Consider the following 57,333-nt stretch of genomic DNA (forward strand, 5'->3'; position numbering starts at 1 on the left):
CACTCTATATTTAACATTGTCCTGCAGATACGTATCAAAACTAAGTGCTGGCGCTCCTGGCTTTGAGGCATCATAGTTAATGTTAGACATATAGGCAATCATACGATTGAAGTTCGACTCTGCTATTTCATCGCAGTCACATTGACCCGTTGATATAAAGAAAGTGAGTGCCGCCATGGTAGACTCAAGCCTTTCTTTAAAAGAGTCGAAAGCCAGGCTTTTAATATTTAAATCACCATAATTACTCTGTATTAAGTTTGTAGAAAACATCTCCCGCCCCATATTGTTAACAAAATTATTATCTCATTTAAATCTAAGTCACTTACAATATAAGTTTAAGAGCGACGCCACAGGATGAACTATCAAAAATAGCTCATCATGATTAGCAAAACTTAACCATTTTAAAATAAATAAACAATTAAAGAAAAAAGATCACTTATTTATAGCAATAGCTCGTCAAAGGCAGCTTTTTGTTACAGGTGGTTTGAATGAATGTAGCAACGAAATGCAGAATTTCAGGTCATGTAACTCCCGGCAAAACCGGGAGGTATGTAATCCTTACTCAGTCACTTCCCCTTCCTGGCGGATCTGATTTGCCCAACGTTGGGCAGATTCAGGCACAGTAAACGCCGGTGAGCGCAGAAATGACTCTCCCATCAGTACAAACGCAACATATTTGCTACGCAGCATCCAGACATCACGAAACGAATCCATCTTTATCGCATGTTCTGGCGGCGCGGGTTCCGTGCGTGGGACATAGCTAATAATCTGGCGGTTTTGCTGGCGGAGCGGTTTCTTCATTACTGGCTTCACTAAACGCATATTAAAAATTAGAAAAACTGTAGTTTAGCCGATTTAGCCCCTGTACGTCCCGCTTTGCGTGTATTTCATAACACCGTTTCCAGAATAGTCTCCGAAGCGGGATCTGGCTGGTGATCTATAGTTAGAGAGTTTTTTGACCAAAACAGCGGCCCTTTCAGTAATAAATTAAGGAGACGAGTTCAATGTCGCAACATAACGAAAAGAACCCACATCAGCACCAGTCACCACTACACGATTCCAGCGAAGCGAAACCGGGGATGGACTCACTGGCACCTGAGGACGGATCTCATCGTCCAGCGGCTGAACCAACACCGCCAGGTGCACAACCTACCGCCCCTGGGAGCCTGAAAGCCCCTGATACACGTAACGAAAAACTTAATTCTCTGGAAGACGTACGCAAAGGCAGTGAAAATTATGCGCTGACCACTAATCAGGGCGTGCGCATCGCCGATGATCAAAACTCACTGCGTGCCGGTAACCGTGGTCCAACGCTGCTGGAAGATTTTATTCTGCGCGAGAAAATCACCCACTTTGACCATGAGCGCATCCCGGAACGTATTGTTCATGCACGCGGATCAGCAGCTCACGGTTATTTCCAGCCATATAAAAGCTTAAGCGATATCACCAAAGCGGATTTCCTCTCAGATCCGAACAAAATCACCCCAGTATTTGTTAGGTTCTCTACCGTTCAGGGTGGCGCTGGCTCTGCCGATACCGTGCGTGATATCCGTGGTTTTGCCACCAAGTTCTATACTGAAGAGGGTATTTTTGACCTCGTTGGCAATAACACGCCAATCTTCTTTATCCAGGATGCGCATAAATTCCCCGATTTTGTTCATGCGGTAAAACCAGAACCACACTGGGCAATTCCACAAGGGCAAAGCGCCCACGATACTTTCTGGGATTATGTTTCTCTGCAACCTGAAACTCTGCACAACGTGATGTGGGCGATGTCGGATCGCGGCATCCCCCGCAGTTACCGCACCATGGAAGGCTTCGGTATTCACACCTTCCGCCTGATTAATGCCGAAGGGAAGGCAACGTTTGTACGTTTCCACTGGAAACCACTGGCAGGTAAAGCCTCACTCGTTTGGGATGAAGCACAAAAACTCACCGGACGTGACCCGGACTTCCACCGCCGCGAGTTGTGGGAAGCCATTGAAGCAGGCGATTTTCCGGAATACGAACTGGGCTTCCAGTTGATTCCTGAAGAAGATGAATTCAAGTTCGACTTCGATCTTCTCGATCCAACCAAACTGATCCCGGAAGAACTGGTGCCCGTTCAGCGTGTCGGCAAAATGGTGCTCAATCGCAATCCGGATAACTTCTTTGCCGAAAACGAACAAGCAGCATTCCATCCAGGTCATATTGTTCCTGGTCTGGACTTCACCAACGATCCGCTGTTGCAGGGACGTTTGTTCTCCTATACCGATACACAAATCAGTCGTCTTGGTGGGCCGAATTTCCATGAGATTCCGATTAACCGTCCGACCTGCCCTTACCACAACTTCCAGCGTGATGGCATGCATCGTATGGGGATCGACACTAACCCGGCGAATTACGAACCGAACTCGATCAACGATAACTGGCCGCGCGAAACACCGCCGGGACCGAAACGCGGCGGTTTTGAATCATATCAGGAACGCGTGGAAGGAAATAAAGTTCGTGAGCGCAGTCCATCGTTTGGCGAATATTATTCCCATCCGCATCTGTTCTGGCTAAGTCAGACGCCATTCGAGCAGCGCCATATTGTCGATGGTTTCAGTTTTGAGTTAAGCAAAGTCGTTCGTCCGTATATTCGTGAGCGCGTTGTTGACCAGCTGGCGCATATTGATCTCACTCTGGCCCAGGCGGTGGCGAAAAATCTCGGTATCGAACTGACTGACGACCAGCTGAATATCACCCCACCTCCGGACGTCAACGGTCTGAAAAAGGATCCATCCTTAAGTTTGTACGCCATTCCTGACGGTGATGTGAAAGGTCGCGTGGTAGCGATTTTACTTAATGATGAAGTGAGATCGGCAGACCTTCTGGCCATTCTCAAGGCCCTGAAGGCCAAAGGCGTTCATGCCAAACTGCTCTACTCCCGAATGGGTGAAGTGACTGCGGATGACGGTACGGTGTTGCCTATAGCCGCTACCTTTGCCGGTGCACCTTCGCTGACGGTCGATGCGGTCATTGTCCCTTGCGGCAATATCGCGGATATCGCTGACAACGGCGATGCCAACTACTACCTGATGGAAGCCTACAAACACCTTAAACCGATTGCGCTGGCGGGAGACGCGCGCAAGTTTAAAGCAACAATCAAGGTCGCTGACCAGGGTGAAGAAGGGATTGTGGAAGCTGACAGCGCTGACGGTAGTTTTATGGATGAACTGCTAACGCTGATGGCAGCACACCGCGTGTGGTCACGCATTCCTAAGATTGACAAAATTCCGGCGTAAATATGGATAAGGTCACGTCCCCTGGGGAGTGACCTTACCACCTTACTTACACATCAAGATAACTACCCAACCGATAACCACGCTCAGCAATTGCATATTTCAACGACGCTGATGTCAGCACTTCCAGCTCCGTTAACCGTGGGAAACAGTAAGCACTCTTGCGAATCAAATTATCGACAAACGCCGGATGGCACATGACTTCCAGCGAGCGTTCCCTGCGATGGCTGGAATCATCCAGCACTTGCAGGAACAGTGCCTCGCTAATCTCTTCACCATAAAACGCGCTACTGAATCCCTGCGAACTGCGCAGATTAGCCGGTAAATCACCAGCGTTAGATAGCGGCTGACGGTCGATGCGCAACGCAATCCCCTCTTCAGCCGCAAACCTGACAACAATCGGGAAAATCTGCGGGAACATATGCACATGATGATGGCTATCAAGATGCGTAGGTTTGCGTCCAAATAGCTCAATGAAACGCAAATACTGACTGGCAAGCTCCTGAGTAATTTCTTCCAGCGGTAAAGCATCTTCTTCTGCCAACTGCCAGATCCATTTTCCCAGCACACCATCGCGGGTTAACCCCGGCATAGCTGTCAGTGGCTTGCCCATAGTAAGGACAAAGTGCATCCCTATGGCCAGACTCGGTTCATCACGACTCAACTGCACCGCATGGTCAATAGCCTGCCCATTCACCAGCGCCGTCGTCGATGTGACAATCCCATTGCGACAGGCCTCGATAATGCCGTAGTTCTGACCTTTGCTTAAGCCAAAATCATCGGCATTAACAATCAGTAAGCGTTCCATAATCAGCCTCGGTTAATGTGCTTTTTTAAGCTCTGCGATGCAGTCGGCAAAATTTGGCAGCCATTTCTCGTGCGCCAGAATCATCTCGCGTGCCAGCAGCTCAGCATCGCGATCGGAATGCACCAACGGACTAAGGTTTAGCGCCAGTAACACATCGTTAAATTCTCCGCTAAGTGCGGCGTTGCTGGCAGCAATCTCGAAGCCTTTAATGGTGTGAATCAGCCCCATCACTTTATCATCGAAATGCGTAATGCGCGGATGTGGCGTCGCGCCATCGCGCCCCAGCTTACAGGTCATTTCTACCGCCCAGTCTGCCGGAATATTATCAATATGCCCATGATGCGGGATATTAACGTAATGTTCAGCTTGCTTGTCGTTGTAGATAGCGTTGATCACTTCGCACGCTGCATCAGAGTAATAAGCCCCACCGCGCTGTTCCAGTTCTTTCGGCTTAACTTTCAACTCCGGATTTTTATACAGCTCAAAAAGTTGTTTCTCGACTTTCTGTACTACCTGTGCTCGTGCGCCGCCTTTGTAGTATTCGCCCATTTCAATAGCCAGCATCTCTTTCTGCTTGAAGTAATACAGCAGATAAGAACATGGCAGCAGATTTAACGAACGAATTAAGCCCTCACTAAATGGCAGATCGAAAATATTTTTTACAGAGGACGCTTTTAACTGCCCTGACGCCACACCATCAAGCAATTCGGCAAAGCGCGACTTGCCATTTACCAGCACATCCTTAATGAACACCATATGGTTGAGGCCGAACAGATCGATAGATAAATCATCGCTGTCTTTCAGCATCAGAACATCGCGAATAAACATCTTCATGCCGATCGGAATATTACACACGCCGATAAAGCGTTTAAATCCGGTATGACGATAAACGGCTTCAGTGACCATTCCCGCCGGGTTAGTGAAGTTAATCACCCATGCATTCGGACAAAGTTCTTCGACATCTTTTACGATGTCAAAAATCACCGGAATGGTACGCAGACCTTTAAACAGACCGCCCGCGCCGTTGGTTTCCTGACCAAGATAACCATGACTTAATGGAATACGTTCATCCAGTTCGCGCGCCGGTAATTGGCCTACGCGCAGTTGGGTAGTAACGAAATCAGCATCTTTCAATGCTTCGCGGCGATCCAGCGTTTTATAAAGCTTCATCGGGACGCCAGCGTTATCAATCATCCGTTGGCAGAGTTCAAAAATGATATCCAGTTTCTCTTTACCATCTTCGACATCCACCAGCCATAATTCGCTGACCGGCAATTCGTGATAACGCTTAATAAATCCTTCCAGTAACTCCGGGGTATAGCTGCTCCCGCCACCAATAGTGACGACTTTTAATTTCTGGCTCATAATTTCTCCCTTCAGTACAGAATACTGATATCTGGCATATCTGCCCCCCCGGACATAAATAATCCAGCAACAGTACAGATATGTGAATTGTCAGGTATAACGACTTACTGATTAAATTCAGTCAATTTCTTACGATAGCTCTTAGGCGTAAAGGACGTTAATTTCTTAAACGTTTTAATAAACAAACTCGGGCTACTATAACCGGCCTCAAACGCAATATCCGTCACGGAATAGTTGGTCATTTCCAGTTGTTTTTTGGCAAAATTAATACGGATCTCATTAATAATCTGCATTGGTGTTTTGCCATAATATCGTTGAGTCGCTCGCGTCAAATATTCCTGTGATTTGGCTGACAACGTCACCATATTCTCCAGCGCCGATTCACTAAACTGCTCTTTATCATGCATCTTTTCTACCGTACTTTTCAGCCACTGCGGTACATCATCAATCACCTGTTCTTCGCGGTAATGACGTAAACGGTTAATGACATAAAAAGTAACCATCTCAACAAACTCTTCCAGCCCTGTTTCGCGGAAATTCAATGAAGAAATCACTGTTTCCACATAGGTGAGAAAAGCGTTATTGGTCCGGTATACCTGCGAAGCGACAAAGCAATAAGGCAACAACGGCAGGTAATGCTGCTCAAAAAAGCGTTTACTGATCCCAACGTTCAATATACGCGTGGCACCAAACTCATAAAAACTTTGATGGTGCGAACCTAACGGAATAAAAACAAAATCGCCCCGTTCCAGTAACACGCGCTTACCGTTAATCTCCTGGAAATAACGCCCGGTTAATACCAGAGTAAATTCATAATAGTCGTGCTGATGCAGCCCGCTGATACTCTCAGTTTTGTTATAGATAAACACATGGAAGTTTTTGCCATTAAACAACTGCTGTTCTCGGGCAGTGGCAATTTCCGGCGCGTTAATCACTGGCTGCATCATCGACTCCTTATGCCTTCAGTTTTTCATGAAGCTCAATTAATTCAGTAATCAGTTCACGCGCAAGCATGGACGTCATTAAATGATCCTGAGCGTGGACCAGCACCAGACTCACTTTAATCTTACCTTCGCCCGCATCGCCTTCAATCAGTTTCGTCTGTACCAGATGCGCTTCATTCAATGCCATCCGTGACTGATCCATCATGGCTTTTGCTGCAGCAAAATCGCCCTGCTTCGCCTGTTTCAGTGCCGCATACGCCAGGCTGCGCGCTTGTCCGGAGTTGATGATAAGCCCCATCACCACTTCTTCCAGCTCTTCAGCTTCTGTTTGCGTATCAGGAATATTATCGAGATCCATCATACATCGTTCCTCTCTCTTCTTACCGGCACGATTACCCGTACCGGCATCGATTAAAATTTCAGGGCGTTAGCGATATCTTCTTCGCTTTCTTCTTTATCAATCGCATTTTGTGCTTTGTTAGCCACCACAACAAAGGGCAGATAAATTAACGTTGCGATGCCAAGGTTGAAGAGTGCGACCAGCAATGCGGCGACGCTACCGTTGGTGTTAAAGAAGGCTCCCAGACCGGTTGGCATGGTCCACGGTGCAATATTGGTCACCGGAGGAATAATGCCCATGTAGTACGCTGCGAGGGTGATTGCCGCCAGAATCGGTTGTACCAGTACAAACGGGATAAACATCACCGGGTTCATGATAATTGGCAGACCAAACAGAATCGGTTCGTTAATCTGGAAGATGCCGGACGGCAGCGCCAGTTTTGCCACCTGACGATAATCAGCACGGCGAGATGCGATAAAGATAGCCAGGATCAGGCCTAAAGTCGCACCACTGCCACCGAGGAAAATAAAGGAGTCCAGCATCGGCTTGGCCCAGATATGGAAGGTCTTACCGGCTGCCAGCGCCGCTTCGACGGAACCATATTGCTGATAGGTCGCGATATTTTCCAGCGCCCACGGCGTCATAATGCCGTTGTCCAGTGCGGTCAGCGCCAGCGCGCCATGAATACCGAAGAACCAGAGCAGTGGAACAAAGATCACATAGGCCCAGCCCACCACGCTACCCAACGATGCCAGTGGGGTTGAGATGGTATCCATAATGATCTGATGGAAGTTGGTGCCCCAGGTATTCAACGCCCAGGCAATAATCCCCATCACGGAAAGAATAATAAAGCCGGGAATTAATGCCGAGAAGGAACGCGATACTGAAGCAGGTACGCTGTCGGGCAGTTTAATGACCCAATTGCGGCGGACAATAAAGGTAAACATTTCTGCCACCACCAGGCCAATAATAATCCCGGAGATGATATTCGCCCCACCTAACCAGTTTGCGCCAACCGCATAGGCCTCACCGACACTATATGGGGTGACGGTCATAAATGCTGCAACGGATAACAACCCGGCCGCCAGCGCATCGACTTTACGCTCTTCTGCCAGCGCCATGCCAATAAAGAACGGTGCCATTAAAGACATTATCCCTAATGTTCCGTTATATACGTTGCCGCCAATACCTTTCAGACCATTAAGTGTTTCAATGGTTGAGGCGTCGAGGCGAATACCTAAGGAATAAAAAAACGACCCCTCCCCAAAGCTTAGAAAAACGTTGTTAATTAATACAAACATGGCCCCCGCAAGGGTTAACGGCATTAAGCGAATAAAGCCATTTTTGATTGCATTAACGTGTGGCTGCTTTCCTATTTTAACTGCAAAAGGGAGGAGTACCTTTTCAAGCGATGCAATAACATTACTCATAGAAAAATACCCTTAAAAACCGCAATTTAAATATTGCGGTATTGATTTATGAAATAACTCTTTGACGGGAAAATTTAAAATAAATTAATTTGCTGCGGCTTTTTTAATCGCTGCAACCGCAGCCTTAAGCACGCCTAAACCATCGACTTTGCCATAAAGCAGCGAGTCAATTACTTCAACCGGTTTGTTGGGTAACAAACGCTGGATTTCGGGCAACATATAAGCAATCTGCGGCCCTAATAACACGACATCGGCATTCTGACCTTTTTCACCAGCCAGTGTTTCCGGAAATGCTTCAATAATGACCGGAACTTCATATTTTTCTGCCTGTGCGCGCATTTTTGATACCAGTAAAGAGGTAGACATGCCCGCAGAACAAAACAGATAAATGTGTTTCTTTTCCATAAAACTGCCCTCATCGACGATTATCTGTCAGCCAGACACTCCGCAAGCCTTAACCTGCTTCCATGCTCTGGGTAACTTGCGAAACCAACATGACTTTTTTTGTGGCTGAAAGGAGTATACGGTATAGACCTGAGCAATAGTATTTCTTTGACCTTGTAAATTGTCTCTCCTTGACCTGCGGTTATGACCCTCTTCACATTTCGGGCAAATAATTCGCGAAGATAATTAAGAACTCAGGCCAAAAAAAACCGGCGCAATGGCCGGTTTCCGTTGTTACTCAAGCTTTCAGACGAAGTGATTACTTCGCAGCCTGTGGATCAGTGTCGTATTCAGCACAGGTCTGATAACCGGAGTTGATGACATGTCCGGTATCATCTAACGCGACAAAGTAGGTTTCTGCTTTACCATCACGTTGACCCAGAATGTAGGTCTGGCAAGTACCACGAGCATGGATCATGCTCACTTCAGACGAAGGTTTACCCGCAATTTGTGCAACCTGCGCCCGGCTCATGCCTTTTTTGACGTCTTTCACCACAGGCTGTACAAACTGGTCTTTGGTACGATCATAAGCCGTACAACCCGCCAGCATGGTTAATACCGCCGCTGCACTCAGAATTCCTGCCATATTCTTGTTCATATTCCGTCCTCTTGTTTATCAGCGTGTTAGATAAGCCTGGAATACATTGGGCGCTTTTTCAAGCCCGTGAACGAAACGGCTCCGCTTTCAGAGGATTCCTGTATGACGTTTTAACCACCATTCAGCCCGCTGTCGCTTGTCGTTTCAGTAGCAACGGGTTAGCTTTAAGGAAGTTTTGTCTTTTCTGTCTGGAGGGGTTCAATGACATTGCAACAACAAATAATAAAGGCGCTGGGCGCAAAACCGCAGATTAATGCCGAAGAGGAAATTCGTCGTAGTGTCGATTTTCTGAAAAGCTACCTGCGAACTTATCCGTTCATTAAATCACTGGTGCTCGGGATCAGCGGCGGTCAGGACTCCACGCTTGCCGGTAAGCTGTGCCAGATGGCGATTAATGAGCTGCGCCAGGAAACCGGCAACGAATCACTGCAATTTATTGCCGTACGCCTGCCCTATGGTGTTCAGGCCGACGAACAAGATTGCCAGGATGCCATTGCCTTTATTCAACCGGATCGCGTATTAACCGTTAATATCAAGGGCGCGGTATTGGCTAGCGAGCAGGCATTGCGGGAAGCAGGCATTGAACTGAGCGATTTTGTCCGTGGCAATGAAAAAGCGCGTGAGCGGATGAAAGCACAATATAGCATTGCGGGTATGACCAGCGGTGTCGTGGTGGGCACCGATCATGCAGCAGAAGCCATTACCGGATTCTTCACTAAATATGGTGACGGCGGTACGGATATTAATCCGCTGTATCGTCTCAACAAACGCCAGGGTAAACAGTTGCTGACGGCATTAGGTTGCCCGGAACACCTTTATAAGAAAGCCCCAACGGCCGATCTGGAAGATGATCGCCCTTCTCTGCCAGATGAAGTGGCACTCGGCGTGACCTATGACAATATCGACGACTATCTGGAAGGGAAAAACGTACCTGAACAGGTCGCCAGAACAATAGAGAACTGGTATCTGAAAACCGAACATAAACGCCGTCCGCCAATTACCGTTTTCGATGATTTCTGGAAAAAGTAATAATTTGCACATAATGGTTTGTGCGAAAAAGAGTAATTTGTTCACGCCGGATGCGGCGTGAACGCCTTATTCGACCTACAAAACTATGCAAATTCAATATATTGCAGGAGTCGAATAGGCCTGACAGGCGTAGCACGTCAGACGGTGTAACCTTTGTCATCGACCCGCCTCTTTTTTAATCGCTTCCCGCCTGTTACACTGGATAGATAACCAGCATTCGGAGTCAACAGTGGTACGGCGTTTAACTTCTCCGCGGCTCGAATTTGAAGCTGCGGCAATTTATGAATATCCCGAACATTTACGTTCATTCCTTAATGACTTACCCACCCGACCAGGGGTGTATCTGTTTCATGGCGAAAGTGACACCATGCCGCTCTATATCGGCAAAAGCATTAACATCCGCAGCCGCGTCCTTTCTCATTTACGTACCCCGGATGAAGCCGCCATGCTACGGCAATCCCGACGCATCAGCTGGATCTGCACCGCAGGCGAAATCGGCGCTCTGCTCCTTGAAGCGCGATTAATCAAAGAACAACAGCCGCTGTTTAATAAACGGTTGCGCCGCAATCGCCAGCTCTGTGCCCTGCAATTAAATGAAAAGCGCGTCGATGTGGTGTATGCCAAAGAGGTGGATTTTTCACGAGCCCCCAACCTGTTTGGCCTGTTTGCCAATAGGCGCGCAGCTTTGCAAGCATTGCAGAGCATCGCTGATGAACAAAAACTTTGTTATGGCCTGTTGGGACTGGAACCGTTAAGTCGCGGTCGTGCATGTTTTCGTTCAGCGCTAAAACGTTGCGCCGGAGCATGCTGCGGTAAAGAGAGCCATGAGGAACATGCGCTACGCTTGCGCCAGTCTCTGGAGCGTTTGCGGGTGGTGTGTTGGCCTTGGCAAGGTGCGGTGGCACTGAAAGAACAGCACCCGGAAATGACTCAATATCATATTATTCAAAACTGGCTGTGGCTGGGGGCGGTTAATTCGCTGGAAGAAGCGACAACGTTAATTCGGACACCCGCCGGGTTTGATCACGACGGTTATAAAATTCTTTGTAAGCCGCTGCTTTCCGGTAACTATGAAATTACTGAACTTGATCCGGCGAATGACCAGCGAGCCAGTTGATTTCACTGAACAACAGTTTACCTTGCGGTTGTAAAAGCCGCAGGGTGTGCCTGCCATCGAACCAGCACGCGCCCTGGTCGGTAGTGAGCAATTTATCGCCCAGTTGCCACGCCCCGTTAATCACAAACACCACCCCGCCGCGTGAGCCAAAGGTAGTAAACGTACGTTCGGCAATTCTGACTTTCGCCTTACAGACATCCAGGCGTGTCATGATGTTGAAATCCATCGACATCTGCCCTGCCGTCAGTTTCGCTTTTACCACCTGGTCCGCCGCAAAGGCAAAAGGCTGTAACGGTTTTAAGGTATGGTTAAAGCGGTCTGCGCTTTCAAGGAACATCTCGCCGCCTTCCAGCAACGTCACTATCCTTTCCATGCCGGGAAACAAAGAAAACTCCCCATTCGCCGCGATGGATGCAATGCTGGCACGCCAGTAAAAATCACGTTTTGCCGGTGGGAAAGTGCAAATTTCGCGCGTTTCACCGGCAGCGTTTCGCCACAGATTCACCGACATTTTACGCATATCAAAGTATTCCATACTCGCTCCCGGCCCGTTCTTTTCATTGTTATCGTTCAGGTAACCGTGGATGGTTATCGGCAACTCGGGTGATTTACGTTAGTGGTGATCAGGCTTTTTTTACAACTGTTTGAGAAGAGAAAAGAAAACCGCCGATCCTGTCCACCGCATTACTGCAAGGTAGTGGACAAGACCGGCGGTCTTAAGTTTTTTGGCTGAAAGATTATTCAGCAGTTGCAGGCATTTTACCTTTTGCCGCTGGACGTTCTGTCAGACGCTTCTCAAAATTAGCATTAAATTGCTTTTTCTGTTCCGGCGTCAGGATGTTGTAAATTTTGTTCTGGGTTTCCATGTGCGCCAGCATGTTAGCTTTGCGCTGTTCTTCCATTTTTGCGATCTGCGCTTCAGCTTTTGCTTTATCGAAGGTATCGCTGGCAATGATGTCATGCATTGCGCGGCGTTCTTCCAGCGGCGGACGTTTCATCTGGTCACGCTGGCCTTTCATGATTTCGCGGATCTGCTGTTTCTGCGCGTCGGTCAGGTTCAGGTCTTTGAACATCATGTCCTGATGCGGACCGAACTTGCCTTTGTGGTGCATCATCGGCTTCGCGTCAGCCGGTGCTGCGGTAGTGGTGTCTGCGGCATGGGCCAGGTTAGCCGCGCCAAGAGCCAGGGTAGAGGCAACAAACAGTGCAGTTAATTTACGCATATTCTATATCCTTCCTTTCAGTTATTTATTACGGCTTTCTTAAGTAGCGTGCCGTGTTGACGAGATTAACTTTACTGACTTTAGCGTCAATTAATCAGAGCAACGGTAAAACAATGAAAGTGTAAAAAACACTTTTGCGCCAATTATGGAGAAAAAAAGAAAATTTGATGGAGAGTGATGAGAGAATAATACAACACGATGATTTTGCAGAGATTATGAAGAACTATACCGGATGACTGGTGATAAATAAAGCAAATAACCAGGATTAATCTGTATTAATTTATAAGAAAGCAACTTAATACCCGCAGAATGATTTCTGCGGGTAAGTATTAGCTTATTTTTTCGAGCATTAATCCCGCGCGTAATCCCAACGCTACCAACGGATTAGGGAATAACACATACTCTACATCATGGGTTACGGTAAAACGTTCCTCTCCGTCCTGCGCCAGCAATGTTCCTTTCTCAAACGGCATAAAATTCAGCGTGTCACTTGCCATATGCATTTCGAAGGACGGCGAGTGGCGAGTAATTTGCGAAACCACCCGATAACGGAGCGGCGGTGTTCTCACGATACCGACACTCTCACCAGATAGCAGCGCAGCAATTGCGCTGGCAGTTACTGCAAACTGGCGAAGATCGTTTTGCCCAAAGGGCAACGCTTTGCCAAGTTCCAGCGTACAGGCCAGCGCGCCAAAATGTCTGGCGCTGAAATGGGTAAACGTACCACCAGGTTCCTGATGGAACACCAGCGCCTCCAGCCCCGCCGCACCCAGCCACGTCAGAAATTTCTCGTCCCAGGGAATGTCGCGTTGCGGTAATACACCGAACTGCGGATGCAAGGAGCCACGAATTGCGGTATGTAGATCAAGGTGCCAGCGCACAGATTCTTTGCCCAGGTCATAAAAATCTTCCAGGCACTGTTCCAGTTCGCGCGCCCGACAGGTTTCTCCGCTTTCAGCAAATAGCTGCCAACGACCGCCAAACATTCGATTCATATCGCTATGGCAATAACGTTTCCCTTGCTTCAGCGCAGGAGGATTCCCGAGGATCACCAGCAACCGCCAACGTAACGGGATCTCGCCGTGAGATATCGCGCCAAGCAACGCGTCCAGCATCTCCACAGGTGCCGTCTCATTACCGTGTATTCCCGCTGAAATCACCAGTGCGCCTTGCGGTGGCGTTAATGGCGTCAGTTCCAGCACACCATCGCCCAGCCAGCGCCAGCGAACGCCGTTGATTTCTCGCTCGGTGATAACCGGTTTTTTACCCGTTAAGGTCAGAGCAAGAAAATTATCCATTGCCCCCTCCCTCGCGCTGGAACGGATAAACCGAACCGAGATTCAGTAATTGGCTCAATACATCCAGTGCTTCCCGCCCTCCGCGCAGCAATTGCGGGTCGGCCAGATCGGCAGCAGTAAGGCGATCGCGGTAGTAACGATCCACCCAGTCATTGAGCGCATTAAACAGCGTATCGTTCATCATCACCGCCGGATTCACCGCCCGGCGTTCTTCTTCTGTCAATACCACCCGCAACCGCAGGCACGCCGGGCCGCCGCCATTCGCCATGCTTTCACGTAAATCAAAGACTTTTAGTTCGCTAATCGGGTTGTCAGCGGCAAGGAGTTCATTGAGATAACCCCATACTCCGGCGTGTTCCCGACACTCCTGAGGCAGCACCAACATCATGGAACCATCATCGCGGCTCAACAGTTGGCTGTTAAACAGATAGGTAGACACCGCATCCGACACGGAAACCTGAGTTGCCGGAACTTCTATCGCCATAAAACCGTTCACCCGCGCACGCAGGTTTGCCAGTAACTGTGACTGGCGAGCGAACGCCTGTTGGTGGCAAAACAGCACCTGGCGGTTACTCACGGCAATCACGTCATTATGAAAAACGCCCTGGTCGATAACGTCCGGGTTTTGCTGGGCGAAAATCACCTGTTGGGGATTCACCTGATTCAGCCTTGCCACCGCCTCGCTGGCTTCGCGAGTCTGTCGCGCCGGATAACGGGAAGGCCGGGTATCATTGCCTTCTTCTCGCCCGTAGACAAAAAGTTGCATACCCGGCTCACCGTAATGACCGCCGAGACGATTGTGGTTTGCCGCCCCCTCATCACCGAGCAACGCTACCTGCGGCAACGCCGAATGAACGCTAAATTTCTCTTCGTCGTTAAAAATCGCTTTTAAAAGTGATTCGGTGACGTGCGCTTCCAGCGAGCGGTGAAATTTATTGTTCAGGTTGGCAACGGTGAGATGCACTTTGCCATCCAGCGTATCGGCAGATGGCGCGATCGTTGCCGCATTGGCTACCCACATTGGCGAAGCGGAACTGACGCTGGAAAGCCAGTGCGGTGCCTGGCGTGCAACTTTTTCCAGTACCTGCTCATCGCTACCACTGAATCCCAACTGACGCAGCACCGGAATAAACGGACGCTCGTGCGGCGGGATCACGGCCTGGGGGAATCCCGCATCGGCAAGGGCTTTCATTTTCAGTAAGCCCTGTTTTGCCGCCTGTCGCGGGTTAGACACCTGAAAACGGTGACGGGTAGAGGCTTCATTACCAAACGACAGGCCAGCGTAATGATGCGTCAGCCCTACCAGCCCGTCGAAATTAACTTCCCAGGCGTTCATCGCACCACCTCATCGGAAAAATCCAGCCCGGGGTTAAGCGTTGCGGGCAAAGTTAACGAGTCCGACTCCAGGCTCGCCATAGGCCATGCGCAGTAATCTGCGGCATACCAGGCGCTGGGGCGATGGTTACCGGATGCACCAATGCCGCCGAATGGCGCGGTACTGGCAGCACCAGTAAGCGGTTTGTTCCAGTTAACAATCCCCGCCCGCGCCTCCAGCAACAGTTGATCGAATTTTTCCCGCTCGGGGGAAACCAGACCGCAAGAGAGTCCGAAGCGAGTGTTATTCGCCATTAGAATCGCTTCCTCGAAAGAATCATAACGCCAGACGCGCAATAACGGTCCGAACACCTCTTCATCTGGTACGCCAGCAACGCCTGTCATTTCAATGATCCCCGGCGTCAGCAACGATGTCTCTGATTGTAATAAGCGCGGCGCAAGCAGGGTTCGTCCGCCCATCGCTTCCAGTTGCTGCCAGGCAGTAACCACCTGCTGTGCGGCCTGTTCAGAAATCAGCCCGCCAATAAACGGCTGCGGTTCGTCATCCCAGTTGCCCGGCGTTAATCGCTGGCTGACGGCAACCAGACGAGCAAGAAACGCATCGCCCTGCGCTCCGCTTTTGAGCAATAAACGGCGGGCGCAGGTGCAGCGTTGCCCGGCTGTGACAAACGCCGACTGAATGGTCAGATGGACAGCCGCGTCGATATCCGCCACCTCATCGATAATTAGCGGATTATTACCGCCCATCTCAAGGGCGAGAATTTTCTCCGGCTGACCGGAGAGCTGGCGATGCAGCTGGTAGCCGGTATTGGCGCTACCGGTAAACAGCAAACCGTCGAGATCCTCCAGCGCACTCAGCGCCTGACCCGTTTCACGCCCGCCCTGCACCAGGTTCAGTACGCCCGGCGGCAAGCCAGCCTGCTGCCATAAACGCATTACCGCTTCGCCACTCCACGGTGTCAGTTCGCTGGGTTTAAAGATAATGGTGTTACCTGCCAGCAATGCCGGAACGATATGTCCGTTCGGCAAATGACCAGGGAAATTATACGGCCCAAACACCGCCAGCACGCCGTGCGGGCGATGTCGCAGGCTCGCCGCACCGTCCGGCATTTCACTACGCTGCTCGCCGGTACGAACGTGATACGCCTTAATTGATATCGCGATTTTATTGATCATCGCCGTCACTTCGGTTGCCGCTTCCCAGCGCGGCTTACCCGTTTCTCTGGCAATAATCGCGGTTAATTCGCCTTTATTCCTTTCCAGCAATCCGGCAAAGCGTTCGACAACGACCTGACGTTCAGCCAATGAGAGCCGCGCCCAGCGCGGAAACGCCGCACGGGCTGCGCGACAAGCCTGCCCGACCTGAGCGGCATCGGCATCATTGCCTTGCCATAACACCTCGCCCGATACCGGATTACGCTTCACACGCGATGCGCCCTGGCCCGTTATCCAGTCACCGTTAATCCATAAAGTCATGCTGTTTTCTCCTCTGCGCACAGGCGCACCAGACGAACGCGATCCCCTGCGTGGCATTTGAGGGCATCCAGTTGTGCGGCGGTTAAAATCAAACGCTCGGTTGCCGGATCGGTACGCGCCAGCACCACGCGGAAATGGTGATAATTTTCATTGGCGACCAGGCAGGCCGGAAAATCGCCCTGCGCAGGCTGCCCTTCTGCCACTTCCACCAGCCGACTTTTACGAATGGCGCGCACGCGGTCGATGTCACACTCAAGCGTTGGCCCGCCGTCGAAGATGTCGATATAGTTGCGGTAACGAAAACCTTCTTTCTCCAGCACCGCGCGGGCAGGCGCGGTTTGCGGATGTACCTGACCGATGACGTCCTGGGCTTCCTGGGATAAAAAGTGGGTATAGATCGGATGTTTCGGCATCAGTTCTGCAATAAATGCCTTTTGCCCGGTGCCGCAGAGAAAATCGGCGCGGCTAAAATCCATCGAAAAGAAGCGTTTACCGAGGCTTTGCCAGAACGGTGAATAGCCGTGTTCGTCAATCACCCCGCGCATTTCAGCAACCACTTTGTCATTAAACTTGTCGCGAAAAGCCGCCATAAACATAAAGCGCGATTTCGACAGCAAATAGCCGTTGCCCTCTTTGCGCCAGTCCGGGTCGAGAAACAGCGTGCACAGCTCGCTGCTGCCGGTGTGATCGTTACTGAGAAACAGCGTCGGCAATGCGTTATAGACATTCAGCTCTTTTGAGGCGTGAACCAACGTGCCGACGCGATAGTTGTACCAGGGATCGTTCAGCCCAACCGCCACCTCAATGGCACAAATCCCCGCCACGGTGCCTGTCTCGCTATCTTCCAGCACGAACACATAGCCCTGCTCACTTTTGGGCAGTTCGCCTTGCCAGGTTTTGATTGCCCTTTCGATACGCGCCGAAAGCGTGGCTTCATTGGCGGGAAGCGACGTCAGGCCGCCGCCCGTTTTGCTGGCAAGCTGCATCAGCGCCGAGACATCTGATCGCTCAACGGGACGGATGACCATCATGATGAACCTCGGCTAACAAAGTGTTCGCAAGCAGCTGCAAAGCGATCCAGTCCGGTCGTCACCTCTTCTTCGCTGACATTGAGCGCAGGCGCAAAACGCACCACGTTGCCACCCGCAATCAGTACCATCACGCCTGCTTTCGCCGCTTCCTGAGAGATCTGTTTCGCTTGCCCGGCGTAATCGGCATTCAGTACACAGCCAATCAGCAAACCTAAGCCGCGAACTTCACTGAACAAACCATAGCGGTGATTAATAGTATTAAGACGCTCAACAAACCAGTCGTGACGCTGTTTAACGCCATTAAGCATCTCTGGTGTGTTGATGAGCTCCAGCACTTTGCCTGCCACCGCCGAGGCCAGCGGATTACCGCCATAGGTGGTGCCATGAGTGCCAACGGTCATCACGCGGGCGCACTCTTCGGTTGCCAACAACGCACCGACCGGGAAACCGCCGCCCAGCGCTTTGGCGGTAGTTAACAGATCAGGCGTCACGCCGTAGTGCATATAGGCATACAGTTCCCCGGTGCGCCCGACGCCGGTTTGTACTTCATCAAAAATCAACAGCGCATTGTGGCGGTTACACAATTCACGCAGACCTTGTAAAAACGCGTTGCTGGCTGGCACCACACCGCCTTCCCCCTGGATGGGTTCGACAATCACCGCACAGGTAGAGTCGTCAATCAGCGCGCTGGCAGAGTTAATATCGTTATATGCAGCATGACGAATATCCGCCGGCAGTGGCGCAAAATCCTGTGAATAGGCTGGCTGCCCACCCGCACTGACAGTAAACAGCGTGCGACCATGAAACGCATTTTTGAACGCCACGATGCCGCTCTTATGGCTGCCGTAGCGGTCGTGAGCGAATTTACGCGCCAGTTTTAGCGCCGCTTCGTTGGCTTCCGCACCGGAGTTACAAAAGAAGACGCGATCGGCAAACGTGGCGTCGATCAATTTTTTCGCCAGTCGCAGTACCGGCTCGTTGGTGTAACCGTTGCCGGTATGCCAGAACTTACTCGCCTGTTCGTTCAGCGCTTCACGCAGTTCTGGATGCGCATGGCCCAGCGCGTTCACCGCAATGCCACCCGCGAAGTCGATATACTCTTTCCCCTGCTGATCCCACAAGCGCGAACCTTCGCCACGTACCGGTATAAAGGGTGCCGGAGCGTAAACAGGTATCATCCATTCATCAAAGTTTTCACGCGTAATTGGCTGAGACATAGCGACCTCTACAGTAAATAATTCATTATTTATATGTTAACAATAAGTAATGTTTGCGCTGTAAATGTAGATTGCAGGGTTCGTGCCAGCCAGTGATAAAAGTGCATAAACGGCGGAGGCTAACTGGAAATCAAGGAGTTATAACCAAACCATATGCATTTAAAGTGCATATAAAGTGAATACGTTTGCGATGTGGGTGAATAAAAAGAATAAAAAACGCAATGTTATGCAGAAGTAAAATATAATTCTGGAATTGTGATCATTGACGAAATTTACTGGAAATTACTGCGCCATTCTGACGCAGCGCGCACCAAAAGCGGGCATTTTTTGCGCCATCGTTGACATCATTAACAACCATCGATCAAATCACTTAACAACAGGCGGTAAGCAACGCGAAATTCTGCTACCATCCACGCACTCTTTATCTGAATAAATGGCAGCGACTATGAAATTTGTCTCTTTTAATATCAACGGCCTGCGCGCCAGACCTCACCAGCTTGAAGCCATCGTCGAAAAGCACCAACCGGATGTGATTGGCCTGCAGGAGACAAAAGTTCATGACGATATGTTTCCGCTCGAAGAGGTGGCGAAGCTCGGCTACAACGTGTTTTATCACGGGCAGAAAGGCCATTATGGCGTGGCGCTGCTGACCAAAGAGACGCCGATTGCCGTGCGTCGCGGTTTTCCCGGTGACGACGAAGAAGCGCAGCGGCGAATTATTATGGCGGAAATCCCCTCGCCGCTGGGCAATGTCACCGTGATCAACGGTTACTTCCCGCAGGGTGAAAGCCGCGACCATCCGATAAAATTCCCGGCAAAGGCGCAGTTTTATCAGAATCTGCAAAACTATCTGGAAACCGAACTCAAACGTGATAATCCGGTACTGATTATGGGCGATATGAATATCAGCCCTACAGATCTGGATATCGGCATTGGCGAAGAAAACCGTAAGCGCTGGCTGCGTACCGGTAAATGCTCTTTCCTGCCGGAAGAGCGCGAATGGATGGACAGGCTGATGAGCTGGGGGTTGGTCGATACCTTCCGCCATGCGAATCCACAAACAGCAGATCGTTTCTCATGGTTTGATTACCGCTCAAAAGGTTTTGACGATAACCGTGGTCTGCGCATCGACCTGCTGCTCGCCAGCCAACCGCTGGCAGAATGTTGTGTAGAAACCGGCATCGACTATGAAATTCGCAGCATGGAAAAACCGTCCGATCACGCCCCCGTCTGGGCGACCTTCCGCCGCTAATTTAGCAGCTCTCCTGGCTCAAACTGGGTCAGGAGAATTAACCTTGAGAAAAATCAACAAACTGTCAGTAATGATTTGTTGCCTGCCGTCCTTTGTTATACCGTCACTGCGTTTTTAGTTGTCTGACCACTTCTCTATTATCAAGTTTGATATAGGAAACTCCACGATGAACGCTGAGCGTAAATTTCTTTTGGCCTGTCTTATTTTTGCGCTGGTCATTTACGCTATCCACACTTTCGGTTTATTCGATCTGCTCACCGATTTACCCCACTTACAGACACTCATCCGCCAGAGCGGATTGTTCGGTTATAGCCTCTATATTCTGTTATTCATTATTGCCACTCTCTTTCTGTTACCAGGAAGCATACTGGTGATCGCTGGAGGAATAGTTTTTGGCCCGCTCTTAGGGACACTACTCTCATTAATTGCCGCCACGCTCGCCTCCTCGTGCTCATTCCTGCTGGCGCGCTGGCTGGGACGTGATTTACTGCTGAAATACGTTGGTCATAGCCATACCTTTCAGGCCATTGAAAAAGGCATTGCGCGTAACGGTATTGATTTTCTTATTCTGACCCGCTTAATCCCGTTGTTTCCTTACAATATTCAAAATTACGCTTACGGATTAACCACAATCGCCTTCTGGCCTTATACCCTTATTTCGGCACTCACGACCCTGCCCGGTATTGTTATTTATACCGTGATGGCAAGCGATCTCGCCAATGAAGGCATTACGCTGCGCTTTATTTTACAACTCTGTCTGGCGGGCCTGGCGCTGTTTATTCTCGTCCAGCTCGCAAAACTCTACGCCCGACACAAACATGTGGATCTGTCTGCTTCGCGCCGCAGCCCACTTACTCACCCAAAAAATGAAGGATAGAACGATGTCGCAACATTATTCAGTGTCATGGAAAAAAGGACTGGCTGCACTCTGCTTACTGGCTGTTGCCGGGCTTAGCGGCTGCGATCAAAAAGAGAATGCGGCGGCAAAAGTGGAATACGACGGACTTTCGAACAGCCAACCGCTGCGCGTCGATGCCAATAACCATACGGTAACCATGCTGGTGCAAATTAATGGTCGTTTCCTCACCGACGACACTCGTCACGGTATTGTGTTTAAAGATGGCTCCAACGGACATAAATCGCTGTTTATGGCTTATGCGACCCCGAAAGCATTTTATGAAGCCCTGAAAGAGGCAGGTGGTACGCCGGGCGAAAACATGACGATGGATAATAAAGAAACGACTCATGTCACAGGCAGCAAACTGGATATTTCGGTCAACTGGCAAGGGGCGGCAAAAGCGTATTCCTTCGATGAAGTGATTGTTGACAGTAATGGCAAGAAACTGGACATGCGCTTTGGCGGTAATTTAACGGCAGCAGAAGAGAAGAAAACGGGTTGCCTGGTGTGTCTGGATAGCTGCCCAGTCGGCATCGTCAGCAATGCAACATACACTTATGGTGCGGTGGAAAAACGCGGCGAAGTGAAATTCAAAGGCAATGCCTCAGTTCTCCCGGCGGATAACACGCTGGCAACGGTTACCTTTAAAATCACCGAATAAAGCCAGGATAAAGGATGATGAAGATACAATCGCGTAAAATCTGGTACTACCGTATAACCCTCATCATCCTGTTGTTCGCTATGCTGCTCGCATGGGCGCTGCTTCCCGGCGTCCATGAGTTTATCAATCGCAGCGTTGCGGCGTTTGCCGCCGTGGACCAACAGGGTATAGAACGCTTTATTCAGTCTTACGGCGCACTGGCGGCAGTTGTCTCGTTCTTGTTGATGATTTTACAGGCCATTGCTGCACCGCTACCTGCGTTTTTGATCACCTTTGCCAATGCGTCGCTGTTTGGCGCGTTCTGGGGCGGCTTGCTGTCGTGGACCAGTTCGATGGCCGGCGCGGCGCTGTGCTTTTTTATCGCCAGAGTGATGGGCCGCGAAGTGGTGGAAAAATTAACCGGCAAAACCGTGCTTGACAGTATGGACGGCTTTTTCACTCGCTACGGCAAACACACCATCCTGGTCTGTCGGTTATTGCCTTTTGTCCCTTTCGATCCAATCAGCTATGCTGCCGGTCTGACTTCAATACGTTTTCGCTCGTTTTTTATCGCCACCGGGCTTGGTCAATTACCGGCGACTATTGTTTATTCCTGGGCGGGCAGCATGTTAACAGGCGGTACTTTCTGGTTTGTCACCGGACTGTTTATTCTGTTTGCCCTGACCGTGGTGATTTTTATGGCGAAGAAAATATGGCTTGAGCGCCAGAAGAGGAATGCCTGATGGGTTTACCGCCGCTTAGCAAAATTCCTTTCATTTTACGTCCGCAGGCGTGGCTGCATCGTCGCCATTACGGCGAGGTGCTAAGCCCGATTCGCTGGTGGGGGCGGATCCCGTTTATCTTTTATTTGGTGTCAATGTTTGTTGGGTGGCTGGAGCGCAAACGCTCACCGCTCGATCCGGTAGTGCGATCGCTTGTCAGCGCGCGCATTGCGCAAATGTGCCTGTGTGAGTTTTGCGTGGATATCACCAGTATGAAAGTCGCCGAGCGTACCGGCAGCACCGATAAACTGCTGGCAGTGGCTGACTGGCGGCAAAGCCCGCTCTTCAGCGATGAAGAACGGCTGGCGCTGGAGTACGCCGAAGCCGCAAGCGTAACGCCGCCAACGGTCGATGATGCCCTGCGCACCCGACTGGCTGCGCATTTTGACGCTCAGGCGCTCACCGAACTGACGGCATTGATCGGCCTGCAAAACCTGTCGGCTCGTTTTAATTCTGCCATGGACATTCCCGCTCAGGGGCTGTGCCGTATTCCGGAAAAACGTTCTTAAGGAGAGAAGATGCGCCATTGTGGGTGGTTGCTGGGATTGTTATCGCTGTTTTCTCTGGCAACACATGCCATTGACTGGCAGGAAATTAAAAATGAGGCCAAAGGGCAAACCGTCTGGTTTAACGCCTGGGGCGGCGATACCGCAATTAACCGCTATCTCGACTGGGTTAGCGGCGAGATGAAAACCCATTACGCTATAAACCTGAAGATTGTTCGTCTGGCGGATGCCGCAGACGCGGTGAAGCGCATTCAGACCGAAGCTGCTGCCGGACGTAAAACGGGCGGCTCGGTGGATCTGCTCTGGGTGAACGGCGAAAACTTCCGCACCTTAAAAGAGGCCAATTTATTACAAACGGGCTGGGCGGAGACTCTGCCCAACTGGCGCTATGTCGACACACAGCTGCCGGTGCGGGAAGATTTTTCAGTGCCTACAGAAGGGGCTGAATCGCCCTGGGGCGGCGCACAACTGACGTTTATCGCCCGCCGCGATGTTACGCCACAGCCACCACAAACGCCGCAAGCCTTACTGGAGTTTGCTAAAGCCAATCCCGGCACGGTTACCTATCCGCGCCCACCGGACTTTACCGGCACGGCGTTTCTTGAACAGTTGCTGATTATGCTGACGCCCGATCCCGCCGCGTTAAAAGTTGCCCCGGATAAAGCCACTTTCGCCCGCGTCACTGCGCCCTTGTGGCAATATCTTGACGCGCTACATCCCTATTTATGGCGCAAAGGAAAGGATTTCCCGCCTTCGCCCGCGCGGATGGATGCTCTGCTGAAAGCCGGCACATTGCGCCTGTCGCTGACCTTTAACCCTGCTCATGCCCAGCAAAAAATCGCCAGCGGCGATTTGCCTGCAAGCAGTTACAGTTTTGGTTTTAACCAGGGGATGATTGGCAACGTGCATTTCGTCACCATTCCTGCTAACGCAAATGCCAGTGCTGCGGCGAAGGTGGTTGCCAACTTCCTGCTCTCACCCAATGCGCAACTGCGTAAAGCGGATCCCGCTGTCTGGGGCGATCCTTCTGTTCTCGATCCGCAAAAACTGCCTGATGGGCAGCGCGAAACATTGCAATCAAGAATGCCGCAAGATCTGCCGCCGGTACTGGCTGAACCGCACGCAGGTTGGGTAAATGCGCTGGAACAAGAATGGCTACACCGTTACGGTACGCATTAATCTTTTTGCTGTGGGCGATGGTGGCGGTGATTTATGCACCACTGATCCCGGCAGCTCTCACGCTGATATCGCCTGCTTTGTCGTTGACACACTGGCAGGCGTTATTTGCCGATCCACAGTTACCGCAGGCATTACTGGCAACGCTGGTGTCGACAACCATCGCGGCGGTCGGGGCGTTGTTGATTGCCCTGCTGGTGATTGTGGCGCTGTGGCCTTGGCCGAAATGGCAGCGTATGTGTGCCCGTCTGCCGTGGCTGCTCGCCATTCCCCATGTGGCTTTTGCCACCAGCGCCCTTCTGCTCTTTGCTGAGGGAGGGCTGCTTTATGACTATTTCCCGTATTTCACTCCGCTAATGGACAAATTGGGTATTGGGCTGGGCCTCACCCTTGCAGTGAAAGAAAGCGCATTTCTGCTGTGGATCTTAGCGGCAGTATTGAGCGAAAAACGGCTGTTGCAGCAGGTCATTGTGCTGGATTCGCTGGGCTACAGCCGCTGGCAATGCCTGAACTGGCTGCTCTTGCCCTCCGTCGCACCTGCACTGGCAATGGCGATGTTGGCGATTGTTGCCTGGTCGCTTTCGGTCGTGGATGTGGCGATTATTCTTGGGCCAGGTAATCCACCGACGCTGGCAGTAATTAGCTGGCAGTGGTTAACTCAGGGCGACGCGGATCAACAAACGAAAGGCGCACTCGCCAGTCTGCTGCTGATGCTGTTACTCGCCGCCTACGTTTTGCTGAGCTATCTGCTATGGCGCAGCTGGCGGCGCACTATTCCCCGCGTAGATGGCATTCGCAAGCCTGCCACACCTTTATTACCAGGCACTACGCTGGCGAGTTTTTTACCCTTAACCGGTGTGCTGTGTGTGGTTCTGCTGGCGATCCTCGCGGATCAGTCGACGATCAATAGTGAAGCACTCATCAACAGCCTGACAATGGGGCTGGTGGCGACATTCATCGCTTTGCTCCTGTTACTGCTGTGGCTGGAATGGGGGCCACAGCGTCGCCAGTTGTGGCTCTGGTTGCCCATTCTATTGCCCGCTCTGCCACTGGTGGCGGGCCAGTACACGCTGGCGCTATGGCTGAACCTGGATGGAAGCTGGACGGCGGTGGTCTGGGGGCATCTGCTGTGGGTAATGCCGTGGATGCTGTTTATCCTGCAACCCGCCTGGCAGCGCATTGATTCACGGTTAATTTTGATTGCGCAAACACTGAGCTGGTCGCGGGCCAAAATCTTCTTTTACGTGAAATGTCCGCTTATGCTACGCCCTACGCTGATTGCCTTCGCGGTGGGATTTTCAGTCAGTATTGCGCAGTATATGCCGACGCTGTGGCTGGGCGCGGGGCGTTTTCCGACGCTCACCACTGAGGCGGTGGCATTAAGCAGCGGCGGCAGCAATGGTATTTTCGCCGCCCAGGCTTTATGGCAACTGCTATTACCGCTTATTATTTTTGCCCTGACCGCGTTAGTCGCAAAATGGGTAGGTTATGTCAGACAAGGACTCCGCTAATGCTCTGCGTGAAAAATGTTTCGCTACGTTTACCAGAAAGCCGCTTGCTGACAAACGTTAACTTTACGGTGGATAAAGGTGACATTGTCACGTTAATGGGGCCGTCTGGCTGTGGAAAATCCACTCTGTTTTCATGGATGATTGGTGCACTGGCTGGACAGTTTTCTTGTACAGGTGAGCTATGGCTCAATGAGCAACGGATTGACATGCTACCCACCGCACAGCGTCAGATTGGCATTCTTTTCCAGGATGCACTGTTATTTGACCAGTTCAGCGTCGGGCAAAATTTACTGCTGGCGCTACCGTCGACGCTCAAGGGGACTGCCAGGCGCAATGCCGTGAAAGACGCGCTTGATCGAGCGGGACTGGCTGAAACTTATCACCAGGACCCTGCGACATTATCAGGCGGTCAGCGAGCGCGGGTGGCCCTGCTGCGCGCCCTTCTCGCTCAGCCAAAAGCGTTACTCCTGGATGAGCCATTCAGCCGTCTTGATGTGGCTCTGCGCGATAGTTTTCGCCAGTGGGTGTTCAGCGAAGTTCGCGAACTGGCGATCCCGGTCGTTCAGGTAACGCACGATCTCCAGGATGTTCCTGCTGATAGTTCTGTTCTGGATATGGCGCAGTGGTCAGAAAATTACAACAAACTGCGATAACGCAAAGTTTTTCTCAATGCGTCAGTTCAGAATGGCGCACTCAAAACTACAATGTCGGGATTTTCGATGAAACGTGTTTCTCAAATGACCGCGCTGGCAATGGCTTTAGGGCTGGCTTGCGCTTCTTCGTGGGCCGCTGAACTGGCGAAGCCTCTTACACTTGACCAGCTTCAACAACAAAATGGCAAAGCGATAGATACTCGCCCCAGCGCGTTTTATAACGGCTGGCCACAAACCTTAAATGGCCCTTCTGGTCATGAACCTGCCGCCTTAAACCTCTCTGCCAGCTGGCTTGACAAAATGAGCACCGAACAGCTCAACGCGTGGATCAAGCAACATAACCTGAAAGCCGATGCCCCGGTAGCGCTGTACGGTAATGGCAAAGATGTCGACGCCGTCAAAACGCGACTGCAAAAAGCAGGTTTTACGCATATCTCCATTCTGAGTGACGCGCTAAGCGAACCTTCCCGTCTACAAAAACTGCCGCACTTTGAGCAGCTGGTTTATCCGCAATGGCTTCACGACCTGCAACAAGGTAAAGAAGTTACGGCGAAACCTGCCGGTGACTGGAAAGTCATTGAAGCGGCCTGGGGCGCTCCAAAATTTTACCTTATCAGCCATATTCCCGGCGCTGACTACATCGATACCAACGAAGTGGAAAGCGAACCACTGTGGAACAAAGTTTCTGATGAACAACTAAAAGCGATGCTGGCAAAACACGGCATTCGCCATGACACCACGGTCATTCTGTACGGGCGTGACGTATACGCTGCAGCGCGTGTGGCACAAATTATGCTCTACGCTGGCGTGAAAGATGTGCGCCTGCTGGACGGCGGCTGGCAAACCTGGTCCGACGCGGGTCTGCCCGTTGAGCGCGGTACGCCACCGAAAGTGAAAGCGGAACCGGATTTCGGCGTGAAGATCCCGGCGCAACCGCAGTTGATGCTCGATATGGAACAGGCCCGTGGACTGCTGCATCGCCAGGATGCATCGCTGGTGAGCATTCGTTCGTGGCCAGAATTTATCGGTACGACCAGCGGTTACAGCTATATTAAACCAAAAGGTGAAATAGCCGGAGCACGTTGGGGACACGCTGGTAGCGACTCGACGCATATGGAAGATTTCCATAACCCGGATGGCACCATGCGTAGCGCCGATGATATTACCGCTATGTGGAAAGCATGGAATATCAAACCAGATCAGCAAGTTTCATTCTACTGCGGCACCGGCTGGCGCGCGTCCGAAACCTTTATGTACGCACGCGCCATGGGTTGGAAGAATGTTTCCGTGTATGACGGCGGCTGGTACGAATGGAGCAGCGATCCAAAAAATCCGGTAGCAACCGGTGAACGCGGCCCGGACAGTAGCAAATAACATTGCAATTACTGACGCTGGTGCGACTTCAGCGTCAGATACCCACTCCACACCCGCGTAAAGGTCGTCATCCAGCACAACGCACCGAAGATCCACGCAAACCACGCAAACCATGCAGGGAATAAACATCCCAGCACAAACAGTAAGATCGTTTCTGTGCCTTCGGTTAACCCGCCCAGATAATAAAACGATTTATGCGCATAACCGGGATTATCAATCTGATGTTTCGCCGCCAGCGCAGCAAAAGCGAGAAAACTGCTGCCTGTGCCGATAAACGCAAACAGCAGCCAGCCGCCTGCCAGGGCGTTTTGCTGCGGTGCGGCGAGGATAAACCCAAAAGGTACCAGCGCGTAAAAAAGAAAATCGAGAGAAATATCAAGAAAGCCGCCCGCGTCGGTAAGCCCTCTGCGCCGCGCCAGCGCACCGTCCAGACCATCAAGCAGCCTGTTCAACAAAATGACGACAAGCGCCGCCAGATACCAGCCCAGCGCCAGAAAAGGCAGTGCCAGCACGCCGATGGCAAATCCCACTAATGTTAAACCATCTGGCGTAATGCCCGGTTTATCAAGAACCCGCACGCACTGATGCAACAACGGTTTAATCCGGGGATGAAGATGGCGGTCTAGCACAGGCACTCCTTAAATATAAAGCCTTTCTGATTGAGCAACAGTGCGGATATTATGGCATTTTTCGCTTATCTGCCCGTGTGTAATTTATGAAAATGATTGAAGTTGTTGCCGCCATCATTGAACGTGATGGCAAAATTTTACTCGCGCAACGCCCCGCCCAGAGCGATCAGGCGGGATTATGGGAGTTTGCCGGTGGTAAAGTCGAGCCGGATGAAAGCCAGCGGCAGGCGCTGGTGCGTGAGTTACGCGAAGAACTGGGCATCGAAGCAACTGTGGGTGAGTATGTTACCAGCCATCAGCGAGAAGTTTCGGGCCGGATTATCCATCTTCATGCCTGGCACGTACCCGACTTCCACGGGACGTTACAGGCACATGAACATCAGGCGCTGGTCTGGTGCTCACCTGAAGAGGCGCTGCAATATCCGCTGGCCCCTGCTGACATTCCATTATTAGAGGCGTTTATGGCTTTACGCGCCGCCAGACCAGCGGATTAGTGCTAAGGGTTTTGTCATCCCGCTGGCATTGCAGCAGTATTCCCTCGGCTTTAATTACCGCGCCTTCAGAATAATTTTTATCCTGATAAACGCAGCACTGAGTACAGGGCTGCGCTGACTGCCCGCCTGAACTGAACACTTCTGGCGGTACGTTTACCTCCACGTCCGGACGATAATGCGGGTTAGCCAGTGCAATTAATGGAAATGCTAATACTACGGCGAACAATGCTCGACTCACAGGGAACTCCTTAACGTTATTGTCTCTGCTACTGATAACGGTAGCCGGGTGGCAAAACTTTAGCGTCTGAGTTATCGCATTTGGTTATGAGATTACTCTCGTTATTAATTTGCTTTCCTGGGTCATTTTTTTCTTGCTTACCGTCACATTCTTGATGGTATAGTCGAAAACTGCAAAAGCACATCACATAAACAACATAAGCACAATCGTATTAATATATAAGGGTTTTATATCTATGGATCAGACATATTCTCTGGAGTCATTCCTCAACCATGTCCAAAAGCGCGACCCGAATCAAACCGAGTTCGCGCAAGCCGTTCGTGAAGTAATGACCACACTCTGGCCTTTTCTTGAACAAAATCCAAAATATCGCCAGATGTCATTACTGGAGCGTCTGGTTGAACCGGAGCGCGTGATCCAGTTTCGCGTGGTATGGGTTGATGATCGCAATCAGGTACAGGTCAACCGTGCATGGCGTGTGCAGTTCAGCTCAGCCATCGGCCCGTACAAAGGCGGTATGCGCTTCCATCCGTCAGTTAACCTCTCCATTCTCAAATTCCTCGGCTTCGAACAAACCTTCAAAAATGCCCTGACTACCCTGCCGATGGGCGGTGGTAAAGGCGGTAGCGATTTTGACCCGAAAGGTAAAAGCGAAGGCGAAGTGATGCGTTTCTGCCAGGCGCTGATGACCGAGCTTTATCGTCATCTGGGCGCGGATACCGACGTTCCGGCAGGTGATATCGGCGTTGGTGGTCGTGAAGTCGGCTTTATGGCGGGGATGATGAAAAAGCTCTCCAACAATACCGCCTGCGTCTTCACCGGTAAGGGCCTTTCATTTGGCGGTAGTCTTATTCGCCCGGAAGCTACCGGCTACGGTCTGGTTTATTTCACAGAAGCAATGTTAAAACGCCACGGTATGGGTTTTGAAGGGATGCGCGTTTCCGTTTCTGGCTCCGGCAACGTCGCCCAGTACGCTATCGAAAAAGCGATGGAATTTGGTGCTCGTGTGATCACTGCGTCAGACTCCAGCGGCACTGTAGTTGATGAAAGCGGATTCACGAAAGAGAAACTGGCACGTCTTATCGAAATCAAAGCCAGCCGCGATGGTCGAGTGGCAGATTACGCCAAAGAATTTGGTCTGGTCTATCTCGAAGGCCAACAGCCGTGGTCTGTACCGGTTGATATCGCCCTGCCTTGCGCCACCCAGAACGAACTGGATGTTGACGCCGCGCATCAGCTTATCGCCAATGGCGTTAAAGCCGTCGCCGAAGGGGCAAATATGCCGACCACCATCGAAGCGACTGAACTGTTCCAGCAGGCAGGCGTACTGTTTGCACCGGGTAAAGCGGCTAATGCTGGCGGTGTAGCAACGTCAGGCCTTGAAATGGCGCAAAACGCTGCGCGCCTGGGCTGGAAAGCCGAGAAAGTTGACGCACGTTTGCATCACATCATGCTGGATATCCACCATGCCTGTGTTGAGCATGGTGGTGAAGGTGAGCAAACCAACTACGTGCAGGGCGCGAACATTGCCGGTTTTGTGAAGGTTGCCGATGCGATGCTGGCGCAGGGTGTGATTTAAGTTGTAAATGCCTGATGGCGCTACGCTTATCAGGCCTACAAATGGGCACAATTCATTGCAGTTACGCTCTAATGCAGGCCGGGCAAGCGCAGCGCCCCCGGCAAAATTTCAGGCGTTTATGAGTATTTAACGGATGATGCTCCCCAGGGAACATTTCTTATGGGCCAACGGCATTTCTTACTGTAGTGCTCCCAAAACTGCTTGTCGTAACGATAACACGCTTCAAGTTCAGCATCCGTTAACTTTCTGCGATAGCAGCAGATATGCCAGTAAAGAAATCCCATTAGACTATTTTTTTGATAATCTTCTTCGCTTTCGAACAACTCGTGCGCCTTTCGAGAAGCAAGCATTATATAATGCCAGGCCAGTTCTTCTTCAATTGTCCCGTTTTGAAAAGCTGTGCTTGATATCGAGATCATCTATGATAATTCCGCCGCCCATATTAGCTTCGCCGAGGATTTACCGGAGCGATTATTAGCGCAATCAGAGATATAGTCTGAGGGAAAAACAGCAAATTTATTCAACAAGGCGATAACCTGCTCTGGGGCTTCCTCCATGTTTGCTTTAAAGGTATTGGCTCCATGGTCGCCAGAAAGAAAATGCTCCATTAAGGCACAATAACTTTCGCTATCTTCGATACCCCATTGATCCTCTAAAGACTCGCGTCTTTTACTTATGATATCGATCGAGTCAAAAGGAAGCACATGATATTGGAAGGTATCTTTGCCAGGTTCAGGCTTTCGCGGCCAGAACTCCAGCGTTTCAGACCATTGCTTATGATAGAATCGATAAGGTGCGATCAATTGTAGCGCCTGTAACTTCTCGATACTGAGCGGCTCAATACCTTTAGCCTGATAATAATGCAGTTGTTCTTTTTTTGCTTTAAAACCGGCCCGAACAATAAGCCCCATCATAATTAATAGATAAAGAAAAGAGCATCCCGCGGTAATCAGGCCTCTTTCATTCAAACCGTTGGATGTTATCGCTGCGAACACAAACATTACAGCGACAACACATGTTAAATAAAACCCCCACTTACAAAGCAGCATGGCCTTATTTTCTTTAATCATCCGTTCAAAATTACTATTAAATATTTCCCAGCCATTAAAAGAATACTTCTCGCTCCCAGGATGGTTTTGTAATAAAACTTTTTTCATCACATTCCCTGTTATTACATACTTTAGAGGCGATAATTTTATCCATGCAAAAAAAATATCCAACGAATTTTCTTGATCCGCTGGATATTTCAGAATATGACTCGAATAGCACGAAAGATTCACTCGCTTACGCTATCGCCCCGCTTCCGACTTCATCTGCTGGCGGACTTTTTTTCGCACTACGTTTACGCGGTGCAGCCTTTTTCTTATCAGCACTGCCACCACTGCCCGGAGCCACAATGCCGCGAAACTGCCGCACCGGCGTACGTTTGGCTTGATCAATAAGCTGATATAGCGTCCCCACCAGCGGCTGCATAAAGTCCTGATAGCGACACTGCTTTTCGCTGATTTGCGTCAGCACCGATTCCCAGTGCGCGGTCATGTCCGGTCGCGTCGCCATTTCTGGCAGCGAATGGAATAACGCTTTTCCGGCGTCGGTAGAGTGGATATAGCGCCCTTTTTTGGTCAGAAAACCACGCTTGAACAGCAGTTCAATAATCCCGGCACGGGTTGCTTCTGTCCCCAGACCATCGGTCGCACGAAGGATCTTTTTCAGATCTTTGTCCTGCACAAAGCGCGCGATCCCGGTCATCGCCGAAAGCAGTGTTGCATCGGTAAAATGGCGCGGCGGCTGGGTTTGCCGCTCTACCACTTCACCTTTTTCACACAGCAACTCATCGCCTTTCGCCACCACAGGCAATGGCGTACCGTCGTTTTCTTCATCGCGCTCTTTGCTGCCTAACAGCGTGCGCCAGCCTGCTTCAGCAAGAAAACGGGCTTTAGCGACAAATTTGCCTTTGGCAATGTCCAGTTCGATAACACACTTGCGGAACACCGCATCCGGGCAGAACTGCATCAGGTATTGACGGGCAATCAGGTTATAGACCTTCGCTTCGTTCTCCGTCAGGTTGATCGCAGAACTCCGTGCGGTCGGGATGATGGCGTGGTGCGCATCGACCTTTTTGTCATCCCAACAGCGGTTGCGTATATCTGGATCTACCACTGGCTGCGGCAACAGATCTGGTGCATGAACGCTGATGGCATTCATCACCGCGTGGCGTCCGGCAAAATGTTCTTCTGGCAAATAGCGACAATCGGAACGCGGATAAGTGATTAGCTTGTGCGTTTCGTACAGCTTCTGGCAGATATCAAGCACGTTCTGCGCGCTCAGACCAAAGCGTTTTGCCGCTTCAATCTGCAACGCCGAAAGCGAAAACGGCAGCGGCGCGGATTCTGATTCCCGTTTATCGTTATAGCTGGTGACAATAGCCGGTTGACCGCTGATGCGGTTAACCACATGCTCCGCCAGTGGACGATGTAACAAGCGCCCTTCTTCATCCTGGTACGGTTCACACGCTTCGCTCGGTTGCCAGATAGCGGTAAACCGCTCATCGGCAGGTGTCACGATATGTGCTTTGACTTCAAAGAAGTCTTTCGCCACGAAGTTTTCAATCTCTTCATCGCGGCGCACCACCAGCCCAAGCACGGGCGTCTGCACGCGTCCGACGGAAAGCACGCCCTGATAACCGGCATTGCGACCGAGAATGGTGTAAGCACGGGTCATATTGATGCCGTACAGCCAGTCGGCACGCGCTCGCGCCAGCGCAGAAACGCACAGCGGTACAAACTCACTGTTGGAACGAAGACGGTCGATCGCCCGCTCAACCGCCTGCGGGTTCAGGTCGTTTATCAAGCAACGCTGCACCTGCTGGCGCTTTTCCGGTGCCAGTTGCAGATAGTCCAGCACTTCATCCACCAGCAATTGCCCTTCACGATCCGGGTCCCCGGCGTGAACGATTTCGCTGGCTTCATGCAGGAAGCGTTTGATGACGTTAAGTTGTTTGGTCACGGAGGGTCGTGGCTGTAATTGCCACTTTTCCGGGACAATCGGCAAATCCGCAAGATTCCAGCGCGCATAGCGGCTGTCGTAGGCGTCTGGCTGCGCCTGCTCAAGCAGGTGACCGATACACCAGGTCACCACCTGACCATTACCGCACTCGATAAAGCCATCGCCTTTACGGTGCGGTTTGGGCAGGACATCAGCAATGGCGCGCGCCAGACTCGGTTTTTCGGCAATAAACAACCGCATTGAATTAACGGATCTCAACCATGGCACGACCGCCGCGCGCTGGCACCAGTTCGCCAATCGCCGTCAGTTCAATGCCAAACTCGGCGGCTGTAGTTTTAACCTCATTTTCTGCTTCCGGCATGACCGCCAGCAGCAAACCGCCAGAAGTTTGCGGATCGCACAGCAGATCGCGCACTTCACGCGGCATTTCACCCATCAGATGACCGTAGCTGGCAAAGTTACGTTCGGTGCCGCCAGGCACTGCGCCCAACTTAATGTACTCTTCAACCCCCGGCAATTTTGGGATCGCGTCATAGTCAACGCGCGCCTGCACACCTGCGCCCTGACACATTTCGCTCAAATGGCCCAGCAGACCAAAACCAGTAACGTCGGTCATCGCTTTTACGCCTTCGATGTTGGCAAAGGACGCACCTGCGATGTTCATCCGGCACATCACTTCCGTCGCCAGTCCCTGATGTTCTGGTTTCAACAGTGATTTTTTCTCAGCCGTGGTAAGAACGCCGATCCCCAGCGGTTTCGTCAGGAACAGTTTGCATCCGGCTTGTGCGGTACTGTTTTTCTTCACCCGCTCGGTCGGTACGATCCCCGTTACCGCCAGACCAAAAATCGGCTCCGGCGCATCGATGGAGTGACCGCCAGCCAGCGCAATACCCGCCTGACGGCATGCATAGCGTCCACCTTCGGTTACTTCGCGGGCAATTTCTGGGGAAAGTTTGTTAATCGGCCAGCCGAGGATCGCAATCGCCATAATCGGTTTGCCCCCCATCGCGAAGATATCGCTGATGGCGTTAGTCGCCGCAATGCGGCCAAAATCGAAAGGATTATCAACGATCGGCATAAAGAAGTCGGTGGTACTGATAACGCTGGTGCCATTGCCCAGATCGTACACCGCCGCATCGTCGCGGGTCTCATTACCCACAAGCAAATTCGGATCAACAAACTTCGCCTGCTCACTGTGCAGGATGGTTTCCAACACTTTTGGGGAAATTTTACAGCCGCAACCAGCTCCGTGGCTGTATTGGGTCAAACGAATCGAGTTCTCGCTCATGGACATCTCCTGTCAATGCAATCCGGGTATGGTAACCCTCATTCCGTGAAGTGATAAGTGAGAGTGTCTGAATTCCTGCGCCTTTGCTCACAATCCAGACAGTTTCGCGACAATTATCAGAAATAAGTTACAAACGGAGTCGGGTCCGGGACGTTAATCGACGTAGATGCTTTCAACTGCGGCGTGCCGAGGTAGAGAAAACCGACAATTTTATCCTGCTCACGGCAACCGAATGCTTCACGCACTACCGGACTTTCAGTTAATGCGCCACTGCGCCAGATGCCGCCAAATCCTTGGGCAACGGCTGCCATTTGCATCGCCATGACCGCGCATCCGGCAGACATTTCCTGTTCCCATCGCGGGACTTTATGATTTTCTTCGCATTTCGCCACCACCGTGATGATGAGCGGTGCGCGGAACGGCGCATTACGGGCTTTGTCGATAGCTTTGTCATCACTACCGGCAGCAATCGCCCCCTGTTCCAGTACGGCGCTGAAACGCTCGCGCCCTTCCCCTTCAATCACAAAAAAATGCCACGGTTGCATGGACTTATGGTCCGGCGCACGCATACCCGCACGCAGGATGTTTTGCAGTTGTTCACCCGTTGGCGCGGGTTCAGCCAGGCGGGAGGCGCTACGGCGATTGATCAATAGTTCGAGTGCATCCATTTGATTAACTCCTGTCGTGATATTTATTCACAAAATTAACACGAGAGTGGATTTTGTTACAGCACAGTCCGCAATTCCTGCTGACAAGTGCCGGTTGGGTCATTACGATAACCACATCTATTGCGCCTGTGACAGGTGTGACCTTAAGTTGGGAGAATACATGCGAACCCTTTGGCGATTTATTGCCGGATTTTTTAAATGGACGTGGCGTCTGCTGAATTTCGTCCGTGAAATGGTACTTAACCTGTTCTTTATTTTCCTCGTACTGGTTGGTGTGGGGATCTGGATGCAGGTCAGTGGTGGTGATTCGAAAGAAACGGCCAGTCGTGGCGCACTGCTGCTGGACATTTCTGGTGTGATCGTCGATAAACCCGACAGTTCTCAGCGGTTTAGTAAATTAAGCCGCCAGCTGCTTGGTGCCAGTTCCGATCGTCTGCAGGAAAACTCACTGTTTGATATCGTCAACACCATTCGCCAGGCGAAGGACGACCGCAATATCACCGGTATCGTGATGGATCTGAAAAACTTCGCAGGCGGCGACCAGCCGTCTATGCAGTACATCGGCAAAGCCCTGAAAGAGTTTCGTGACAGCGGGAAACCGGTTTATGCCGTTGGCGAGAACTACAGCCAGGGGCAATATTATCTCGCCAGTTTCGCCAATAAAATTTGGCTGTCACCGCAAGGCGTGGTTGATCTGCACGGTTTTGCTACCAACGGTCTGTACTACAAATCGTTGCTGGATAAGCTGAAAGTTTCCACCCATGTGTTCCGCGTGGGTACGTATAAATCTGCCGTTGAACCGTTTATTCGTGATGATATGTCACCGGCAGCGCGCGAAGCTGACAGCCGCTGGATTGGTGAGCTGTGGCAAAACTATCTGAATACTGTTGCCGCTAACCGGCTGATCCCTGCTCAGCAGGTATTCCCTGGCGCGCAAGGGTTGCTTGTGGGTTTAACCAAAACCGGTGGCGATACCGCGAAATATGCACTGGAAAACAAGCTGGTCGATGCACTGGCATCGAGTGCCGAAATCGAAAAAGCTCTGACCAAAGAGTTCGGCTGGAGTAAGACTGATAAAAATTATCGCGCCATCAGTTATTACGATTACGCATTGAAAACGCCGGCAGATACCGGTGACAGCATCGGTGTCGTCTTCGCTAATGGCGCAATTATGGATGGCGAGGAAACTCAGGGGAATGTTGGCGGTGATACCACTGCGGCACAAATCCGCGACGCTCGCCTTGACCCGAAAGTGAAAGCGATTGTCCTGCGTGTTAATAGCCCAGGCGGCAGCGTTACCGCGTCTGAAGTGATTCGCGCTGAACTGGCAGCAGCCCGGGCAGCGGGTAAGCCTGTGGTTGTATCGATGGGCGGCATGGCGGCATCTGGTGGTTACTGGATTTCCACGCCAGCTAATTACATTGTGGCTAACCCCAGCACCCTGACCGGTTCTATCGGTATCTTCGGCGTGATCACCACCGTAGAAAATAGTCTGGATTCGATTGGTGTTCATACTGATGGTGTCTCAACTTCACCGCTGGCGGATGTTTCTATCACCAGGGCACTGCCGCCGGAAGCGCAGCAGATGATGCAATTAAGCATTGAGAATGGCTATAAACGCTTTATCACGCTGGTTGCTGATGCGCGTCATTCGACGCCGGAGCAAATTGATAAAATCGCCCAGGGCCACGTCTGGACCGGTCAGGATGCAAAAGCTAACGGGCTGGTCGATAGTCTCGGGGATTTCGATGATGCGGTTGCCAAAGCAGCAGAGCTGGCAAAAGTGAAACAGTGGCATCTGGAATACTACGTTGATGAACCGACCTTCTTCGACAAAGTGATGGACAACATGTCTGGTTCTGTCCGGGCAATGTTGCCAGATGCGTTCCAGGCCATGTTACCTGCACCGCTTGCCTCGGTAGCCTCTACCGTTAAAAGTGAAAGCGACAAGCTGGCCGCGTTTAACGACCCACAAAACCGTTATGCGTTTTGCCTGACCTGCGCCAACGTGCGTTAAGTCTTGTACTGAGTGGCCGACAGATCGTCGGCCACATTATTTTTTACCTCGACGAATCCTCTTCCCGCTGTCTCGACCCATATTTCCTTATCCGCATAGTATCAGGTGCGCTCCTCCTGCCTCACGTATATACTTTTGCTCTTTCGATATCATTCATATCAATATCATGCAAAAGAAATCAATTTACGTCGCCTACACGGGCGGGACCATCGGGATGCAGCGTTCCGAGCAGGGTTATATTCCGGTGTCAGGTCATCTACAACGCCAACTGGCGCTGATGCCGGAATTCCATCGCCCGGAGATGCCAGATTTCACCATTCATGAATATACGCCGTTGATGGATTCTTCTGATATGACGCCGGAAGACTGGCAGCATATTGCTGAAGATATTAAAGCGCACTATGACGACTATGATGGTTTTGTCATTCTACACGGTACCGACACGATGGCGTATACCGCCTCTGCGCTGTCGTTCATGCTCGAGAATCTCGGTAAACCGGTCATTGTGACAGGGTCACAAATCCCGCTGGCTGAGTTACGCTCTGACGGACAAATTAATCTGCTGAATGCGTTGTACGTTGCGGCGAATTATCCGATCAACGAAGTAACGCTCTTTTTCAATAACCGATTGTATCGCGGCAACCGCACTACCAAAGCCCATGCCGATGGTTTTGATGCGTTTGCCTCTCCAAACCTTCCTCCGTTACTGGAAGCTGGTATCCATATTCGTCGTTTGAATACGCCACCCGCCCCGCACGGTGAAGGGGAATTAATCGTTCATCCAATCACGCCACAACCAATTGGCGTAGTGACGATTTATCCGGGGATTTCTGCTGATGTCGTGCGCAATTTTCTGCGCCAACCGGTGAAAGCATTGATTCTGCGCTCCTATGGCGTGGGTAATGCGCCACAAAACAAAGCCTTCCTGCAGGAATTACAAGAAGCCAGCGATCGCGGTATTGTGGTGGTTAACCTGACACAATGTATGTCCGGTAAAGTGAACATGGGTGGTTATGCCACCGGTAACGCCCTCGCCCATGCCGGCGTAATTGGCGGTGCAGATATGACTGTAGAAGCTACGCTAACCAAACTGCATTACCTGCTGAGCCAGGAACTGGATACTGAAACCATTCGCAAGGCCATGAGCCAAAACCTGCGCGGCGAACTGACGCCGGATGATTAAGGAGACTGCAATGCCCCCTCGCGCCCTGTTACTGGTCGATTTACAAAATGATTTCTGTGCTGGTGGCGCGCTCGCCGTGCCGGAAGGTGACAGTACGGTGGATGTCGCTAACCGCCTTATTGACTGGTGCCAGTCGCGCGGTGAAGCGGTTATCGCCAGTCAGGACTGGCACCCGGCGAATCACGGCAGTTTTGCCAGTCAGCACTGTGTAGAGCCTTATATGCCAGGTCAACTCGACGGTTTGCCACAAACCTTCTGGCCAGATCACTGTGTGCAGAACAGTGAAGGCGCACAATTACATCCGTTACTGAACCAAAAAGCGATCGCAGCGGTGTTCCATAAAGGCGAAAATCCTTTAGTTGACAGTTACAGTGCCTTTTTTGATAACGGCCGTCGGCAGAAAACCTCTCTCGATGACTGGTTACGCGATCATGAAATCGATGAATTGATCGTTATGGGCCTGGCTACTGACTATTGCGTGAAGTTTACCGTGCTGGACGCGTTACAGTTAGGTTATAAAGTAAACGTGATTACCGATGGTTGTCGTGGCGTGAATATCCAGCCCCAGGACAGTGCGCACGCGTTTATGGAGATGTCAGCAGCTGGGGCAACGCTATATACGCTGGCAGACTGGGAAGAGACGCAGGGGTAATATTAGTTGAATTCATCTCTGGCCTACATTTCCTCAATGACATTGTAGGCCAGATAATACTTGTCAGTGTTGCATTTAACCTACTTGCAGCTAAAACACGACGTCCTAACAAGTATATTTGCCCTCCCTTAATAACAGGCTTAAATACTAGATAACTCATTCACTTAAACATAGCAATAGGCTTTGCTGAGATACCAAAATCTTCTTTTAACTGCTGTTTGCTCTTCATGACCATCTGACCATTTGTGTCAATTGTCATATGCTGTGCTTCGGTATTATGGCGGGCTTGCCACAGCATCACCAGTTGCAGGCAATTCTCTTTTTGTTCCTCGGTCAACGCAACGCCATCAGGCCATTTCCCCAGTTCAACGGCGGTCGACAAACGCTGGTATACCTCAGGCGTCATGCTGTTGATAATGTCATCAAGATTCATAATTTTTCCGCTCCTGTGGAATAAGTTGCTGAATCGTTTTTTCAACCGTTGATTTCTTCGCCGTTTTCGCCATCGGTAAAGCGTAAAGAAGCAGAGTTAACACAATAACGTTCGCCTGTTGGTTGCGGCCCGTCGGGAAAGACATGCCCCAGATGGGCATCACAGTTACCGCAACGAATTTCTATGCGCTGCATTCCATGTGACAAGTCTTTGATATAACGAATGGATTCTTCACTCACCGGTTCGTAGAAACTGGGCCAGCCACAGCCGGAATCATACTTGGTTTCGGAATGAAACAGCGGGGCATCGCAGATCAAACAGTGATATACGCCGTCACGCTTGTTATGCAGTAAACGACCCGTAAATGGCGGTTCTGTCCCATGATTCTGCGTCACGTAAAACTGCATCTCGGACAAATTTTTTTTCAGTTCTTCTGCCGAAGGTTTATTAGCCATTTGCTCACATCTCACTTTAATCGTGCTCACATTACGTGACTGATTCTAACAAAACATTAACACCAACTGGCAAAATTTTGTCCTAAACTTGATCTCGACGAAATGGCTGCACCTAAATCGTGATGAAAATCACATTTTTATCGTAATTGCCCTTTAAAATTCGGGGCGCCGACCCCATGTGGTCTCAAGCCCAAAGGAAGAGTGAGGCGAGTCAGTCGCGTAATGCTTAGGCACAGGATTGATTTGTCGCAATGATTGACACGATTCCGCTTGACGCTGCGTAAGGTTTTTGTAATTTTACAGGCAACCTTTTATTCACTAACAAATAGCTGGTGGAATATATGACTATCAAAGTAGGTATCAACGGTTTTGGCCGTATCGGTCGCATTGTTTTCCGTGCTGCTCAGAAACGTTCTGACATCGAGATCGTTGCAATCAACGACCTGTTAGACGCTGATTACATGGCATACATGCTGAAATATGACTCCACTCACGGCCGTTTCGACGGTACCGTTGAAGTGAAAGACGGTCATCTGATCGTTAACGGTAAAAAAATCCGTGTTACCGCTGAACGTGATCCGGCTAACCTGAAATGGGACGAAGTTGGTGTTGACGTTGTCGCTGAAGCAACTGGTCTGTTCCTGACTGACGAAACTGCTCGTAAACACATCACCGCTGGTGCGAAGAAAGTGGTTATGACTGGTCCGTCTAAAGACAACACTCCGATGTTCGTTAAAGGCGCTAACTTCGACAAATATGCTGGCCAGGACATCGTTTCCAACGCTTCCTGCACCACCAACTGCCTGGCTCCGCTGGCTAAAGTTATCAACGATAACTTCGGCATCATCGAAGGTCTGATGACCACCGTTCACGCTACTACCGCTACTCAGAAAACCGTTGATGGCCCGTCTCACAAAGACTGGCGCGGCGGCCGCGGCGCTTCCCAGAACATCATCCCGTCCTCTACCGGTGCTGCTAAAGCTGTAGGTAAAGTACTGCCAGAACTGAATGGCAAACTGACTGGTATGGCGTTCCGCGTTCCGACCCCGAACGTATCCGTAGTTGACCTGACCGTTCGTCTGGAAAAAGCTGCAACTTACGAGCAGATCAAAGCTGCCGTTAAAGCTGCTGCTGAAGGCGAAATGAAAGGCGTTCTGGGCTACACCGAAGATGACGTAGTATCTACCGATTTCAACGGCGAAGTTTGCACTTCCGTGTTCGATGCTAAAGCTGGTATCGCTCTGAACGACAACTTCGTGAAACTGGTATCCTGGTACGACAACGAAACCGGTTACTCCAACAAAGTTCTGGACCTGATCGCTCACATCTCCAAATAAGTTGAGATGACACTGTGATCTAAAAAGAGCGACTTCGGTCGCTCTTTTTTTTACCTGATAAAATGAAGTTAAAGGACTGCGTCATGATTAAGAAAATTTTTGCCCTTCCGGTCATCGAACAAATCTCCCCTGTCCTCTCCCGTCGTAAACTGGATGAACTGGACCTCATTGTGGTCGATCATCCCCAGGTAAAAGCCTCTTTTGCATTACAGGGCGCACACCTTCTCTCGTGGAAACCTGCGGGTGAAGAAGAAGTTCTGTGGTTGAGCAACAACACACCGTTCAAAAATGGCGTCGCTATTCGCGGTGGCGTACCGGTTTGCTGGCCGTGGTTTGGTCCGGCGGCACAACAAGGTCTGCCTGCGCACGGTTTTGCCCGCAACCTGCCGTGGACGCTGAAATCACATCGTGAAGATGCTGATGGCGTAGCGCTGACTTTTGAATTGACGCAAAGCGAAGAGACGAAAAAATTCTGGCCGCACGACTTTACGCTGTTAGCGCATTTCCGCGTGGGTAAAACCTGTGAAATCGATCTTGAATCACATGGCGAATTTGAAACCACCTCTGCCCTGCATACCTACTTTAACGTGGGTGATATCGCTAAGGTAAGCGTCAGTGGGCTGGGCGATCGCTTCATTGATAAAGTAAATGACGCGAAAGAAGATGTACTGACCGACGGTATTCAGACCTTCCCTGACCGTACCGATCGCGTGTATCTGAATCCGCAAGATTGCAGCGTGATTAATGATGAAGCGCTGAATCGTATTATCGCCGTAGGCCACCAGCATCATCTGAACGTTGTCGGCTGGAACCCGGGACCGGCGCTTTCAGTTAGCATGGGCGACATGCCGGATGATGGCTACAAAACATTTGTTTGTGTAGAAACGGCTTACGCTTCAGAAACGCAAAAAGTGACCAAAGAGAAACCTGCACATCTGGCGCAATCCATTCGCGTTGCGAAACGTTAATTTGCGTTAATGTTGTGTGCCGGGTGCGATGCATCCGGCACGTATCAACATCACACCATATCCAGCGCAGTTTTTCCTTTTGGTGCCGGATACGCTTTATCCAGCATGGTTAATTCCGCTGACGAAAGTTCGACCTCAAGCACAGCCGCATTCTGTTGGACATGGGCAATCGTGGCCGCTTTTGGAATCGCCATCACACCCTGATGGCTGATTACCCACGCCAACAATACTTGTGCCGCGCTGATATTGTGAGCATGTGCAATTTCGTTGACTACCGCGTTTTTTAACAGTCCATTGCGCAACCGCCCGGCCTGGGCTAATGGACTGTAAGCCATCACCGGCATCTGCTGTTGCTGGCACCAGGGGAGTAGATCGTACTCAATCCCTCGTGAACCGAGATGGTAAAGCACCTGATTAGTGGCACACTGATTTCCCCCCGGCAGCTGCCAGAGTTCCTGCATATCAGCATGATCAAGGTTAGAAACGCCCCAGCGGCGGATTTTTCCCTGGGCGATCAATTTTTCCATCGCTGCCACAGTCTCTTCAAAAGCGAAACTGCCAGACCAGTGTAATAAGTAGAGATCGAGATAATCAGTATTGAGACGGCGTAAACTGGCTTCGCATGCATTTATCGCTTTTTGCCCGCCAGCATTCCACGGATAGACTTTAGAGACGAGAAAGACGTTATCGCGCAGACCGGTTAATGCTTCCCCAACCACCTTTTCGGCACCGCCATCGGCATACATTTCGGCGGTATCAATGAGGGTTAAACCGAGCTCAATGCCCGCGCGTAGTGCAGCAACTTCTGTTTTGCGCTGACTGGCATCTTCGCCCATATACCATGTTCCCTGCCCTATGGCTGGCAGTGAGACATCGCCACTAAATTGAATCATTTTTTGTTGCATTGTTTCCTCCCAGGTATTGCACCACCGTAATGCAAAACAGGGCGTGACGCCCTGTTTTTATGCACAAAATGCCCTGGAAAGATGCATTATCAGAATTTGTAGGTGATCCCGGTAGAAATCAGGCCAGTCCAGGATTTATCCACCATCGGGCTGTCAGTAACTTCATCAGACAGACGGGTATAGCGCGCGGTACCGTAAACACTCCAGTCGACGAGGAAGTTGTAGCTGGCGCTCAGCTCCAGGTAAGGGCTCCAGCTGTCGTTCGGGTTATAGCCACGCAGACCGCTGCGAGCGGACTCTTTGCGCGATACGCCATAATAGTATTCGTTCTGGTTTTCGCTGTTCCACTGCACACCGATACCCGGGGTCACGGTCAGGCCGCCGTTGGTGTAACGATACAACCAGGCCATATCCCAGACGATGCCGTTGCTGTTATCCAGGGTATCGCCAGCCAGGGTGGTACGCAGGTAACCGTACTGGGTAAAGTGAGCATAAGACAGACCAGCCATCATGGTGCTCTTACGGTCATCCAGGTGACGCATTTGGTGATTGCCACTGTCTTTCGCTTTGAAGTAAAGCGGCGACCAATAAGCGGTAATTGAAAGTTTGTCCGTTGCGTCATTCCACAGGTAGTAACCACCACCTAAGCCACGGAACCAGAAGTTATCGCCTTCATAGTTGATTACCGGTACTGGGTAAACATCGGTATCGTAATCTTTATATGGGTGCTCAACGACACCTACGCCTGCGCCCAGGGAAAATTTACCTTCAGCGTGCGCTACGCCTGCAGACGTTGCGATAAGCACTCCAAGTGCCAGAAGTTTGAGTTTGGTCACAATTAATCATTCCTTAAACAAATGTTTAGCGGGCGACAAAGTTTACCCGTCAATACATCGAAACCCAACCTTTTTACGTTTTCATTTTTTAAAGTAACTGTTTAATTTTCCTGACGCGGATGACACCGCGCTTACAGCCAAATGAATTTAGCGTTACTGGCTACCCTGGTCTTTACATTAATTATGCAAAATTTATGGATGAGTTGTTGATATGCCATTGAAATTAAGAAAGCCGTGCAGGCAAGTTTTCCATTTGCCATCTACGCTTAATTTTGAAGGTGTATCACCGGGCACGTTGTTCTCATCGTCGATAAAATGGCATGAGAGTTGCTGTGTTTTAGCAAGAGACGTCGTTCAGTTTACCTCTTCCGGGAGCCTCTACTATTCATATGAACGGCTCTTAACCTGTGCTAAAAAACGAAAGGACGGCATACCATGAATATATTCGATCACTATCGCCAGCGATATGAAGCTGCCAAGGACGAAGAGTTCACACTGCAGGAGTTTCTTACCACTTGTCGGCAAGATCGCAGTGCTTATGCCAACGCGGCTGAGCGGCTATTGATGGCTATCGGTGAGCCTGTCATGGTCGATACAGCCCAGGAACCCAGACTTTCTCGACTCTTTTCTAACCGGGTCATTGCACGTTATCCGGCATTTGAAGAGTTTTACGGCATGGAAGACGCGATTGAACAGATTGTCTCTTATCTGAAACACGCGGCTCAGGGGCTGGAAGAGAAGAAACAAATCCTGTATCTGCTGGGGCCTGTGGGTGGGGGTAAATCATCGCTTGCTGAGCGACTGAAATCATTAATGCAGCTCGTACCGATTTATGTATTGAGCGCCAACGGTGAGCGTAGCCCGGTCAACGATCATCCGTTCTGTCTTTTCAATCCGCAGGAAGATGCTCAGATTCTGGAAAAAGAGTATGGCATTCCTCGCCGTTATCTCGGCACCATCATGTCGCCATGGGCGGCAAAACGCCTGCATGAATTTGGTGGCGATATCACTAAGTTCCGGGTAGTGAAGGTCTGGCCGTCAATTCTGCAACAAATTGCTATCGCCAAAACGGAACCCGGTGATGAGAACAACCAGGACATCTCCGCGCTGGTTGGGAAAGTCGATATTCGTAAACTCGAACACTACGCGCAGAATGACCCGGACGCCTACGGCTATTCCGGTGCGCTGTGCCGCGCCAACCAAGGGATCATGGAATTTGTCGAGATGTTTAAAGCACCGATAAAAGTGCTGCATCCGCTGTTAACCGCCACTCAGGAAGGTAACTACAACGGGACGGAAGGTATCTCCGCCCTGCCGTTCAACGGGATTATTCTCGCCCACTCGAACGAATCCGAATGGGTCACTTTCCGTAATAACAAAAACAACGAAGCCTTCCTCGACCGTGTTTACATCGTGAAGGTGCCGTATTGCTTACGCATTTCCGAAGAGATCAAAATCTACGAGAAATTGCTTAATCACAGTGAATTGACTCACGCCCCCTGCGCCCCTGGCACGCTGGAAACGCTGTCACGTTTTTCCATTCTTTCGCGCCTTAAAGAGCCAGAAAACTCCAGCATTTATTCAAAGATGCGGGTTTATGATGGCGAAAGTCTGAAAGACACCGATCCCAAAGCCAAGTCGTATCAGGAATATCGTGACTACGCCGGTGTCGATGAAGGGATGAACGGTCTGTCGACGCGTTTTGCGTTTAAGATCCTCTCCCGCGTGTTCAACTTCGATCATGTAGAAGTGGCGGCAAACCCGGTCCATCTGTTCTACGTCCTGGAACAGCAGATCGAGCGCGAGCAGTTCCCACAAGAGCAGGCAGAACGCTATCTGGAGTTCCTGAAAGGTTATCTGATCCCGAAATATGCCGAGTTTATCGGCAAAGAGATCCAGACGGCCTACCTTGAATCCTATTCCGAATATGGGCAAAACATTTTCGACCGTTATGTTACCTACGCGGATTTCTGGATTCAGGATCAGGAGTATCGCGATCCGGATACCGGGCAGCTGTTTGACCGCGAGTCTCTTAACGCCGAGCTGGAGAAAATCGAGAAACCGGCGGGGATCAGTAATCCAAAAGATTTCCGCAACGAGATTGTTAACTTCGTACTGCGCGCCAGAGCGAATAACAGCGGACGCAATCCGAACTGGACCAGCTATGAAAAACTGCGCACGGTTATCGAGAAGAAAATGTTCTCCAATACCGAGGAGCTGTTGCCGGTTATCTCGTTTAACGCCAAAACGTCAACCGACGAGCAGAAGAAACACGACGACTTTGTCGACCGTATGATGGAAAAAGGCTACACCCGTAAACAGGTGCGTTTACTGTGCGAATGGTATTTGCGCGTACGTAAATCGTCTTAACAACCCTGGCCCGGTACACATGTTACCGGGCCTACAACGACAGCGAACCGTGGGCCTGAGAAGCGGCAACACAGGCGTAGCATACAGTTGGCAAATGTAGTACGGGGGGCATATGACCTGGTTTATTGACCGGCGTCTGAACGGCAAAAACAAAAGCATGGTGAATCGCCAGCGTTTTTTACGCCGTTATAAAGCGCAAATTAAACAGTCGATCTCCGAGGCCATTAATAAGCGTTCGGTGACTGACGTCGACAGCGGCGAATCCGTATCCATTCCCACGGAAGATATTAGCGAACCGATGTTTCATCAGGGGCGTGGCGGTCTGCGCCACCGCGTGCATCCGGGCAATGACCATTTCGTCCAGAACGACCGAATTGAACGTCCCCAGGGTGGCGGCGGAGGTTCCGGCAGTGGTCAGGGCCAGGCCAGCCAGGATGGTGAAGGTCAGGATGAATTTGTCTTTCAGATTTCGAAAGATGAGTATCTTGATTTGCTCTTTGAAGATTTGGCCTTACCGAATCTGAAACAAAACCAACAACGCCAGCTGACCGAATATAAAACGCATCGGGCGGGTTATACTGCTAACGGCGTTCCGGCCAATATCAGCGTTGTGCGTTCCTTGCAGAACTCACTGGCGCGACGCACAGCCATGACGGCAGGCAAGCGGCGGGAACTTCATGCACTGGAAGAGAATTTGGCCATCATCAGCAACAGTGAACCTGCGCAGCTGCTGGAAGAGGAACGTCTGCGCAAAGAAATTGCAGAATTACGTGCCAAAATTGAACGCGTCCCTTTTATTGACACCTTCGATTTACGTTACAAGAACTACGAGAAGCGGCCCGATCCCTCCAGCCAGGCAGTGATGTTTTGCCTGATGGACGTTTCCGGTTCAATGGATCAATCCACTAAAGATATGGCTAAGCGTTTTTATATTCTGCTGTATCTGTTCCTCAGCAGAACGTATAAGAACGTGGAAGTCGTATACATCCGCCATCATACCCAGGCGAAAGAAGTCGATGAACATGAGTTTTTCTACTCGCAGGAAACAGGCGGCACCATTGTTTCCAGCGCCCTGAAACTGATGGATGAGGTAGTGAAAGAGCGTTATAACCCGGCACAGTGGAATATTTACGCTGCACAAGCATCGGACGGCGATAACTGGGCCGATGACTCTCCGCTTTGCCATGAAATCCTGGCGAAAAAATTATTACCTGTTGTTCGTTATTACAGCTATATCGAAATTACCCGTCGTGCACATCAGACATTGTGGCGAGAATATGAGCATCTGCAATCTACTTTCGACAACTTTGCGATGCAGCACATCCGCGACCAGGATGATATTTATCCGGTGTTCCGTGAACTGTTTCATAAACAAAATGCAACAGCTAAAGACTAAAACTATCAGCCAGGTCATTATCGCCTGGCTGATTTTTAGCTTACTGTAAATTATCTCATTTATTACATACATTAGCTTACAATCGCTTTAAATATGACAGCATAACCTTTACATAATTTAGTTCCAGAAAACAATCATTCGGAAAAATGATTCAGTCAACACGTATTTCCATGGGGTTATTCTTTAAATATTTTTTATCGTTAACGAAAATTGATCCTGGTCAAAACTATATATCTCTGCCATCAATAAAATCCAGCACTCACATTGCTCTCCTTTTTATGGTTTCTATGGGTACACAAAAATTAAAAGCTCAAAGCTTTTTTATTTTCAGTTTATTGCTGACGTTAATTTTATTTTGCATCACCACATTATATAACGAAAACACAAATGTAAAACTCATCCCACAGATGAATTACCTGATGGTTGTTGTGGCTTTGTTTTTCCTTAACGCCGTCATTTTTCTTTTCATGTTAATGAAATATTTCACTAACAAACAAATTTTACCAACACTCATTTTAAGCCTTGCATTTTTAAGTGGCCTTATCTATTTAGTTGAAACCATTGTAATTATCCATAAACCAATTAACGGCAGTACACTGATCCAGACAAAGTCGAATGATGTTTCTATTTTCTATATTTTCCGCCAACTCAGTTTTATTTGTTTAACCTCGCTGGCACTCTTTTGTTATGGAAAAGACAACATCCTTGACAACAATAAGAAAAAAACGGGAATCCTGTTGCTGGCGCTGATTCCTTTTTTAGTTTTTCCCCTTCTGGCACACAATCTGAGCAGTTATAACGCTGACTATTCTTTGTATGTCGTCGACTACTGTCCGGACAACCATACTGCGACCTGGGGAATCAACTATACAAAAATATTGGTTTGTCTGTGGGCATTTTTACTGTTCTTTATTATCATGCGTACACGATTAGCCAGCGAACTATGGCCGTTAATAGCATTATTATGTCTGGCATCGCTATGCTGCAACTTACTTCTACTGACTCTGGATGAGTATAATTACACCATCTGGTATATCAGTCGCGGGATTGAAGTTTCCAGTAAACTGTTTGTTGTGTCTTTTCTGATTTATAACATTTTTCAGGAACTGCAACTCTCCAGCAAACTGGCAGTTCATGATGTGCTGACCAATATTTATAATCGGCGCTACTTTTTCAACAGCGTAGAGTCATTATTGTCGCGACCTGTTGTTAAGGACTTCTGTGTCATGCTGGTTGATATTAATCAGTTCAAACGCATCAATGCCCAATGGGGACATCGTGTGGGTGATAAAGTGCTGGTTTCAATTGTCGATATTATCCAGCAAAGCATCCGCCCTGATGATATTTTAGCGCGACTGGAGGGTGAGGTGTTTGGCTTGCTATTTACCGAACTCAATAGTGCCCAGGCAAAAATCATTGCGGAACGTATGCGTAAAAATGTCGAACTCCTGACCGGCTTTAGTAACAGATATGATGTTCCTGAACAAATGACCATCAGTATTGGCACGGTTTTTTCAACGGGTGACACGCGTAATATCTCGCTTGTCATGACGGAAGCAGATAAAGCCTTACGCGAAGCGAAAAGCGAGGGGGGCAACAAAGTGATTATTCATCATATTTAAGTGCAAAAATATTCAGAGCCATGCTTTTTGCGTGGCTTTTGCATACAATTTATTACTATTACCCCTAAATTTCCCCTCCCCAACGGCGCAGAGATGAGTATAATTAGCGCCCCTGTGCCAGGCCGCAATCGAACTTTATCTGGTTTTCTCGTTTCACTAACCGAAGGAGTGCCATTTATCATGAAATTGCACCATAGAATGCTCCGGCATTTTATCGCCGCAAGTGTCATTGTGCTGACATCTTCCTTCCTTATTTTTGAACTTGTCGCCAGCGACAGAGCAATGAGTGCCTATCTGCGCTATATCGTGCAGAAAGCAGACTCCTCCTTTCTTTATGATAAGTATCAGAATCAGAGTATTGCCGCGCATGTGATGCGCGCTCTCGCTGCTGAGCAGTCGGAAGTGTCGCCAGAACAGCGGCGCGCCATCTGCGAGGCTTTTGAGTCTGCCAATAATACCCATGGCTTAAACCTGACTGCCCATAAATACCCGGGCTTACGCGGCACACTACAAACCGCATCCACTGACTGCGACACAATTGTGGAAGCTGCAGCACTATTACCCGCTTTTGATCAGGCAGTGGAAGGCAACCGCCACCAGGATGATTACGGTTCAGGTCTTGGGATGGCCGAAGAGAAATTTCACTATTATCTCGATCTCAATGACCGCTATGTCTATTTTTATGAGCCGGTTAATGTTGAATACTTTGCGATGAATAACTGGTCCTTCCTGCAGTCAGGAAGTATTGGCATCGATCGCAAAGATATTGAAAAGGTATTTACCGGGCGTACCGTATTGTCGAGCATTTACCAGGATCAGCGTACTAAACAGAACGTGATGAGTTTGCTGACGCCGGTATATGTCGCAGGGCAGCTAAAAGGGATTGTGCTGCTGGATATTAACAAAAACAATTTGCGGAATATCTTTTACACTCATGACCGCCCTCTCCTCTGGCGTTTTCTCAATGTCACGCTAACCGATACCGATTCGGGGCGCGACATTATCATCAACCAGAGCGAAGATAATCTGTTCCAGTATGTCAGTTACGTCCATGACTTACCGGGCGGCATTCGTGTCTCGTTATCCATTGATATTCTTTACTTTATCACGTCTTCGTGGAAAAGCGTTCTGTTCTGGATTTTGACGGCGTTAATTTTGCTGAATATGGTGCGGATGCACTTCCGCTTATACCAAAATGTGTCGCGAGAAAATATTAGTGATGCGATGACTGGACTGTATAATCGCAAAATTTTAACCCCTGAACTGGAGCAGCGGTTGCAGAAACTGGTGCAATCCGGTTCTTCGGTGATGTTTATTGCAATTGACATGGACAAGTTAAAGCTAATAAATGACACCCTCGGTCATCAGGAAGGGGATTTAGCGATTACGTTGTTAGCTCAGGCGATTAAACAATCGATTCGTAAAAGTGATTATGCCATCCGACTCGGTGGCGATGAATTCTGCATCATTCTTGTCGATTCGACGCCGCAAATTGCAGCACAACTGCCTGAACGTATCGAAAAACGTCTGCAACATATCGCGCCGCAGAAAGAGATCGGCTTCTCTTCCGGTATTTACGCGATGAAAGAAAACGATACGTTACATGATGCGTATAAAGCTTCCGATGAGCGTTTATATGTCAATAAGCAGAACAAAAACAGCCGTTCATGATAACCTTCTGTGGTTGTTTGCTTGTAATCTCAGGAGCGTGAAATGACTGAAATGGCTAAAGGAAGCGTGACGCATCAGCGGTTAATCGCTTTATTATCACAAGAAGGTGCTAACTTCCGCGTCGTTACCCATGAAGCGGTAGGTAAATGTGAAGCGGTGTCAGAAATTCGTGGCACCGCTTTAGGCCAGGGAGCTAAGGCACTGGTATGTAAAGTCAAAGGCAATGGCGTAAATCAACATGTTCTGGCGATCCTCGCTGCCGATCAACAGGCCGATCTGAGCCAACTCGCCAGCCATATAGGCGGATTACGCGCTTCGTTGGCCAGCCCGGCGGAAGTCGATGAACTCACAGGCTGTGTCTTCGGCGCGATCCCCCCTTTCAGCTTCCATCCAAAACTCAAACTGGTTGCCGACCCTCTACTCTTCGAACGATTTGATGAAATCGCCTTCAATGCAGGGATGCTGGATAAATCCGTTATTTTGAAAACCACGGATTATTTGCGCATTGCGCAACCAGAACTGCTCAATTTCCGCCGCACTGCGTAACTAGCCTGTCCGTTCAATAAGCAGAACGGACAAAACCAGCACAACAGCAATGGCAAAAAACGATGACGTGATAATCAGTGTCTCGACGAACATTTGATCGTTCATAGCATGCCCCCGGGAGATAGCTGTTTTCACGTTATTGTTAGCGTGCACAAATGGCAGTTTGATGACAGTTCGCCTGATTTTTTATGCAAAAAACGTAAAGATTTTCTACTTCCTTCCTGCAGCAAGCGTAAAGTAAGCAGGCTTATTATTTTTTGGCAAGGAAACCACGATGTTTGATGTCACTTTGCTGATCCTGCTCGGGTTAGCTGCGCTGGGCTTTATCAGTCATAACACCACTGTCGCCGTTTCAATTCTGGTGTTGATCATTGTCCGCGTCACACCGTTAAGCACCTTTTTCCCGTGGATTGAAAAACAGGGGCTAAGTATCGGGATAATCATTCTGACGATTGGCGTTATGGCCCCCATCGCCAGCGGGACGCTACCGCCCTCAACCTTGATTCACTCGTTTCTGAACTGGAAATCGCTGGTGGCAATTGCAGTAGGCGTTATTGTCTCCTGGCTGGGTGGGCGCGGCGTGACCTTAATGGGCAGCCAGCCGCAACTGGTCGCCGGGCTGCTGGTAGGCACTGTTTTAGGCGTGGCGCTGTTTCGCGGCGTACCGGTCGGCCCGCTTATTGCCGCGGGTCTGGTTTCGCTGATTGTGGGGAAACAGTAGTTAATCCCGCAATATATCGGCCTGGCGTTTGCCCCAGGCCTTTCTTAAACATAGTAATAAAGGCCGTTGTTGAATCATACCCCAGCGTATGAGCAACTTTCTGTACAGTATCGCCTTTCACTAATCCCTGAAGTGCCATAATCAGCTGTAACTGCTGACGCCACTGGCGAAAACTCAACCCCGTCTCTTTTACTATCAGTCGGGCAAGATTGCGTTCACTCATCGCAAAAAAGCCAGCCCATTGCCCTAATGACCCCCACTCGACGGGCCCTTTCGCCATCATCTCCACCATCGTGCGGATTTTAGGATGAGAAGAAACGGGCAGGTGCAGCTGTTGTTGTGGCTGCTGAGGGAGTTCATCAAACAGGACCTGAATTAATCTGCGGGTCATCGGCTCAGCACGCTGAGTCGTCGTCCTGTTTGCCAGGGTTAAAATCAATTCCCGGCATAAGGGCGATATTTTCAATGTGCAACATGTTGTCGGCATTGTCACTGCGCTGGGTTCGATAAACAGAAAACAGAGTTCAGCGTTAGCTGTCACTTGATTGCTATGTTCCACCCCGCCCGGTATCCAAACCGCATATTGCGGCGGCACCATCCACAAAGCATTTTCCACCGTACAGGTAATTGCACCATGTAATGCTAGTATCAGCTGTCCTTTGCGGTGCTGATGTACAGGACTGGTTAACTCATCCGTTCCGGCGTGAATACAAAATGCGACCGCGGCTTCATGGTGTCGGTCGGGTTCATAGCCATTGAGATTCAACCTGTGCATCATTTTGTCCGAATTTAGCGATAATTTGTCATTTTAGCTTGATTCAACATAACAATAAAAACGGTAAGGTACAGCCTCGTTTGTAACAATGAGAAGCATATGACCTGTTCAACTTCATTAAGCGGCAAAAACAGGATTGTCCTTATCGCTGGCATTCTGATGATTGCCACAACATTACGCGTCACCTTTACCGGCGCAGCGCCGTTACTGGATACGATTCGTTCCGCTTACTCGCTGACGACAGCGCAAACCGGCTTATTAACCACCCTGCCATTATTGGCCTTTGCGCTAATCTCACCTTTGGCTGCCCCGGTGGCGCGACGTTTTGGTATGGAACGTAGCCTGTTTGCCGCGTTACTTTTGATCTGTGCAGGTATCGCAATTCGTTCTCTCCCTTCGCCTTACTTATTATTTGGCGGTACAGCGGTCATTGGCGGTGGGATTGCATTAGGCAATGTCTTACTGCCAGGATTAATTAAACGCGATTTCCCTCATTCCGTCGCCAGACTTACCGGCGCATATTCCCTGACAATGGGAGCTGCAGCGGCACTGGGATCGGCTATGGTCGTGCCGCTGGCTTTGAACGGTTTTGGCTGGCAAGGCGCGTTGTTCATGCTGATGTGTTTTCCTCTGCTGGCTCTTTTTTTATGGCTGCCACAGTGGCGAAGCCAACAACATGCAAATTTGAGTACCTCGCGCGCCTTACATACTCGGGGTATCTGGCGTTCGCCGCTTGCCTGGCAGGTCACATTGTTTCTTGGGATCAACTCACTGGTCTATTACGTGATTATTGGCTGGCTTCCGGCGATCCTCATCAGTCGCGGCTATAGCGAAGCACAGGCGGGTTCACTGCATGGTTTGCTGCAACTAGCCACAGCAGCTCCCGGTTTGCTGATCCCTCTTTTCTTACATCATGTGAAAGATCAGCGTGGTATTGCAGCGTTCGTTGCCTTGATGTGCGCAGTGGGCGCTGTTGGGCTCTGCTTTATGCCAGCGCACGCGATCACCTGGACTCTGCTTTTCGGTTTTGGTTCCGGCGCAACAATGATACTGGGGTTGACGTTCATTGGTCTTCGGGCAAGTTCTGCGCATCAGGCGGCGGCACTCTCGGGGATGGCACAATCCGTCGGGTATTTGCTGGCAGCCTGTGGGCCGCCGCTGATGGGTAAAATACACGATGCTAACGGTGACTGGTCCGTACCACTGATGGGTGTTGCCATACTTTCACTACTGATGGCGATTTTCGGACTTTGCGCCGGGGGAGACAAAGAAATTCGCTAATATCCGGTGCTATAGTGACGTGACAAATCATGCGTGAAAGGGAGAACAAACACGATGAATATTCAGTGCAAACGCGTTTATGATCCGGCTGAACAGAGCGATGGTTATCGCGTACTGGTCGACCGCCTCTGGCCGCGCGGTATCAAAAAAACCGATTTAGCCCTTGATGAGTGGGATAAAGAAATCACGCCGTCAACGGAACTGCGCAAAGCCTTTCACGGCGAAGTCGTCGATTTTGCAACCTTTCGCGAGCAATATCTTGCAGAACTGGCGCAACACGAGCAAGAAGGAAAGCGGCTGGCGGACATCGCCAAAAAACAGCCGCTGACCCTGCTCTACGCAGCAAAAAACACCACGCAGAACCATGCGCTGGTGCTGGCCGACTGGCTACGTAGCTTGTGATTTTAGTACAGCATCCGGCGGTTATTTTTCACCAGCCGGATGGTCCCGTCGCCACAATGCCCATTCATCAATCGTTTCACCGCCCGGTAATTTGCAATTGTTGCTGACCCCTTGCGCTGTCTGCACTGGAATGAGCGTCCCGCCCTTCTGCTGGCAATAGACCGACGCCGGATTTGCCATACCAATCTGCGGCGGTTTAGGTGCTTCTGGCTGAGAAGAGGTTGAACAACCAGCCAGGACCAGCAAGCAAGGCAAAGCAAAACTGATAATTTTCATTTATTGATCTCACACATTTATCTACGCTTAGAGTATCGCGGTATCGTTTTGTTTTGCAGCACTATTTTTATTACATTCACTCAAAACATATTACGTCTTGTTTCATCTTTGTTGATGATGTTTTATCATGCCTGCAAAGATTAAATAATCAGCATTTACCCGCCGTATCCTGGAGTTGTTTCGTGTCAGATCAGATTATCGCCCGCGTCTCGCAATCCCTTGCCAAAGAACAGTCACTAGAAAGTCTGGTCCGACAGCTTCTGGAGATGCTGGAAATGGTCACTGATATGGAATCAACCTACCTGACCAAAGTGGATGTCGAAGCGCGCCTGCAGCATATTATGTTTGCCCGTAACAGCCAGAAAATGCACATCCCGGAGAATTTTACCGTCTCGTGGGATTACTCGTTATGCAAACGCGCCATTGATGAAAACTGCTTTTTCAGCGATGAAGTCCCTGACCGTTGGGGCGACTGTATTGCGGCACGCAATCTTGGCATCACCACATTTCTGAGCACGCCAATTCACTTACCGGATGGATCATTCTATGGCACGCTTTGCGCCGCCAGCAGTGAGAAGCGCCAGTGGAGTGAACGCGCGGAACAGGTTTTACAGTTATTCGCTGGACTGATTGCACAATATATTCAAAAAGAGGCACTGGTTGAACAGCTGCGCGAAGCCAATGCCGCGCTGATTGCGCAATCGTATACCGACTCGTTAACCGGGCTACCGAATCGGCGGGCGATTTTTGAAAATCTGACGACGCTGTTTTCTCTCGCCCGGCATCTTAACCATAAGATAATGATCGCGTTTATCGATCTGGATAACTTCAAATTAATCAATGATCGTTTTGGTCATAATAGTGGCGATCTGTTTCTCATTCAGGTTGGCGAGCGCCTTAATACGCTCCAGCAAAATGGCGAAGTTATTGGTCGTCTCGGCGGTGATGAGTTTTTGGTTGTTTCACTAAATAACGAGAATGCGGATATTTCGTCGCTGCGAGAACGTATTCAACAGCAAATACGTGGAGAATATCACTTAGGTGATGTTGATTTGTATTATCCTGGTGCCAGTCTTGGCATTGTAGAAGTCGATCCTGAAACGACCGATGCAGACAGTGCCCTGCATGCTGCCGATATCGTGATGTATCAGGAGAAAAAACACAAACAGAAAACACCTTTTGTCGCGCATTCAGCGCCACATTCCTGAGGCGTATTCACATCCTTTTGATTGGTGATAACATGCGAATCGGTATTATTTTTCCGGTTGTAATCTTTATTACAGCGGTCGTATTTTTAGCATGGTTTTTTATTGGCGGCTATGCTGCCCCGGGAGCATAAAGATGAAAAAAACAACGATTATTATGATGGGTGTGGCGATTATTGTCGTACTCGGCACTGAGCTGGGATGGTGGTAACGTCACCTCTAAAAAATAGCAAAGGCTGCCTGTGTGCAGCCTTTGTGCAATTTAAGCGTTAACTTTTAATCTTCCTGTAGATAAATAGCACGACAATCGCACCAATAACGGCAACCACGAAGCTGCCAAAATTGAAGCCATCGACTTTACCAAAGCCAAACAGCGTGCTGATCCATCCGCCAACTACGGCACCGACTATCCCCAGCAGGATAGTCATAAAGAATCCACCACCATCTTTACCTGGCATGATCCACTTCGCCAGAATACCGGCAATAAGCCCAAAAATAATCCATGACAGAATGCCCATTGTTTCCTCACTTATCTGTTTTGCATTAGCGGGTTAGTCGCTGATAAAAAGCATAGCACAACATCGGGAGGGCAAGATTTGTGACGAGCATCACGGAGGATTTTTTTGCGATGGCGCAGAAATTGCGCCATCAACGATCGGTGATAATTACC

At 50.0% G+C, this 57,333-nt stretch carries 58 protein-coding genes and 2 pseudogenes (1 of these 60 only partly in view); 30 read left to right on the top strand and 30 right to left on the bottom strand.

Going from position 1 to position 57,333, the window contains the following annotated elements; all coding sequences use genetic code 11:
- Positions 1–270, bottom strand: a pseudogene (locus ACJHXA_RS03185) (hypothetical protein) (it extends 536 nt beyond the left edge of the window).
- Positions 271–558: 288 nt separating this feature from the next.
- Positions 559–822 carry a cell division activator CedA gene (gene cedA / locus ACJHXA_RS03190; protein WP_001241567.1) on the bottom strand — a complete coding sequence of 88 codons (264 nt, stop codon included), beginning with the start codon at positions 820–822 and terminating at the stop codon, positions 559–561.
- A 182-nt stretch (positions 823–1,004) separates the two neighbouring features.
- On the opposite strand from cedA, the gene katE reads away from it, so the two are divergent.
- Positions 1,005–3,266 (top strand): catalase HPII, encoded by a 2,262-nt coding sequence (gene katE / locus ACJHXA_RS03195; RefSeq protein WP_000077844.1) that lies wholly within the window; start codon positions 1,005–1,007, stop codon positions 3,264–3,266.
- A 46-nt stretch (positions 3,267–3,312) separates the two neighbouring features.
- Here katE and chbG read toward each other — a convergent pair whose 3' ends face one another.
- From chbG to osmE, 7 genes are all read right to left on the bottom strand, one after another.
- Positions 3,313–4,071 carry a chitin disaccharide deacetylase gene (gene chbG / locus ACJHXA_RS03200; RefSeq protein ID WP_000440466.1) on the bottom strand — a complete coding sequence of 253 codons (759 nt, stop codon included), beginning with the start codon at positions 4,069–4,071 and terminating at the stop codon, positions 3,313–3,315.
- A gap of 12 nt (positions 4,072–4,083) precedes the next feature.
- The gene (gene celF / locus ACJHXA_RS03205) at positions 4,084–5,436 is read right to left on the bottom strand and encodes a 6-phospho-beta-glucosidase (RefSeq protein WP_000078722.1); all 1,353 of its coding nucleotides are present in this window, start codon (positions 5,434–5,436) and stop codon (positions 4,084–4,086) included.
- A gap of 104 nt (positions 5,437–5,540) precedes the next feature.
- The gene (gene chbR, locus ACJHXA_RS03210; RefSeq protein ID WP_000983653.1) at positions 5,541–6,383 is read right to left on the bottom strand and encodes a transcriptional regulator ChbR; all 843 of its coding nucleotides are present in this window, start codon (positions 6,381–6,383) and stop codon (positions 5,541–5,543) included.
- 7 nt (positions 6,384–6,390) lie between these two features.
- Positions 6,391–6,741, bottom strand: coding sequence for a PTS N,N'-diacetylchitobiose transporter subunit IIA (gene chbA, locus ACJHXA_RS03215; RefSeq protein WP_000968915.1), 351 nt, complete (start codon positions 6,739–6,741; stop codon positions 6,391–6,393).
- A 50-nt stretch (positions 6,742–6,791) separates the two neighbouring features.
- Positions 6,792–8,150 carry a PTS N,N'-diacetylchitobiose transporter subunit IIC gene (gene chbC / locus ACJHXA_RS03220; protein WP_000073041.1) on the bottom strand — a complete coding sequence of 453 codons (1,359 nt, stop codon included), beginning with the start codon at positions 8,148–8,150 and terminating at the stop codon, positions 6,792–6,794.
- Between the two features lie 84 nt (positions 8,151–8,234).
- Positions 8,235–8,555, bottom strand: coding sequence for a PTS N,N'-diacetylchitobiose transporter subunit IIB (gene chbB / locus ACJHXA_RS03225; RefSeq protein ID WP_000412169.1), 321 nt, complete (start codon positions 8,553–8,555; stop codon positions 8,235–8,237).
- Between the two features lie 298 nt (positions 8,556–8,853).
- A complete protein-coding gene (osmE, locus tag ACJHXA_RS03230; protein WP_001039044.1) occupies positions 8,854–9,192 on the bottom strand; it encodes an osmotically-inducible lipoprotein OsmE in 339 nt (112 codons plus the stop codon).
- Between the two features lie 201 nt (positions 9,193–9,393).
- On the opposite strand from osmE, the gene nadE reads away from it, so the two are divergent.
- Together nadE and cho are read left to right on the top strand one after the other, a co-directional pair.
- Positions 9,394–10,221: an ammonia-dependent NAD(+) synthetase gene (nadE, locus tag ACJHXA_RS03235; RefSeq protein ID WP_000175053.1), complete on the top strand. Its 828-nt coding sequence runs from the start codon at positions 9,394–9,396 to the stop codon at positions 10,219–10,221.
- Positions 10,222–10,450: 229 nt separating this feature from the next.
- Positions 10,451–11,338, top strand: coding sequence for an excinuclease Cho (gene cho, locus ACJHXA_RS03240; RefSeq protein WP_000252358.1), 888 nt, complete (start codon positions 10,451–10,453; stop codon positions 11,336–11,338).
- On the opposite strand, the gene ves is transcribed toward cho, so the two are convergent.
- From ves to astC, 7 genes are all read right to left on the bottom strand, one after another.
- Positions 11,298–11,873 carry an environmental stress-induced protein Ves gene (gene ves / locus ACJHXA_RS03245; protein ID WP_000455601.1) on the bottom strand — a complete coding sequence of 192 codons (576 nt, stop codon included), beginning with the start codon at positions 11,871–11,873 and terminating at the stop codon, positions 11,298–11,300. The two genes, cho and ves, sit on opposite strands and share 41 nt — an antisense overlap.
- A 202-nt stretch (positions 11,874–12,075) precedes the next feature.
- Positions 12,076–12,561 carry an ATP-independent periplasmic protein-refolding chaperone Spy gene (gene spy / locus ACJHXA_RS03250; RefSeq protein ID WP_001228981.1) on the bottom strand — a complete coding sequence of 162 codons (486 nt, stop codon included), beginning with the start codon at positions 12,559–12,561 and terminating at the stop codon, positions 12,076–12,078.
- Between the two features lie 329 nt (positions 12,562–12,890).
- On the bottom strand, positions 12,891–13,859 hold the full coding sequence (gene astE, locus ACJHXA_RS03255) for a succinylglutamate desuccinylase (protein WP_000368492.1): 969 nt from the start codon (positions 13,857–13,859) through the stop codon (positions 12,891–12,893).
- Entirely contained in the window at positions 13,852–15,195 is a 1,344-nt protein-coding gene (gene astB, locus ACJHXA_RS03260) for an N-succinylarginine dihydrolase (RefSeq protein WP_000995007.1), read from the bottom strand. The genes astE and astB overlap by 8 nt, the downstream gene beginning before the upstream one ends.
- Positions 15,192–16,670, bottom strand: coding sequence for a succinylglutamate-semialdehyde dehydrogenase (gene astD / locus ACJHXA_RS03265; protein WP_000177243.1), 1,479 nt, complete (start codon positions 16,668–16,670; stop codon positions 15,192–15,194). The genes astB and astD overlap by 4 nt, the downstream gene beginning before the upstream one ends.
- The gene (gene astA / locus ACJHXA_RS03270; RefSeq protein WP_000989414.1) at positions 16,667–17,701 is read right to left on the bottom strand and encodes an arginine N-succinyltransferase; all 1,035 of its coding nucleotides are present in this window, start codon (positions 17,699–17,701) and stop codon (positions 16,667–16,669) included. Before astA ends, astD begins: the two co-directional genes overlap by 4 nt.
- Positions 17,698–18,918, bottom strand: coding sequence for a succinylornithine/acetylornithine transaminase (gene astC, locus ACJHXA_RS03275; RefSeq protein WP_000081983.1), 1,221 nt, complete (start codon positions 18,916–18,918; stop codon positions 17,698–17,700). The genes astA and astC overlap by 4 nt, the downstream gene beginning before the upstream one ends.
- Positions 18,919–19,363: 445 nt before the next feature.
- Between astC and xthA the strand changes: the two genes are divergently transcribed.
- The 9 genes from xthA to ynjE all read left to right on the top strand — a co-directional run bounded on the left by xthA (position 19,364) and on the right by ynjE (position 27,710).
- Positions 19,364–20,170, top strand: coding sequence for an exodeoxyribonuclease III (gene xthA, locus ACJHXA_RS03280; protein WP_000673924.1), 807 nt, complete (start codon positions 19,364–19,366; stop codon positions 20,168–20,170).
- Between the two features lie 166 nt (positions 20,171–20,336).
- Positions 20,337–21,047: a TVP38/TMEM64 family protein gene (locus ACJHXA_RS03285; protein ID WP_001315661.1), complete on the top strand. Its 711-nt coding sequence runs from the start codon at positions 20,337–20,339 to the stop codon at positions 21,045–21,047.
- 4 nt (positions 21,048–21,051) lie between these two features.
- Positions 21,052–21,729 (top strand): lipoprotein YdjY, encoded by a 678-nt coding sequence (gene ydjY / locus ACJHXA_RS03290; RefSeq protein ID WP_000077941.1) that lies wholly within the window; start codon positions 21,052–21,054, stop codon positions 21,727–21,729.
- Between the two features lie 14 nt (positions 21,730–21,743).
- Entirely contained in the window at positions 21,744–22,451 is a 708-nt protein-coding gene (locus ACJHXA_RS03295) for a TVP38/TMEM64 family protein (protein WP_000975812.1), read from the top strand.
- The gene (locus ACJHXA_RS03300; RefSeq protein WP_000524080.1) at positions 22,451–22,999 is read left to right on the top strand and encodes a carboxymuconolactone decarboxylase family protein; all 549 of its coding nucleotides are present in this window, start codon (positions 22,451–22,453) and stop codon (positions 22,997–22,999) included. Before ACJHXA_RS03295 ends, ACJHXA_RS03300 begins: the two co-directional genes overlap by 1 nt.
- A gap of 9 nt (positions 23,000–23,008) precedes the next feature.
- Positions 23,009–24,175 (top strand): ABC transporter substrate-binding protein, encoded by a 1,167-nt coding sequence (locus ACJHXA_RS03305; RefSeq protein WP_001532846.1) that lies wholly within the window; start codon positions 23,009–23,011, stop codon positions 24,173–24,175.
- Entirely contained in the window at positions 24,148–25,683 is a 1,536-nt protein-coding gene (locus ACJHXA_RS03310) for an ABC transporter permease subunit (RefSeq protein ID WP_000224986.1), read from the top strand. Before ACJHXA_RS03305 ends, ACJHXA_RS03310 begins: the two co-directional genes overlap by 28 nt.
- Complete coding sequence (locus tag ACJHXA_RS03315) at positions 25,683–26,336, top strand: ATP-binding cassette domain-containing protein (protein WP_001315662.1); 654 nt, start codon at positions 25,683–25,685, stop codon at positions 26,334–26,336. The genes ACJHXA_RS03310 and ACJHXA_RS03315 overlap by 1 nt, the downstream gene beginning before the upstream one ends.
- A 66-nt stretch (positions 26,337–26,402) precedes the next feature.
- Entirely contained in the window at positions 26,403–27,710 is a 1,308-nt protein-coding gene (ynjE, locus tag ACJHXA_RS03320) for a thiosulfate sulfurtransferase YnjE (RefSeq protein ID WP_001315663.1), read from the top strand.
- An 8-nt stretch (positions 27,711–27,718) separates the two neighbouring features.
- Here ynjE and ACJHXA_RS03325 read toward each other — a convergent pair whose 3' ends face one another.
- The gene (locus ACJHXA_RS03325; RefSeq protein ID WP_001307237.1) at positions 27,719–28,339 is read right to left on the bottom strand and encodes a CDP-alcohol phosphatidyltransferase family protein; all 621 of its coding nucleotides are present in this window, start codon (positions 28,337–28,339) and stop codon (positions 27,719–27,721) included.
- Between the two features lie 86 nt (positions 28,340–28,425).
- Between ACJHXA_RS03325 and nudG the strand changes: the two genes are divergently transcribed.
- Positions 28,426–28,833, top strand: a complete 408-nt coding sequence (nudG, locus tag ACJHXA_RS03330) for a CTP pyrophosphohydrolase (protein WP_000781892.1) — start codon at positions 28,426–28,428, stop codon at positions 28,831–28,833.
- On the opposite strand, the gene ACJHXA_RS03335 is transcribed toward nudG, so the two are convergent.
- A complete protein-coding gene (locus ACJHXA_RS03335) occupies positions 28,799–29,071 on the bottom strand; it encodes a YnjH family protein (RefSeq protein ID WP_000085233.1) in 273 nt (90 codons plus the stop codon). The genes nudG and ACJHXA_RS03335 overlap by 35 nt on opposite strands.
- Before the next feature lie 235 nt (positions 29,072–29,306).
- Here ACJHXA_RS03335 and gdhA point away from each other — a divergent pair, with 235 nt between their 5' ends.
- Entirely contained in the window at positions 29,307–30,650 is a 1,344-nt protein-coding gene (gene gdhA, locus ACJHXA_RS03340; RefSeq protein ID WP_000373043.1) for an NADP-specific glutamate dehydrogenase, read from the top strand.
- 116 nt (positions 30,651–30,766) lie between these two features.
- Here gdhA and ACJHXA_RS03345 read toward each other — a convergent pair.
- The 4 genes and pseudogenes from ACJHXA_RS03345 to ACJHXA_RS03360 all read right to left on the bottom strand — a co-directional run bounded on the left by ACJHXA_RS03345 (position 30,767) and on the right by ACJHXA_RS03360 (position 35,612).
- A pseudogene (locus ACJHXA_RS03345) lies at positions 30,767–31,807 on the bottom strand (DUF1266 domain-containing protein).
- 127 nt (positions 31,808–31,934) lie between these two features.
- Positions 31,935–33,896, bottom strand: a complete 1,962-nt coding sequence (gene topB / locus ACJHXA_RS03350; protein ID WP_001235800.1) for a DNA topoisomerase III — start codon at positions 33,894–33,896, stop codon at positions 31,935–31,937.
- Positions 33,897–33,900: 4 nt separating this feature from the next.
- A complete protein-coding gene (selD, locus tag ACJHXA_RS03355; RefSeq protein WP_001297659.1) occupies positions 33,901–34,944 on the bottom strand; it encodes a selenide, water dikinase SelD in 1,044 nt (347 codons plus the stop codon).
- 116 nt (positions 34,945–35,060) lie between these two features.
- Positions 35,061–35,612: an NAD(P)H nitroreductase gene (locus tag ACJHXA_RS03360; RefSeq protein WP_000339283.1), complete on the bottom strand. Its 552-nt coding sequence runs from the start codon at positions 35,610–35,612 to the stop codon at positions 35,061–35,063.
- Between the two features lie 160 nt (positions 35,613–35,772).
- Here ACJHXA_RS03360 and sppA point away from each other — a divergent pair, with 160 nt between their 5' ends.
- From sppA to pncA, 3 genes are all read left to right on the top strand, one after another.
- Complete coding sequence (sppA, locus tag ACJHXA_RS03365) at positions 35,773–37,629, top strand: signal peptide peptidase SppA (RefSeq protein ID WP_001259807.1); 1,857 nt, start codon at positions 35,773–35,775, stop codon at positions 37,627–37,629.
- Between the two features lie 166 nt (positions 37,630–37,795).
- Complete coding sequence (gene ansA / locus ACJHXA_RS03370; RefSeq protein ID WP_001170162.1) at positions 37,796–38,812, top strand: asparaginase; 1,017 nt, start codon at positions 37,796–37,798, stop codon at positions 38,810–38,812.
- A 10-nt stretch (positions 38,813–38,822) separates the two neighbouring features.
- Entirely contained in the window at positions 38,823–39,464 is a 642-nt protein-coding gene (gene pncA / locus ACJHXA_RS03375; RefSeq protein WP_001135062.1) for a bifunctional nicotinamidase/pyrazinamidase, read from the top strand.
- Positions 39,465–39,624: 160 nt separating this feature from the next.
- On the opposite strand, the gene ACJHXA_RS03380 is transcribed toward pncA, so the two are convergent.
- Positions 39,625–39,897, bottom strand: coding sequence for a YeaC family protein (locus ACJHXA_RS03380; RefSeq protein ID WP_001046790.1), 273 nt, complete (start codon positions 39,895–39,897; stop codon positions 39,625–39,627).
- A 41-nt stretch (positions 39,898–39,938) separates the two neighbouring features.
- Positions 39,939–40,352: a peptide-methionine (R)-S-oxide reductase MsrB gene (gene msrB / locus ACJHXA_RS03385; RefSeq protein ID WP_001284613.1), complete on the bottom strand. Its 414-nt coding sequence runs from the start codon at positions 40,350–40,352 to the stop codon at positions 39,939–39,941.
- A gap of 341 nt (positions 40,353–40,693) precedes the next feature.
- Between msrB and gapA the strand changes: the two genes are divergently transcribed.
- Both gapA and ACJHXA_RS03395 read left to right on the top strand, forming a co-directional pair.
- Positions 40,694–41,689 (top strand): glyceraldehyde-3-phosphate dehydrogenase, encoded by a 996-nt coding sequence (gapA, locus tag ACJHXA_RS03390; RefSeq protein WP_000153502.1) that lies wholly within the window; start codon positions 40,694–40,696, stop codon positions 41,687–41,689.
- Between the two features lie 83 nt (positions 41,690–41,772).
- Positions 41,773–42,657, top strand: a complete 885-nt coding sequence (locus ACJHXA_RS03395; RefSeq protein WP_001299317.1) for a D-hexose-6-phosphate mutarotase — start codon at positions 41,773–41,775, stop codon at positions 42,655–42,657.
- A 50-nt stretch (positions 42,658–42,707) separates the two neighbouring features.
- On the opposite strand, the gene yeaE is transcribed toward ACJHXA_RS03395, so the two are convergent.
- Positions 42,708–43,562: a methylglyoxal reductase YeaE gene (gene yeaE, locus ACJHXA_RS03400; protein WP_001186343.1), complete on the bottom strand. Its 855-nt coding sequence runs from the start codon at positions 43,560–43,562 to the stop codon at positions 42,708–42,710.
- Between the two features lie 89 nt (positions 43,563–43,651).
- Complete coding sequence (gene mipA, locus ACJHXA_RS03405; RefSeq protein ID WP_283512253.1) at positions 43,652–44,398, bottom strand: scaffolding protein MipA; 747 nt, start codon at positions 44,396–44,398, stop codon at positions 43,652–43,654.
- A 435-nt stretch (positions 44,399–44,833) separates the two neighbouring features.
- Between mipA and yeaG the strand changes: the two genes are divergently transcribed.
- The 5 genes from yeaG to yeaK all read left to right on the top strand — a co-directional run bounded on the left by yeaG (position 44,834) and on the right by yeaK (position 52,003).
- On the top strand, positions 44,834–46,768 hold the full coding sequence (yeaG, locus tag ACJHXA_RS03410; protein ID WP_001019882.1) for a protein kinase YeaG: 1,935 nt from the start codon (positions 44,834–44,836) through the stop codon (positions 46,766–46,768).
- Positions 46,769–46,880: 112 nt separating this feature from the next.
- Complete coding sequence (locus ACJHXA_RS03415) at positions 46,881–48,164, top strand: YeaH/YhbH family protein (RefSeq protein WP_000219686.1); 1,284 nt, start codon at positions 46,881–46,883, stop codon at positions 48,162–48,164.
- Positions 48,165–48,310: 146 nt separating this feature from the next.
- Positions 48,311–49,786: a GGDEF domain-containing protein gene (locus tag ACJHXA_RS03420; protein WP_000616433.1), complete on the top strand. Its 1,476-nt coding sequence runs from the start codon at positions 48,311–48,313 to the stop codon at positions 49,784–49,786.
- Positions 49,787–49,966: 180 nt separating this feature from the next.
- On the top strand, positions 49,967–51,457 hold the full coding sequence (dgcJ, locus tag ACJHXA_RS03425) for a diguanylate cyclase DgcJ (RefSeq protein WP_001295489.1): 1,491 nt from the start codon (positions 49,967–49,969) through the stop codon (positions 51,455–51,457).
- A 42-nt stretch (positions 51,458–51,499) separates the two neighbouring features.
- Positions 51,500–52,003, top strand: coding sequence for a mischarged aminoacyl-tRNA deacylase (yeaK, locus tag ACJHXA_RS03430; protein ID WP_000138052.1), 504 nt, complete (start codon positions 51,500–51,502; stop codon positions 52,001–52,003).
- Here the strand turns inward: yeaK and yoaI are convergent, their stop codons facing one another.
- The gene (yoaI, locus tag ACJHXA_RS03435) at positions 52,004–52,108 is read right to left on the bottom strand and encodes a small membrane protein YoaI (RefSeq protein WP_000999630.1); all 105 of its coding nucleotides are present in this window, start codon (positions 52,106–52,108) and stop codon (positions 52,004–52,006) included.
- Between the two features lie 169 nt (positions 52,109–52,277).
- On the opposite strand from yoaI, the gene ACJHXA_RS03440 reads away from it, so the two are divergent.
- The gene (locus tag ACJHXA_RS03440) at positions 52,278–52,724 is read left to right on the top strand and encodes a DUF441 domain-containing protein (protein ID WP_000460707.1); all 447 of its coding nucleotides are present in this window, start codon (positions 52,278–52,280) and stop codon (positions 52,722–52,724) included.
- Here the strand turns inward: ACJHXA_RS03440 and nimR are convergent.
- On the bottom strand, positions 52,681–53,502 hold the full coding sequence (nimR, locus tag ACJHXA_RS03445; protein WP_000972250.1) for a DNA-binding transcriptional regulator NimR: 822 nt from the start codon (positions 53,500–53,502) through the stop codon (positions 52,681–52,683). The genes ACJHXA_RS03440 and nimR overlap by 44 nt on opposite strands.
- 96 nt (positions 53,503–53,598) lie before the next feature.
- Here nimR and nimT point away from each other — a divergent pair, with 96 nt between their 5' ends.
- A complete protein-coding gene (gene nimT, locus ACJHXA_RS03450; RefSeq protein ID WP_000128476.1) occupies positions 53,599–54,780 on the top strand; it encodes a 2-nitroimidazole transporter in 1,182 nt (393 codons plus the stop codon).
- Positions 54,781–54,834: 54 nt separating this feature from the next.
- Positions 54,835–55,182 (top strand): DUF488 domain-containing protein, encoded by a 348-nt coding sequence (locus ACJHXA_RS03455; RefSeq protein WP_001297652.1) that lies wholly within the window; start codon positions 54,835–54,837, stop codon positions 55,180–55,182.
- Between the two features lie 21 nt (positions 55,183–55,203).
- Here ACJHXA_RS03455 and yoaF read toward each other — a convergent pair whose 3' ends face one another.
- Positions 55,204–55,458: a DUF333 domain-containing lipoprotein YoaF gene (gene yoaF, locus ACJHXA_RS03460; RefSeq protein ID WP_000691903.1), complete on the bottom strand. Its 255-nt coding sequence runs from the start codon at positions 55,456–55,458 to the stop codon at positions 55,204–55,206.
- Positions 55,459–55,640: 182 nt separating this feature from the next.
- Here yoaF and dgcP point away from each other — a divergent pair, with 182 nt between their 5' ends.
- The 3 genes from dgcP to yoaJ are packed head-to-tail and all read left to right on the top strand — an operon-like array spanning position 55,641 to position 56,874.
- Positions 55,641–56,666 carry a diguanylate cyclase DgcP gene (gene dgcP / locus ACJHXA_RS03465; RefSeq protein ID WP_001317139.1) on the top strand — a complete coding sequence of 342 codons (1,026 nt, stop codon included), beginning with the start codon at positions 55,641–55,643 and terminating at the stop codon, positions 56,664–56,666.
- 32 nt (positions 56,667–56,698) lie between these two features.
- A complete protein-coding gene (locus ACJHXA_RS03470; protein WP_001219350.1) occupies positions 56,699–56,797 on the top strand; it encodes a YoaK family small membrane protein in 99 nt (32 codons plus the stop codon).
- A 2-nt stretch (positions 56,798–56,799) separates the two neighbouring features.
- A complete protein-coding gene (gene yoaJ / locus ACJHXA_RS03475; protein WP_001386836.1) occupies positions 56,800–56,874 on the top strand; it encodes a protein YoaJ in 75 nt (24 codons plus the stop codon).
- Positions 56,875–56,932: 58 nt separating this feature from the next.
- Here yoaJ and ACJHXA_RS03480 read toward each other — a convergent pair whose 3' ends face one another.
- The gene (locus tag ACJHXA_RS03480; protein WP_000512153.1) at positions 56,933–57,181 is read right to left on the bottom strand and encodes a GlsB/YeaQ/YmgE family stress response membrane protein; all 249 of its coding nucleotides are present in this window, start codon (positions 57,179–57,181) and stop codon (positions 56,933–56,935) included.
- Positions 57,182–57,333 lie beyond the last annotated feature (152 nt).

The sequence above is a fragment of the Escherichia sp. WS33 genome (assembly GCF_046486385.1).
In the GTDB taxonomy this organism is placed as follows: domain Bacteria; phylum Pseudomonadota; class Gammaproteobacteria; order Enterobacterales; family Enterobacteriaceae; genus ECMA0423.

Bases quoted from the DNA above. Each gene is read 5' to 3' on its own strand.
- nudG (WP_000781892.1), top strand. From the start codon at position 28,426: ATGAAAATGATTGAAGTTGTTGCCGCCATCATTGAACGTGATGGCAAA.
- astD (WP_000177243.1), bottom strand. From the start codon at position 16,670: ATGACTTTATGGATTAACGGTGACTGGATAACGGGCCAGGGCGCATCG.
- ACJHXA_RS03315 (WP_001315662.1), top strand. From the start codon at position 25,683: ATGCTCTGCGTGAAAAATGTTTCGCTACGTTTACCAGAAAGCCGCTTG.
- ACJHXA_RS03295 (WP_000975812.1), top strand. From the start codon at position 21,744: ATGATGAAGATACAATCGCGTAAAATCTGGTACTACCGTATAACCCTC.
- ACJHXA_RS03380 (WP_001046790.1), bottom strand. From the start codon at position 39,897: ATGAATCTTGATGACATTATCAACAGCATGACGCCTGAGGTATACCAG.
- ansA (WP_001170162.1), top strand. From the start codon at position 37,796: ATGCAAAAGAAATCAATTTACGTCGCCTACACGGGCGGGACCATCGGG.
- astA (WP_000989414.1), bottom strand. From the start codon at position 17,701: ATGATGGTCATCCGTCCCGTTGAGCGATCAGATGTCTCGGCGCTGATG.
- dgcJ (WP_001295489.1), top strand. From the start codon at position 49,967: ATGAAATTGCACCATAGAATGCTCCGGCATTTTATCGCCGCAAGTGTC.
- yeaE (WP_001186343.1), bottom strand. From the start codon at position 43,562: ATGCAACAAAAAATGATTCAATTTAGTGGCGATGTCTCACTGCCAGCC.
- ACJHXA_RS03420 (WP_000616433.1), top strand. From the start codon at position 48,311: ATGATTCAGTCAACACGTATTTCCATGGGGTTATTCTTTAAATATTTT.
- nimR (WP_000972250.1), bottom strand. From the start codon at position 53,502: ATGATGCACAGGTTGAATCTCAATGGCTATGAACCCGACCGACACCAT.
- xthA (WP_000673924.1), top strand. From the start codon at position 19,364: ATGAAATTTGTCTCTTTTAATATCAACGGCCTGCGCGCCAGACCTCAC.
- ACJHXA_RS03455 (WP_001297652.1), top strand. From the start codon at position 54,835: ATGAATATTCAGTGCAAACGCGTTTATGATCCGGCTGAACAGAGCGAT.
- pncA (WP_001135062.1), top strand. From the start codon at position 38,823: ATGCCCCCTCGCGCCCTGTTACTGGTCGATTTACAAAATGATTTCTGT.
- selD (WP_001297659.1), bottom strand. From the start codon at position 34,944: ATGAGCGAGAACTCGATTCGTTTGACCCAATACAGCCACGGAGCTGGT.
- ACJHXA_RS03285 (WP_001315661.1), top strand. From the start codon at position 20,337: ATGAACGCTGAGCGTAAATTTCTTTTGGCCTGTCTTATTTTTGCGCTG.
- chbB (WP_000412169.1), bottom strand. From the start codon at position 8,555: ATGGAAAAGAAACACATTTATCTGTTTTGTTCTGCGGGCATGTCTACC.
- ACJHXA_RS03305 (WP_001532846.1), top strand. From the start codon at position 23,009: ATGCGCCATTGTGGGTGGTTGCTGGGATTGTTATCGCTGTTTTCTCTG.
- yeaG (WP_001019882.1), top strand. From the start codon at position 44,834: ATGAATATATTCGATCACTATCGCCAGCGATATGAAGCTGCCAAGGAC.
- celF (WP_000078722.1), bottom strand. From the start codon at position 5,436: ATGAGCCAGAAATTAAAAGTCGTCACTATTGGTGGCGGGAGCAGCTAT.
- yoaI (WP_000999630.1), bottom strand. From the start codon at position 52,108: ATGAACGATCAAATGTTCGTCGAGACACTGATTATCACGTCATCGTTT.
- cedA (WP_001241567.1), bottom strand. From the start codon at position 822: ATGCGTTTAGTGAAGCCAGTAATGAAGAAACCGCTCCGCCAGCAAAAC.
- nadE (WP_000175053.1), top strand. From the start codon at position 9,394: ATGACATTGCAACAACAAATAATAAAGGCGCTGGGCGCAAAACCGCAG.
- yeaK (WP_000138052.1), top strand. From the start codon at position 51,500: ATGACTGAAATGGCTAAAGGAAGCGTGACGCATCAGCGGTTAATCGCT.
- chbC (WP_000073041.1), bottom strand. From the start codon at position 8,150: ATGAGTAATGTTATTGCATCGCTTGAAAAGGTACTCCTCCCTTTTGCA.
- ACJHXA_RS03360 (WP_000339283.1), bottom strand. From the start codon at position 35,612: ATGGATGCACTCGAACTATTGATCAATCGCCGTAGCGCCTCCCGCCTG.
- ACJHXA_RS03470 (WP_001219350.1), top strand. From the start codon at position 56,699: ATGCGAATCGGTATTATTTTTCCGGTTGTAATCTTTATTACAGCGGTC.
- chbG (WP_000440466.1), bottom strand. From the start codon at position 4,071: ATGGAACGCTTACTGATTGTTAATGCCGATGATTTTGGCTTAAGCAAA.
- ACJHXA_RS03415 (WP_000219686.1), top strand. From the start codon at position 46,881: ATGACCTGGTTTATTGACCGGCGTCTGAACGGCAAAAACAAAAGCATG.
- yoaF (WP_000691903.1), bottom strand. From the start codon at position 55,458: ATGAAAATTATCAGTTTTGCTTTGCCTTGCTTGCTGGTCCTGGCTGGT.
- ACJHXA_RS03300 (WP_000524080.1), top strand. From the start codon at position 22,451: ATGGGTTTACCGCCGCTTAGCAAAATTCCTTTCATTTTACGTCCGCAG.
- astB (WP_000995007.1), bottom strand. From the start codon at position 15,195: ATGAACGCCTGGGAAGTTAATTTCGACGGGCTGGTAGGGCTGACGCAT.
- astC (WP_000081983.1), bottom strand. From the start codon at position 18,918: ATGTCTCAGCCAATTACGCGTGAAAACTTTGATGAATGGATGATACCT.
- astE (WP_000368492.1), bottom strand. From the start codon at position 13,859: ATGGATAATTTTCTTGCTCTGACCTTAACGGGTAAAAAACCGGTTATC.
- chbA (WP_000968915.1), bottom strand. From the start codon at position 6,741: ATGATGGATCTCGATAATATTCCTGATACGCAAACAGAAGCTGAAGAG.
- ACJHXA_RS03440 (WP_000460707.1), top strand. From the start codon at position 52,278: ATGTTTGATGTCACTTTGCTGATCCTGCTCGGGTTAGCTGCGCTGGGC.
- ACJHXA_RS03395 (WP_001299317.1), top strand. From the start codon at position 41,773: ATGATTAAGAAAATTTTTGCCCTTCCGGTCATCGAACAAATCTCCCCT.
- katE (WP_000077844.1), top strand. From the start codon at position 1,005: ATGTCGCAACATAACGAAAAGAACCCACATCAGCACCAGTCACCACTA.
- osmE (WP_001039044.1), bottom strand. From the start codon at position 9,192: ATGAACAAGAATATGGCAGGAATTCTGAGTGCAGCGGCGGTATTAACC.
- ves (WP_000455601.1), bottom strand. From the start codon at position 11,873: ATGGAATACTTTGATATGCGTAAAATGTCGGTGAATCTGTGGCGAAAC.
- ynjE (WP_001315663.1), top strand. From the start codon at position 26,403: ATGAAACGTGTTTCTCAAATGACCGCGCTGGCAATGGCTTTAGGGCTG.
- nimT (WP_000128476.1), top strand. From the start codon at position 53,599: ATGACCTGTTCAACTTCATTAAGCGGCAAAAACAGGATTGTCCTTATC.
- ACJHXA_RS03310 (WP_000224986.1), top strand. From the start codon at position 24,148: ATGGCTACACCGTTACGGTACGCATTAATCTTTTTGCTGTGGGCGATG.
- spy (WP_001228981.1), bottom strand. From the start codon at position 12,561: ATGCGTAAATTAACTGCACTGTTTGTTGCCTCTACCCTGGCTCTTGGC.
- topB (WP_001235800.1), bottom strand. From the start codon at position 33,896: ATGCGGTTGTTTATTGCCGAAAAACCGAGTCTGGCGCGCGCCATTGCT.
- msrB (WP_001284613.1), bottom strand. From the start codon at position 40,352: ATGGCTAATAAACCTTCGGCAGAAGAACTGAAAAAAAATTTGTCCGAG.
- sppA (WP_001259807.1), top strand. From the start codon at position 35,773: ATGCGAACCCTTTGGCGATTTATTGCCGGATTTTTTAAATGGACGTGG.
- gapA (WP_000153502.1), top strand. From the start codon at position 40,694: ATGACTATCAAAGTAGGTATCAACGGTTTTGGCCGTATCGGTCGCATT.
- gdhA (WP_000373043.1), top strand. From the start codon at position 29,307: ATGGATCAGACATATTCTCTGGAGTCATTCCTCAACCATGTCCAAAAG.
- ACJHXA_RS03480 (WP_000512153.1), bottom strand. From the start codon at position 57,181: ATGGGCATTCTGTCATGGATTATTTTTGGGCTTATTGCCGGTATTCTG.
- chbR (WP_000983653.1), bottom strand. From the start codon at position 6,383: ATGATGCAGCCAGTGATTAACGCGCCGGAAATTGCCACTGCCCGAGAA.
- ydjY (WP_000077941.1), top strand. From the start codon at position 21,052: ATGTCGCAACATTATTCAGTGTCATGGAAAAAAGGACTGGCTGCACTC.